The following is a 57,671-nucleotide window of genomic DNA, read 5'->3' as shown; positions in this document are numbered from 1 at the left end:
TCAGATGGACAGCACTCAGCCGATGATTTGGATGCTGTAATAAAACCATTGGTTGTAGGAGATGCTCAGGCAGTTATAGGCGTAAGGCCTCTGGAAGATATGCCTAGAAGCAGAAATTATGCCAATGCCATAATGAATTTATTGACCAAAATATTTTATAGGGTAGATGTAAGCGATTCTCAAACTGGTTTTAGGGCAATTACCAGAGAGGCATTAAATAAAATTACAATTAACGCTACTGGATATCTCATATCTTCAGAATTCATACGTGAAATCCATGACAATAATATTCCATTTGCAGAAGTTCCGATCAAAACAATTTACACTCCAGAAACTCAAGCAAAAGGAACAAATACTACTGCTGCAATAAAAATATTGCTTCAAATGATTAAACATCAGTTTTAAGGTGATAATATGTTTTTATATTCGTTAATATTTCCGATTATTTCTATTATAGCTATTGTATGGTTTGTATTAAGATATTTAAGGGGAAAAAATTCTGCACTTACAACACTATTATGGGCTCTTTTCTGGATTGTTGTTGCAATATTTTCACTTTTCCCAAATTTAAGTAATGAATTTGCCCGGTTAGTGGGCATAACTCGTGGTTTAGATTTTATTATCATTTTAGTATTCATAGTATTGTTTTATACTATTTTAAGACTTTACTTTATTGTAGATAAACTGCAGAATGATTTGAATACTGTTGTAAAACAGACAGCAATACAAAATGAAATTACTCTTGATGATGAAGAGGAATAGTTCATGTTATATTTTAGGGGATGCACTGCAAGAGAAAAACAAACTGACATTGCAAAAGCTACTGAAAGACTTCTTGAAATTGCAGGCGTTGATTTTCACACATTGGATGATGAAAAATGTTGCGGATCTGTTTTACTTAGAACCGGTTTTATCGATGAAGCAGAAGAGCAAATCCGAAAAAATACTGAAATTTTAAAGGGAGATACTATTATTACTTCCTGTGCGGGATGTTATAAAACTTTAAAAGAGGATTATGAAGGTTTGGATGTAGTTCATATTTCACAGCTTTTATATGATTTGATTAAAGAGGGCAAGCTTAGTTTTTCTAAAAAGAATTTAGATGTTACTTATCATGATTCATGTCATTTAGGTCGCCATTGCAATGTTTTCGATGAGCCAAGAGAGGTAATTGATTCAGTTGCAAATCTGATTGAAATGGAAAATATTCGTGAAAACAGTTTGTGTTGCGGCGCTGGAGGGGGTGTAAAGTCAGCTTATCCCGAAATTGCTCACGAGATGGCATCTTTAAGGATTAGTCAGGCTAAGGAAACCGATTGTGAAACACTGGTTACTCCATGTCCTTTCTGCAAACTGAATCTTGAGAATGATGATATTGAAGTTTTGGATTTAACTGAATTTTTAGTAAAATATGGTGATGTGGATGAAGACCAGTGAACTTGAAACAATGAGAAAATCTTTCAATACAGTTAAAAAAAGATCAGGTACTATTAAAGACTCATCATCTACCAAAAGATTAATTAAAAGAGTTCAGGAAATTAAAAAGTTCTCAATTGAAAACAACGAAGAGTTATTCAATCAGACATTAGAATCATTTAAACGCAACGATATTGATTTTAAAATTGCTAATTCAGCACAGGATGCATTGGATATCATTGATGAGCTATTGGCTGAATATGACTGCACTACAATTGCTAAAGCAAAATCCAATACTCTTGGTGAAATCAATCTTAAAGCCCATCTTAAGGGCACTGATATTGACGTTGTTGAAACTGATTTGGGAGATAGGATATTGCAGCTTAAAAGGACTGATAATAAACCCGTTCATCCGACAGGTCCTGCTTCTCATTTGAATATTTCCAAGATTACTGATATTGTCAACGATTCCCTGGATGTTAATGTCAATCCTGAAGCTAGGGAAATCATGGAAACTGTCAGGAAGGATGTGCTGAAACGTCTTGAAAATGCTAATGTAGGTATAAGTGGAGCCAACGCTATAGCATCCGAAGAAGGTTCCCTCGTAATGGTGCACAATGAAGGCAATATTTCAATAGTTTCACTTAAAGATTTGCATATAATCGTAGCTGGAATCGATAAAATTGTACCTTGTCTTGAAGATGCAATCTCTGTTGTAAAGCTTGAGACAATTTTTGCAACAGGAAACTATGTGACATCATATATGAATGTAATTTCCGGACCTTCAAAAACTGCCGATATTGAGAAAAAACTCCTGAAAAATATGTATGGTGCCGAAAAGGTTGTTGTAATACTGCTTGACAATGGAAGAAGTGAAGCTACACCGGAATGCCTTTATTGTATTGGATGCGGAAATTGTGTAGTGCACTGTCCTGTATATAATGCAGTAGGTAATGAATTCGGATTCAACAACTATCTTGGAGGCCGTGGTGTTGCAATGTCAAAGTTCATTGAAGATGATGAAACCTGCTATAATTCAGGTCTTTACATGTGTACCTTGTGCGGACTGTGTACTTTAAACTGTCCGGTCAGTATTCCGACAAATGAAATAATTGAAAACATGAGGAAATTATCAGCTGATGTCGGATTTTACCCAAAGGCTCACGGCATTATCAAAGAGAATGTTTCTAAAAACGATTCTCCTTATTAATCACTATTTTTTTTAAAATTTTCCAAAAAACCAATAATATTATAAATAATAAGGAAGTAATATTATTATATTATAAAATTATATTTTATTGGAGGAAATATATGCTTCTATTAATAAGTCCTATAAATCGTGAAGAAGCTCTTGAATCTATTGAAGGCGGAGCAGATATTGTTGATGTGAAAAATCCTAAGGAAGGCTCCCTTGGTGCTAATTTCCCATGGGTAATTAAAGAGATTAGGGAATTAACTCCTGAAGACAAACTTGTCAGTGCTACTTTAGGTGATGTACCTTACAAACCGGGTACTGTTTCACTTGCAGCAATGGGTGCTCATGTTTCCGGAGCAGATTATATTAAAGTTGGATTATATGGAACAAAAGACCATGACGAAGCGGTTGAAGTCATGGAAAATGTTGTAAAAACTGTAAAAGATGTAAGTGAAGATACAATTATTGTAGCAGCAGGATATGCTGACGCTCACCGTGTAGGTGCAGTCGGCCCTATGGAAATTCCAAAAATAGCAAAAGATGCAGGATGCGACCTTGCAATGTTGGATACTGCTGTTAAAGACGGTCATACATTATTTGATTATTTAGATATTGATCAGTTAAAAGAATTTGTTGAAGAAGCTCACAGTTATGATTTATTAACTGCACTTGCAGGGTCCGTTAAAAAGGAACAATTAAAACCATTGAATGATATTGGTTGTGATGTTGTAGGTATTAGAGGAGCCGCTTGTGTTGGTGGTGACAGAAATACTGGTAAAATACACCACACTGCAGTTGCTGAGCTTAAAGAATTATTGGATTCATTCTAGTTAGGTGTAATTATGTCATATTCAAAAAAAGTCCAGGAAGCAAGAATGTCTTATACTTTTGATGATTTTCTCTTAACTCCAAACGCAAGTTATGTAGAACCAAAAGATATTTGTACAAATATTGAATTAGGTAAAGGAATTAAATTGAACATTCCTGTTTTAAGTGCGGCTATGGATACCGTTACTGAAGCAGACCTTGCAATTGCTATGGCACAGCAAGGTGGTATTGGAGTACTTCACAGAAATCTATCTTTAGAAAGACAGGTTGAAGAAGTTAGAAAAGTTAAAAATGCTGAAGATTTAACTATTCGTGATGTTATAACTATTTCTCCGGATTCCACTGTAATTCAGGCTGAAGAAATAATGCGTGATGAACTTATCAGCGGATTGCCTGTTGTTGATGATGATGCTGATGTATTGGGCATTATATCAAAAAGAGATATTAGGCCGGTTTTAAAATCCGAACCTTCAACTCATATCAAAGACATAATGACTTCAGATGTCGTTACTGTTGAAGAAGGAGTATCTGCTGAAGAAGCATTGAATGTTGCTTATGAAAACAAGGTTGAAAGACTTCCTGTTGTTCGTGATGGCAAACTGGTAGGAATAATCACTATTAAAGATATTTTAAACAGATCACAATATCCTAATGCAGCACGTGATAAAAATGGAAACTTTTTGGTCGCTGCAGCATGCGGTCCATTCGATTTGGACAGGGCGATGGCACTTGATCAGGCAGGGGCAGATATTATTTCCATTGACTGCGCTCATGCACACAATATGAATGTGGTTAAATTTACTGAAACTATTAAAGATAATATTGACGCTGAATTATGTGTAGGTAACATTGCAACTGCTGAAGCTGCTGAAGACTTAATATCCATGGGTGTAGATGCACTTAAAGTTGGTATTGGTCCTGGTTCAATGTGTACCACTCGTATTGTAGCTGGTGTTGGTGTACCTCAACTTACAGCTATTTCAGATGTTGCTGATGCTGCTCGCGATTCCGGTGTTCCTGTTATTGCTGACGGAGGTATCAGATACTCCGGTGATGTTGCAAAAGCTATTGGTGCCGGTGCAGATGCAGTAATGCTAGGTAATTTACTTGCAGCTTCCTTAGAAGCTCCTGGAGATATTGTTGTAATGAACGGTAAACAATACAAAAAATATCGTGGAATGGGATCTATGGGTGCAATGACCAGCGAGTATGATGGTGGAGCAGACAGATACTTCCAAGGTCAAAAAAGTAAAATGAACCATACCAAATACGTTCCTGAAGGTATTGAAGGTGCTGTACCATACAGAGGAACTATTGCAGAAATCTTATTCCAGTTAGTTGGTGGTTTAAAATCATCCATGGGTTATTGTGGTGCAAAAGATATTGCTGCAATGAAAGAAAAAGCCAGATTCGTTAGAATTACAAGTAGTGGTATAAAAGAATCCCACCCTCACGACTTGTTAATTACTAATGAAAGTCCTAATTATCCAACTCTTGAATAGTTGGATGATTTTTTCATATTTTTAGATGAGATTGAGAATATGGCGCAAGGATTTATAGGAAATTTATTTCTCATCTAAACAATATTTTTTTTATTTAATGTTAAGTGTTTTTTCTTTAAAATGCTTAATTTTAGCAAACCTTTAAATATTAGTAACTACTATATTATCATATTAGATAATTTTATGATTATTTTCAGATAATCATGTTTATTTACATTTAATTAAATTTTATTATTTACGGAGAGAATATAAATGGCAAGAACTAAAAAAGTAGGTATCACAGGAAGGTTCGGTGCAAGATACGGAAGAAAAGCAAAAAGATCTGTTAAAATCATTGAAGAAAACATGAAAAAAAATCATGTTTGTCCTAAATGTGATAGACCATATGTAAAAAGACAAGCTGCTGGAATCTGGAAATGCAGAAAATGTGGTGCAGTATTCACTGGTGGAGCTTACGTTCCTCAAACCCCTATGGCAAAATCTGCAGCACGTAGTATCAGAGATATTAGAGTGGAGGAATAAGCTTTGTATAGATGTCCACGTTGTGGAGCAGAAGTAGACCATAAAAGCTACATGGAAAATAAATGTCCTAAATGCAGATATAGGATTTTATTCAAAAATGTTCCAGAAACAACCAGAATTATAAAAGCAAGATAATTCTTTGCTTTTATCCATATTTTCACTATTTTTGATTTAAATGTTAATTTCTACTTCTAGAAAACCTTCTCAAAAAACTAGAAAGTTCTGTAAGAATTTAGCACGTTCTACCGATTCAACCTCTGTTAATAGGGGAAAAATGAATATGCGCGAATTGCTGCTAAAGGCTCTTGAATTGGATGAAATTAACTTGGCAGTCGTTAATGAAATCAAAGGAAATCCAAGTAAAGTAACCTTTTATTCAAATAAGGGTGAGGTTTTGCTTGTAATGCTTATCAGTGTTACACAGGATTCGGAAAAGCTTAACATTGCACCTTCAAGATTGAAAATAGTTTCACAATTTGATAAGCTTAATGTTTTAAGTGATATTTTAGGTTTGGATTTAGTGGACAAGGCTGAGGATAATTATATCCTTATTTCTCAAGATGAAAAATTTATGGCTAAGATTAATTTTATCAATAAATTTGGAGATAAACTCCATTTTCAAATCAATGTTAAAAAGATTTTAGAGGATGTACATGATTGATGAAACTCCTCTCGAATCGCTTAACAGCATTATATCCATAGAATTTGATAGCAGTCATCAGGCTGAAATTGTTTATAATTCAATCCTTTTGGAGTTTGATACTGCGCCGGATTTTAGATCATCAATGACGATTGTTCAGGATGAATCTAAAATTATTATCAAAATAGATGCTGAAGACTCAACATCCTTTAGAGCTTCTGTCAATTCCGCTATAAAATGGATAAAATTAGCATCAGAAATAAATAATTTAACAAACTTATAAAATAATAATTAGGTGATATTATGGAGATTCCTGAAAACATTCAAAATCAATTAAATCAGTTTCAACAATTACAACAACAAGCTCAAGCAGTAACCATGCAGGTTCAAAATGTTGAAATTCAAATTCAAGAAACTGAAAAAGCTTTAGAAGAACTTAAAAAAACTGATGAAAATACTGAAGTATTCAAACAAGCTGGAACTTTACTTATTAAAGTTGAATACGCAGATACATTAGCAGAAATGGAAGATAAATTAGAAACTCTTCAATTAAGAAAACAAACCATGACCCGTCAAGAAGAAAGAGTCATGAAAAAACTTGAAGAAATGCAAGCAACTATCCAAAATGCAATGCAAGGTATGGGCCAATAGGCTTAATACTTTTTTCTTTTTTTATAGATTTACATGTCTAAACTCAAAAAACTATCTCCAGAAGATTTATCAACTATTTCTGATGATTTTGGCGAAATATTGGAAAAAGAGGTTTCTAAAAATATTTCCACCAAAGAAGTTGAAGACTTGGATTTGGATATTACCCTCAATTATGAAAATGATCAGTTAGACGTTGATGTTGATGTTGGCATTCTTTTTGATGAGCTTTCTGAAATAAACCAAGACCAAATCATGAAAGCTATTGATGAAGCTTATTTGAAGTTTGATTCCTACATTGATGAGAATTTCAGGGAATAATTATTTTTTTTTAAATTTTTCAGTATTACTTATTTAAATATTTTTATTAAAATAAGTATTACTTTTTTATAAAAAAGTATTTATACTATTAATTTCAATAGTTATATTGTGCAAGGATGAGTGAAGATATATTATCATATTTTTTTGCATCAAAATTGAAATGAGTTTGAAGTAATGTCAATAGCTTAGCAATATAAATGTAACACGTAATACTATCTTTCAATTTCCCTCTTCTAGTTACTTCAAACTTATTTTTTTCAATTTAACTTTATCAATCTAATTTTATTAAAATTTATTAATTTTTAAGCCTTAAAAATTCGGCGTTTTATAATTTTTCATTTTTCATGAATAAATGTTTATTTTTTAATATATAATTTAATAATTATATATATTTTAATAATTATTTTTAAAAATTATATATTCAAGTATACTTTAATTTTTCTAAAATAGAGTAACATTTATATACTATGTAATTAAAACTAATTAGTAGAGGTTCATAACTGTCTGTTATAAATCTTAAATTGATCATTATTTTTCGTATTTCTCGAGAGAGCTGACAAACACATCAGCTCTTCTCACCTCCTTAAGTTTTTAATACTTCTTTTGTCCAATTATTTAATATGATTAAAAAAATTCCAGTAATAGATTTAATGCAAGGCCAGGCTGTAAGCGGCAAATCCGGAATGAGGGATACATACACACCATTAAGAACTGTTTTTGCTCCATCATCCAATCCTGTTGATATTGCACAGGGATTAAAGTTGAATGGTGCTGATGAGATGTATATTGCAGATTTGGATTTAATCGAAGCTCATGGTCATAACATTAATGATATAAAAATGGTCAACACAATTTTACCGGTTATTTTTGACGGTGGCGTAAAAAACTGTGAAGCCTTTGAATTTTTCCTGGACTATGCCTACAAGGTCATTGTTCCTAGTGAAACTCTTGAAAGTATAGATGAGATGAAAAGGATATTTGAAAAATTTCCAAAAGAAAGGATTGTAGTAAGTGTTGATGTAAAAGATAATGAGTTGCTTTCTAAAAACCTTGATTTAAATTTATCAGAGCTTAAGGAAATCTTAAAGGAGCTTGATCCCAATGAAATAATCCTTTTGGACATTACAGGTGTAGGTACTGAAAAAGGATATAATGAAAAACTCTTAAATGAATTTTCTGATTTAAAAGACAAGCTGATTATAGCAGGAGGTTTAAATAAAAATTCATTAAATGAACTGGAGTCTATTGGGATAAAAAAAGTATTGATGGGTACAAGTCTTCACTCCGGGGAAGTAAAACTTCTTGATTGAACATTATTAATATGCAGAAATTTTCATTAACATTTTTCTTGCAGGCCTTTAGAAGGTGTGTTTAACCTTCATTTACTATTTTTTTAATTATTATTTTTAATTAAACAATTAAACTGAAATTAAAGTTCTAACTAGATGTTTTTCACTATTCTAAAAATAGTGCAGGGTTTTCAATATTTTGCAGCTCTGTTCAATAAAAATAGATAATTATATATTACTTTCAAACATAGATTAAATTGTTAATGCATTTATATCTTGTTTGTTTTAAAAAGTGAAGATTTGGGATAGTAGTGTATTAATGCTGCAATAATTATTTCTGCGATTATTGCATAAAACAATTTAGTTAACTTGGAGGATATTTATGAAAAAAATATTGTCAATTTTAGTATTCGCAGCAGTTTTTGGACTGCTTATAGGTTCTGTTGCTGCATCAAGCATAGAAATGGTATCTCACGATTTTGATGGAAATTTTGATATGAACGTTCCTAAAAATGCAACATTTAAAAAAGTGGATTCATCTGGTTTTTTAGAAAGTACTGTGGCATATTATGATGCTGGTGATAATCTTAACGTAACATATACTTTACAAGATGTAAACGATACAGTTAAAAATGCAATGAGCCAGTTATCAAAACTAGGTGTTAATTTTACCACTGATGGTGATATTAAGTATGCTAGTGTTGGTAACATGAGTGAAATACTTTACCAAAAAAATGGTGAATTGGTTATATTGTCAAGTGACAAGTTGGATATGAATACCTTAAAAGAAATGGCACATTCTATTAAATTAGTATAATTAAATCATTTTAAAGGTAACGTTGATTTTTTTGTTACTTGTATTGTTATTGACTGCATTGATGGTGCAGGGATAACAAAACTTTTATTTTTTTTGAAAGGCTTTTTTAAAAATGTTTTGAAAAAAAGTTAAAGAATTTAGATTAAAGAACTTAAAATTATATATGGGAATATGCATGCACAAATGAATAATGCAACTCCTAATCCTAATTTAACCTTGTCTTCATCTAGTGCTCCGGATATGATAAGTAGTATTCCAAAAAATCCGAATATAACTGGAAGGATATGTGAAAAAATTGTTGTTCCTACTGCTGCCATTTTAAATCACTATAATAATTTTTAATCTTTTAGTTAATAAAATTAACTTTTAAATTTTTCTTTAAATTTTCTAATTCGGAAATTAAATAAATTTTTTATATGATTTTTTTCAAAAATATGAGTAATGAGGATAGATAAACATAGTCATCACAAAAAAGCCGGTGAAAATTTAGCATTTGTATTTTTCATGAATCTTACATTTAATATAATTGTTATTATTGGAGGTCTGGCTACTAACAGTATGGCAATTCTTGCAGATTGTATTCATGATTTGGCAGACACCATTTCAATTGCTCTTGCATGGGCATTGGAAAAGGTTTCTCAAAAGGATTCATCGGAAAATTATTCCTATGGATATCAGAGATTTTCAATTTTAGGTGCAGTAATCATTTCCGTTTTTGTAATTATAATGGCATTCGTTATTCTTCAGGAGGCTATTCCAAGATTATTCTCGCCTGAAGAGGTTGATGCCGGAGGAATGCTTATTATAGCGGTAATAGGTGTGGTTTTCAAATTTGTTTCTGTTCATCGTCTTCACAAAGGAGAAACTTTCAATGAAAAGGCTATTTTTCTGCATCAATTAGGAGATATATTTGAATGGCTTACTATTTTAATATTGGGTGTTGTTTTAATGTTTTGGGAGGGCGCCCCATATTTGGATCCGTTTGTTTCAATAGGAATAGCATTATGGTTGATATTCAACCTTGGAAGGAATTTATATAAATCACTTGAAGTTCTACTCCAAAAAACACCTGATTATTTTGATGTGGCTGAGTTTAAAAATTCCATTATGGAAATCGATGGGGTTAATGCAATTGATGATTTTCACATATGGTCACTTGACGGCATTGATTCTGTCATGACATTAAAGGTTGATGTTGATTTTGGTTATGATGTTGGTGAAATTAAAAAACAGATTTATTCTATTTCAAATAAATATCATGTTGTAGATATCACTATTGAATTTGAATAGATTAGGGGGACTTTCTTTTATATGACTCTTGTAGTAATTGGGCCGGTAACAAAGGATTTGATTGTCATAGGTGATGAAAAATCTCAAAAGACAGGTGGAGCAACCTATTTTCAAAGTTTTGTATTTGAAGAGTTTTACAGTGACTATGTTGCTCTTGTCAACTGCAGTGATAAGAATCTTGTTAATGATTTTCCCGATTTGGATAAAGTTAAGGTAATTGAAAAAGATGATACTCATTTTTTTATTAATAACTATCCTGATAGAGATAACCGTGATTTTCGCCAGCAGTTAAGCAATTTTGCAGATATACCAATTTATCCGGGGGATTTTGAAAACATCCTGCCTAATGAAATTGACGGATTTGTTTTAAATCCTTTAAACAGATTTGATTTTCCCGCCGAAACCATTGAATATCTGAAGGGTTTTGATGTTCCTATCTTTATGTCGGTACAGGGGTTTCTCAGAGTCAAAGGCGATAAAGTAAATGACAATTACACATTAAAATTAGATAACTTTGATGAGTTAACATCAATTTTATCAGGCGTTAATGTTATTTTTTTAGATACTGGTGAAGAAAGCATAATTGGACTTGACTATGATGTAGATGAGATGGTCATAACTAACGGAAGTAAGGGTTCCAGAATAGTTTGCGGTGATGAAATAAAAATCAGTCCCGTCCCTTGTGATAAAGTTGTGGATACTACGGGTTGTGGTGATACGTATATGGCAGCTTATGTGACACAAAAATTATTGTTTAAATCACCTGAAAAAGCTGGAAACTTCGCTTCACAAATTGCCAGTGAAAAAATAAGAAATTTTGGACCTTATAAATCAAACAAATTCTGAAATATTTAAAATTCATGTAAACACTTTTTTGTTGATGTTGTTTTCTATTTTTAATACTTTTTAACTAACATTACATTATTTAGAAAACTTTATATTATAATAGGATTAAAATAATATATGAATTTCGAATTTTTTTTTACACTTTTAAAGGGTCATCATGTTAAACAAATCAACTAATATAATCGAAAAGGAATTTAAGAATTTACGTAGGGAGCTATTGGATTTAACTTTAAGAAATCAGCTTCTTAACTTTAAATCAAGAGCAAAAACCATTACTATAGTAAATCAATCTCCTTTAAATCTTTTCCAAACTCTTGTTCTCCAAGACAGCAAGATGTATTTTGTTGCAAACAAAAAGGACAAAAAGGAAGACAAGTCTTCAGTTTGGGATCACATTCCATTTGATTTTTCAAAGTTTACAGAAGGAGACAGGAAGCTGGCTACCGATTTGACCCCAAAAGAACTTCAAAAAAGATTATATTACATTAACAACCAAGCTAAAACAATGCTTCAGGAGCAAGGTTATAATATTCTGTATCTGGCAATTGGATTTTTGGAATGGAAAGACAAATCCAAGCCAAGACAGAAAAATAAGGCTCCGCTGGTTTTGATTCCTGTTGCAATGGAAAGGAAAAAGGTTGGAGAATCATTCAATCTTGAATGGACTGGAGAGGATATTCAAACCAACATTTCACTTAAAGCCAAATTGTTGGAAGCAGGTATTGAACTTCCTGATTTCGAATTCAAAAGATATGGTGAAGTCATTGACCATTATATTGCAAAAGTCCGTCTTGCAGTATCTCGTATGGATGGATGGGAAGTCAACAATGATGTGGCTTTAGGTTTCTTTAGTTTTACTAAATTTGTAATGTATAATGATTTAAATCCTGAAGCATGGGCTGAAAATGTAGATTTAACCAAAAATGAATTGATACAGGCTATTTTCAATCCAGCCAAAAACGATCAGGAAGCGTTTAGAGAAGAGGATATTGACTTAAGGCTTGAATATCAGAATATGTATCAGGTTTTGGATGCTGATTCATCCCAGATTGCAGCTATTCAGGACGTTAAGGCCGGTAGGAATCTTGTTGTGGAAGGACCGCCAGGAACCGGTAAATCACAGACAATTGTAAATTTAATTGCCGAGTTACTTGCAGAAGGTAAATCAGTTTTATTTGTATCTGAAAAAATGGCAGCATTGGATGTTGTAAAAGACAGATTGACTGCTGTAGGTTTGGGCAAATTTGTTTTGGAATTGCATTCCCATAAAACCAGGAGAAAAAAATTCCTTAAGGATTTGCAGAAGGCAACCAACGTACGTCATCAGGAACCATTGAATATTGATCAGACTATTCGAAAACTTGAAACCTTGCGTCATCAATTGGATGATTATTCTCAAATTATTCATAAACCTGTATTTGCCGTAAATTTATCCGCATTTCAATTATATGGTATGAAAGAATCAGCAGATGATCATTTTGCAAGAAAAGATACACTGATGCCTCTGGTTAGATTTGAAAGTCCTGAAAGTGTAACCTTAAAAGATTTGGATGATATGAAAATTGCTCTTGAAAATCTTGCCGAGTTATATCAGACCATTTCCAAAGAGAATCCATGGAGCAAATGCTCTCCTAAAAGTCTGCTTCCTGCAGATTTAAGAGAAATCGAAATGCTCATTAATGATACTCTCCATAGTTTGGATAACTTCCTTGTGGAGCGCGGAAGGGTTTATGATATTTATGGAATAAAAAAACCGGATACTCTAAATGAGTTTAAAAATTCACTTTCCGCTTTTGAAGTCATCAAATCCCAGAATGCAGAACTGATAGATGCAAGTATCATAAAATCAGGTGCATGGAACAGTAACAATGATGATGCATTCAGATTAATTCAGGAACTTCAAAGATATCAGAAATATGCCGGAATTTTAAATAAATTCAACCAAAACATTTTCCAGGTGGATATTGACCGTTTAATCTATGAGCTGCAGCAGCTTTCCAACAAACGTTTCCGTTTCTTTAGTTCCAATCAGCATCATGAAATTGTAGAAAGATATTATGCCCGTCCGGTAACAGGCAGTGCTGATGACATCATAAGAGAACTGCAAGAAGCAAAAGCAGTTATTAAAATGAGAAGAAATCTGGAAGCTAATGAAACTTTGGGCAAAAAATATTATGGAGGATATTGGCATTTAAATGCAAATCCTGAAGACTTAAAAACTATTGCCCGCTGGATGAATGAATTTACCGCCCTTGTTCGTGAAGGAACCTTTTCAGAAAACACCATTGATTTGATGAGTAAAGACTTATTTGACTTTAACCCTGAAAGAGACCTTGCAGATTACATAGACTCTGGAGAAGAATTTGTAAGGGAACTGTCCAGACTTAGGGAAAAATTAAACCCTAGAAGTAAATTAATCTTTAAAAGAGAAACAGGTGATGTTCCATTTGAAGCATGGCAGGAACAGTTGTATACCTGGAGAGGACAACTATCAAGTCTTCATTTATGGTCACAATACTTGAATACTAAAAATGCACTGAAAACTTCCAATGCAAGAATGTTTGTAGATTCCATTGAGAAAAGAAACATTAAAAAAGAAGATATTGAAGCATTGGTTGAAGGAAACTTTGCAGATTCACTTTTAAACATATTATTTGTTGAAAATCATGAACTGGCAACATTTGTTGGCGAACTTCATGAAAACAGAATAAGGGAATTTAAGGATTTAGACAAAAAGATTCTCACCCTTAACCGTAAAAGGATATTCCAAAGACTGAACAGTAATATTCCAAAAATCTTTGGAGGAACTGAAAATCCACAGGCAAAAATATTGGCCGGAGAATTTACAAGAAAAAGCGGACACATGCCTGTCAGAAAACTTTTGGAAAGGGCAGGGGGAATGATAAAACAGATTAAACCTTGTTTTATGATGTCTCCATTATCTATTGCACAGTACCTTGACCCTACAAATGAAGAATTGCAGTTTGATGTTGTTATTTTTGACGAAGCAAGTCAGGTAAAACCTGAAGATGCATTAGGTGCATTTATGAGGGGTAAAACTGCTGTGGTTATGGGAGACACTCAGCAATTGCCTCCAACTTCATTTTTCGACCAAATGTCCGATGCAGACAGCGATGAAGAGGAAGCTACATCACTGGATATGGAAAGTATCTTGCATCTTTGTAAATTATCCTTCCCTGTTAAAATGCTTAAATGGCACTACAGATCCCGCCATGAATCATTGATTACAGTTTCAAATAGGGAATTTTATGACAATGACCTTTTGGTTTATCCGTCACCTTCACATTCTGATCCGGAACTTGGTTTGAAATTCCATTATAATCCAAATACTCAATATTTGAGAGGTAAATCTTCTGCTAATCCTCTTGAAGCACAGGATGTTGTAGAAGAGATATTTAATCACTTTGAAAAATATGGTGATACAAAAAGTTTAGGTGTTGGAACATTTTCCGTTGCTCAGAAAAATGCAATATTGGAAGCTCTGGAAGTAAAACGTAAGGAGCATCCTGAATATGAACCGTTATTCTCAGACAATAAGGAAGAACGTTTCTTTGTTAAAAACCTTGAAACAATACAGGGAGATGAACGTGATGTTATTCTAATCAGTGTGGGTTATGGTTACGACCAGGATGGAAAAATGTCCCTTAATTTCGGTCCTTTAAATCAGGACGGAGGAGAAAGACGTTTAAATGTATTGATTACACGTGCAAGAGAAAAATGTGTAGTATTTTCAAACTTCAAAGCTTATGATATGAATTTAACAGCTAACCCTCCTTATGGTGTCAAATCCCTTAAGGAATTTTTAGAATATGCTGAAAATTTGACTTTAGGTACACAGGGTAATGATGAATACACTGTAGAACCGTTTGAAGATGCAATAGCTAGTTTCCTGCAGGAAAATGGTTATACTGTAGACAGACAAATAGGTTGTGCCGGATTTAGGGTAGATCTGGCTATTGTGGATGATGAAAACCCTGGAAAATATATATTGGGAATTACAACTGACGGAAAAATGTATTCCTCAAGTAAGGTAGCTCGTGATAGGGACAGGCTTCGTGAACAAGTTTTAACTGGTCTCGGATGGAAATTATATCATTTATGGTCAACTGACTGGTATAGAAACAGAGATTTGGGACGTAAAAAACTGTTGGAATTCGTTGAAAAATCAATTCGCCAAACTCGTGAAGAAGAGAGGCGCAGGTCTGAAGAAGAGAAGAAATTAGCTGAAAAAAGAAGATTGGAAGCTGAGAAAAAAGCTGAAGAATTGCGTTTGGCCCGTGAAAGAGAAGAAAAAGAAAAGGCTGAAAAAGAGGCAGAAGAATCTGAAATAAATCCTGAAGATATTGGTCCTGCAGATTTTGTGGAGGTTGAAAAAGTTGATGATGGTGATGTTTTTGAAAAGCCTATTGATGTAAGCGCAATTGACCCTTCAGAATTCTTTGAAGATGATGATATAAATGTTGATTCAGGTAATTCCAATCCAATAAATGAAGAAAAAACTCAAGTTGAGTCTCCTTCAGAATTTGTTACTGTTGAAGAATCAGATGAAGAAGGATTTAAACCTAATCCGTCTGAGTTCATAGAAGATGATTCAATTGATGAAGAAATCAGCATTTTGGAAAATGACAATACGGCTAAAACATCAGACATTGAAAAGGATGATGCTGATGACCATAATCCAGAAGTCGATGTCTCTGAACCTGATGTAAGTGTTGATGATATTGGTGTTGTTTCTGATTCTGATGATGTGGATGTAAGTGTTGATGATGTTTCTGAGCCTGTTGGTGATGATGGTTCTATAGGTGAAGTGGATGATGTTTCTGAGCCTGTTGGTGATGATGGTTCTATAGGTGAAGTGGATGATGATTCTCAACCTGTTAATGATGTTGTTGAAGATTCACAGGATGATAAAGAAGTTTGGGAATCTCAAGATGAATCTCAAGATAAAAATGATGATGCAGAAGTTTGGGAAGATGATGAAGATGTTTCCCCAGAAGACAATGCGGAAGTTTGGGAAGATGATGCTGATTATGCAGATGAAGAAGAATCTAAACTAAGATCTTTTAAGCAAAAGGTTAGGGATTTTATTACTCACGAAGAACCTGATGAGGATGAATCAAATAAAACTTCATTTTTCTCAGGACTTAAATTCCATAAAGGTTTAGGTAAAAATTCAGATTTGGAAGATGAAATCGATGAAGATATTAAATTCACTGAGGATTCTAAAAATGAAAAAGAACCAGCTGAGGAAAAAGTTGATTTAGGTTCTGATGATGATTATATTTATGTTGACCATAGTAACGATGAGATAAATGATGAATCATATATCGAAGATGACTTTGATATTCACGATTATGCCTCTGAAGTTGATGATGAACCTGTCTATGATGAAAAAGAGTTTGAAGAGGATTCAAGCTTTGATGAAGTTCAAGATAAAAATATTAAAAAGCCAATATTTTCAGAAAAAGTCAATATTGAACCTAAAAAATCTTCTAATAATGACATTGACGAAGTAGATGTTGAAAAAGAAGTTCATTTTGATAATGATGAGGTTAATGCTAAAGATGTTGATGTTGATTTAGGTTCTGATGATGTTAATGTTGATAATAGAAGGGATTTGAGTCATGATGGTGTTGATGTTGATTTAGGTTCTGTTGATTTAGGTTCTGATGATGTTAATGTTGATAATAGAAGGGATTTGAGTCATGATGGTGTTGATGTTGATTTAGGTTCTGATGATGTTAATGTTGAAGATGACAAGGTTGACTTGGGTTCTGATGATGATTATATTTATGTTGACCACAGTAACGATGAGGTAGCTGAAGAAGATAGTGAAGATACTACCCACGAGGTGGATGAAGCTCCTCAAGAATTTAAAGTTAAAAATAAACATAAACGGGCCAGTTATGTCAAATCTGTAATTTCGGAGATGGTTTCCGGTGAATCTCAGCTGGAAGTTGAGGAAATTGAAACAGTACGCGGTGAAGTAATTGATGAGGATGCTCCATTGCATAAACCTGCTCCTAAAGATGATATGGTTGTTGAAGCTGAAATTGTAAATGGTGGTGATGCTAATCCGCAATATATTCCATCAGTTGAAACATCCTATGATGATGACTACTTTGAAGAGGATGAAGAACTCAACATCTTTACAGATGAATTGCCTGATTTGAGTCATGATGAACAGGATGAAATTCATGATGAAGCGACTAGGGTCATTGACAAGGCTATGGACCAGTTCATGAGTGACGTATTTGACAAGGAAGATGAAAAACCTTCTGAGATTATTCAAGAGCCTAAAAATGATATTAATTTTGAGCCTAAATATGAAGATGATGCAGGTGATGAGCTTGAATCAAACATTGAAGATATGTTTGTTGATGAAGAAATAACCTCTGAGGTCACTTCAGATATTGAAGATGTCAAAAATGATGTTGAAAATGAATCCGTTGAAGAGAATACATTACCTGATGAAGTAGTATACTTTAAAGGTGCCACTGATGTTACCAATCCTTTAAGAAAAAATAATGTTTACTATAAAAATGAGAATAAACGTTCTTTGAAAGATTCTATTCGGGGAATAAAAAAGGACATGGCTTACATTAACAAATCACTTAACGAAATTGAAAATCCGACAGAAATTGATTATGTTTCAGTTGTTGACAGGACTGAAGAATATGATCCGAGAGACTATCTGTCAAGACCAAGTGATGATGATTCAGACAAGATTATTCAAATGGAAGAGGAATCTCTTAAAAAAGAATTCACCGGCAATGATTTTGATAATAACTTCGTTGAAGATGATGTTATTGTAACTGAAACTCAAGATGAGTTTTCAGATGAATATAAAGATCAGGCATTGGAAAATATTATCCAGTCAGCCGATGAGGATTATAAGGAAATTGAAAAGGAAAGATTCCAGAATAACAACAAGCTTAAGGCATTTGATGATAAAAAACTTCCTGGCAAGAAAAAACTTGAAGATGAAATCATTGATTATGTCGAAGCCACAGATATTGGTTTGACATCACAAAATGAGTTATATTCACAGCCGATTTCCACTATTTCCAAATCAATTGTCACAATCGTGGACATTGAAGGCCCTATTCATGTAAAGGAAGTTACCAAAAGAGTCAAAGACAGCTGCCATATTAAAAGAGCAGGCTCCAATCTGAAAAAAACAGTACAATCTGCAATCAGTGAAGCTGAAAATTCAGGAGATATAATTAAAATAGGTGATTTCCTATATGATGCATCAAATAATAATGTGGTAATTAGAAGAAGGCAAAAACCTAATATAGAATTGATTTCCGATGAAGAAATAGCAAAAAGCATTGAAATGGTTTTGCTGCATAAGGATAATGTTTCAACCAAACAGATTGCAAAAGAAACTTCACGTAATTTCGGTTTCAAATCCACTTCTAAAAAGACATCAGCCAGAATCAATAGTGTTTTAGATTTGATGATTGCCAACAATCGTGTTAAAATAGTCAATGATTATGTTGAACTTAATTAGGTGAGATTTATGTCTACTAAAGTTAAATCTCCTGATAATTTGCCAAACAAGCCTGGTGTCTATATAATGCGTGATGAAACTGACACCATCATTTACATAGGCAAGGCAAAAAACCTTAAAAACAGAGTTCAGTCTTATTTTAGAGAAAAGCTTGACAGACCCAAAACTCAAATCCTGATGAGTCATTTTGATAGTCTGGAGTATATTATAACTAATTCTGAAAAGGAAGCTTTGATTTTAGAAGCGACTTTAATTAAAAAGCATCGTCCCAGATATAATGTTCAGCTAAAAGATGACAAGAGATATCCTTACGTTAAAATCACAGATGAGAAGTTTCCACGTTTGCTGATAACAAGAAATGTAACAAAAAGTGGTGTTTATTTTGGTCCTTTTACTGATGTGAGTTCTGTAAAGCAGACTGTAAAATTCTTAAAATCACTATTCAAGATAAGAACCTGCAGAAATATGAACGGGCCATGTTTAAACTCACAAATTGACTTATGTTATGCACCTTGTGACGATAAAATTTCAGAAAAGGAATATTCGGAAATTATCAGTAAAATTGATCTGTTTTTCCAGGGTAAATATTCAACCATTGTCAAAAATCTCAAAAGGGAAATGATTGAAGCTGCTGAAAATGAAGAGTATGAAAAGGCAGCTGTTTTAAGAGATCAGATTAACTCCATTGAAGAGATTATGGAAAAACAGTTTGTTGATTTGGTCGATGATGACCTGGATCAGGACGTAATAGCTATTGCCCCTGGTGAAAATGAGGTTATAGTAATCATAATGCCTATCCGAAACGGTAAGATTGTAGGTAGGGATGACTTTTTGATGAGTGCATCCCAGTATGATTCATCTTCTGAAATCATGTTTGCCTTTATTCAGCAGTATTATGGATATAACAGGCATGTTCCAAAGCAGATTCTTTTGGATGAGGATATTGACGAAAAGGAACTGCTTGAAGAATGGTTAAGTGATATGAGAGGAAATAAGGTTCACATTAAAGTTCCTCAAAAGGGTGTTAAATTACGTCTTGTTAAAATGGCTAGAAAAAATGCTGAAATCATCAAGCATCAAAAGAAAAAGATGGAATCTGCATTGATAGAACTCAAAAAATACCTGAAACTTGAAAAAATGCCCAGAATTATTGAAGGTTATGATATCAGTAACATTTCAGGTAAATTTGCTGTAGGTTCCAAGGTCTCATTCAAGGATGGAAAACCCAACAAAAAGATGTATAAACATTTCAAAATGGAAACGCCCGGACCAAACGATTTTGCAATGATGGAGGAATTGCTGACTAGAAGATTAAAAATGGTAGACAGAGACCCTGAACCTGACTTAATTGTGATTGATGGGGGTAAAGGACAGCTTGGTATGGCTTGTGGCGTTTTAGAAAAATTAAATCTCACTCATATTCCAATTATTGGGCTTGCAAAGGAATTTGAAGAGATATTTATTCCAAACTCCAGTCGTCCAATTATTATTCCTAAAAACAATCAGGCATTGCATTTGCTTCAGCAGGTAAGGGATGAATCACATCGCTTTGCAATTACCTATCACAGAAAACTCCGTAGTAAGAATATATCAGCCTCTTCACTTGATGATATCGCTGGAATTGGAAAAAAAAGAAAGATGAATCTTTTAAAAGAATTTGGAACAATTGATAACATTAAGAAGGCATCAATTGAAGAATTAGCAAAAACAGAGGGTATGAATCTAAAAACGGCTGAAAATGTCTATAATTATTATCACTAATTCCTTATCAATTTATAGAATGAACAAATAATTTTCCATTAAGTTTAAATATAAGTATTTTTAAAAGCATTTACATAGAAAATAAAGGAATTAAAATTTATGGTAAAATGTCCAAGATGCGGTTATGAAAATGCAACCTCATCTGTATATTGTGATAATTGTGCTTACCTCTTGGCTCGAAAGGATTATCGGACAGGTAATACAAAAAAACAGAGGCCATGGTCTGTGGGCATAGCTAAAAAAATTGTAATTGTTTTGGGAATAATTATTATTGCTTTTTTATTGTTTTCATTTGCTTTTAATAATTCTCAACCTTCAAATAATGATTCATTAAATGTTATTTATGATGATGGATCTCACCATCCTTCTTCTACTTATCCATTCAAAGCGGTAATCAAATCTGATGGAAACTGGTTTGCTAAAATGGGTGATCCAAATTATCTTGTAGAAAAAACCGGTTCTGGAGATAATACCTTTTTGCTGGATTGTGCTTCATGGGATGATGTTGAGATAACTGCTGAAAAGTATAGTGGAGAAAATCTTACCATTCAACTTTTAAGAAATGGTAAGGTTGTAGCTGAAAATTCAACTACAGGCGGTTCTGGTGTTTCAATAAAGTATAAAAGTACTTAAAATTGATTGACTTTCTCTTCGAGTAACTCTAATAACTCGTCGGTTTTATAAAGTCTTATTTCCTTTTCATCTTCTTTAAATATCTTTAAAAATGTAATTAAATCATTGCACAATTGGTCGTATTGAATACTTAAAGTGTTATAGTTAGACAGTAGTCCAAATGCTTTTTGCTGATCTAATTTAGGTTGGTCAGCTAAAATGCGTTCCATGTTTGCAAAATGGGTTTCAATCATTAATTTTTCTTGTTCTAAGGCATTTTTATATTCTTGAATTTTATTCTCGTTAGCCATTTTTATCACTATTTAAATATTATTCTAAAAAATATAAATAGTTTCATGAATAATATTGTATTATTATAAAGGGGCATACATAATGATAAAAGTAGAAAACGTAAGTAAAGATTATGAATTAGATGATGGAACTAAAATCCCGGCACTTAAAGATGTCAGTTTTGAAGTTAAGGAAGGTGAAATTCTAGGAATCATGGGAAAAAGTGGTTCTGGTAAAACTACACTTTTAAGAGCCTTGAGAGGAGTTGAACATATTGATGAAGGAAGTATTACTGTTGGTGATGTTACTGTAGAGGCAGGTGCTTCCCAATTTTATTACAATAACCTCAAAAAAGAGACTGCAATACATCTTCAAAGGTCTTTCGGTCTATGGCCGGATACTGTGCGTGAAAATGTCTTAAGAAAGTTATATGCAAGAAGATACTTTGATGAGGGTGACACTAATTTTGAAGTCGCTGAAAGTGAATTCGGCGAAGAGGCAGATGAACTTCTGGAACTGGTTTCACTTACTCATAAAGCAGGTCATTACGCTTCTGTTTTAAGCGGCGGTGAAAAGCAAAGACTTATCATGGCTCGTCAGCTTGCAAAACAACCTAAAGCTTTACTTCTTGATGAACCTGCTACTATGGCATGCCCTAAAACTAAACAAGAAATATTGGATGCAGTTAAAAAAATCAATGAAGAATTAAACATTACTGTTATTATCGTTTCTCACCTGCCTGATGTTCAGAAATATCTTGCTGACAGGGTAATTTTACTTGAAGACGGTGAAATTGCCGACGAAGGAACAGCTGATGAAATCTGTGACAAATTCATGGCAGATATGCAGCCTATCGTTGACATTGAAAACATCTCTACTGATGAGGATGTTATTGATGTAAAAGATGTTTATAAAAGGTTCTATTTATTGACTGGAGGTGAAGTTCTCCAGATGGAGGACATCAACTTTAAAGTTCAAAGCGAAAATATATTGAGCATTATCGGTCCGAGCGGAGCTGGAAAAACTGTTCTTTTAAGAATGCTGGGTGGTCTGGACAATCCTGATGAAGGAGATATCCTTTATTATACAGAAGGTGAATGGAGAGATATTGAAATTCCAGGATTGAGCCGTATGAAAATCAGATCAAAATTAGGTTTCATGCATCAGGAATTCGCATTGAGCCATTACGCTACAGTTCTAAACCAGCTTGCGGCAAGATTGGGATACAAAAATGAAAATATTGTTAAAGAGGCACAGGAAAGGGCAAGAAGAATAGGTATTGGTGAAGACCTTTTGGATTCATTTTATCTGCTGACTGATTTGCCTGAAACTGAAGCAAAACACAGATTGGAACAGATTGGTTTGGATGCAGAAATTTTAAATGACCTTTTCCCAAGATTTCCTGAAACTGCTACAAGAGAGGCAGTGGCAGACATATTTGAAAGTCTTGATTTGGATTTGGATATCCTCAATAGAAGATCTTATGAATTGTCAGGTGGTCAGAAAGTACGTGTAATGCTTGCATTGATTTTAGTTTCAAGACCTAAATTTTTACTTTTAGATGAACCGTTCGGTGATTTGGACCCTGTAACTTTAAGGGATGTAACAAATTCACTTAAAAGAATTTCCAAGGATTATGGAATTACCATTGTAATGATTTCACACAACACTGACTTTATCAAGGAACTGTCCAACAGGGCTCTATTCATGGACGATGGAAAAATCATCGATGACAGTGAAGATATTGATGAAATCGTGGATAACTTCATTGATTTCTGCCATGCAGATTACCTGAAAGGAGATTGTTGAATGTTTGATGTAATTATGCTTCCCGTTGATGGGTCTGAATACGGAGACAAGGCCGCAGATATTGCCATTGAAATTGCAGAGAAATTTTCATCCAAAATAGCTGCAGTTCATGTTCTTGAGGAATTTTCATTAAACAGCTATGATTCTGAAGAAGATTCCGGAGATGCAATTCTTGCAAAAATTACCAAAAAGGCATCTGCTGTGGGTGTTGAAGTTACAGAGCACCTGCTTACTGCAGATCCTTTAAGGGACATGAGTTTTATTGTCAAGCAGACCCGTGCGGATTTGGTTGTTATATCAGCCCATGGTGCAAATAATAACCGGTTCGTATCTTTTGATGAAAATAATGTTTCTGACACTCAAATTGGTTCTGTTTCAGAAAGACTTTTAAGAACATCTGATGTTCCAGTATTATTGGTAAAATAATACTTTAAAACTTATTTTTTTCTTTAATTATTGCTTTTAAAAGCTATTTTTTACTAAACTTTTAAATATAATAAAAAACTTACTATTCATAACATAAACTGTTAGTTAAGGAGATATTTTATGATTGTTAAAGATTGGTGCTCATTCTGCGGAGAATGTGCAGGAGTTTGTCCAAGAAATTTAATTCAAGTAAGAGAATATTCATTGGTATTTAATGATGAAGACTGTAAAGATTGTGATACATGTATTAAAGCATGTCCAATTGATGCTTTAGAAAAAGAGGAATGATTATATGATTGAAACTGATGTAATAGTAGTAGGATCTGGACCTGCAGGTTCCAGTGCAGCAAAACATGCAGCTTTAGGCGGAGCAAAAGTAATCTTAATGGATAAAAAATCTGAAATTGGATCACCAAAAAGATGTGCTGAAGGAGTTTCAATTCAGGGCCTTGAAAAACTGGGCATCGAACCATCTCCTCGCTGGGTAACCCAGGAAATTCAAGGCGTAAGGATTCAAACACCAGATGGAACTGATGTATGGTTAACCAAAGATGAAGTTAAACTTCCTGAAGCAGGTTACATATTGGAAAGAAAAGTATTCGACAAACACATGGCGATGGATGCTGCAAGAGCAGGTGCTGAAATAAAAATCAAAACCTTAGTAACTGGTATTGAAAAAATCGATAACGGATATATTGTCAACACCGAATGCATGGGTGAAAAAATAGACTACAAATGTAAAATTTTAATTGCCGCTGACGGTCCTGAAGGTCACGTTGCAAGATGGGCAGGTCTCAGACCAGCTGCAAAAGCAAAAGAAATGGAATCCGGTGTACAATACGAAATGTGTAATGTTGAATTCGAAAAACCTGGAGTCATTGAATTCTACTTAGGTTCATGTGCACCTGGAGGATATGTATGGATTTTCCCTAAAGGTGATGACATTGCAAACGTAGGTTTAGCAATATTACCTCATAAAGCTGAAAAAACAGCTAAAGAATACTTGGATGATTTTATTGCAAAATGTCCATACACTCAAAACGCTCAGGCAGTTGAATTAAACGTTGGTGGAGACCCAGTAGGCGGAATGACTAAAAAATTATATGATGACAACATTATGGTTGTTGGAGATGCAGCAGGTCAGGTAAATCCGTTGACTGGTGGAGGAATCATCTCAGGTATGACCGGGGGTATGTGTGCAGGTCAGGTTGCAGCTCAAGCTATCAAAGAGGACTGCTCCAAAAAATTCCTAAAACAATATGATCAAATGGCTCACGATGAGCTTGACCATGAAATCAAAAGATATAAAAAAGTACAGGAATACTTGCTTACATTATCCGATGAAGAACTTGACAGCATTGCTCACGCATTCCAAGGTGAAAGCTTTGAGAAAATTTCCACAACTGAAATTGTTAAAAAATTAATTAAAGTATCTCCAAAAGCGTTACTTAAATTAGGTAAATTTATTTAAGGTGTTCACATTGATTTTAGTTACTGGCGGAGCAGGTTATATAGGTTCTCATACCAATAAAGCACTACACAATGCAGGCTATGACACTGTTATTGTTGATAATCTTTGCAAAGGTTATGAAAACTTTGTTAAATGGGGAAATTTTGAAAACTACGACTTTGGAAAAGACAATATCAGGGAAGTTTTTGAAAAATATGATATAGATGGTGTTATTCACTTTGCTGCTTTTTCTTCAGTAGCCGAATCAGTTGAACTTCCTCAAAAATACTTTAAAAATAACTATAAAAATACCTTAAATCTCTTGAAGGTCATGAGAGAATTTAATGTGGACAAATTTATTCTTTCATCAACTGCAGCAGTTTATGGAAATCCTGAACAGATTCCAATCACAGAAGATACAGAACTAAAACCAATCAATCCTTACGGACACTCCAAATTTATCACTGAAAAGGCTCTTCAAAGAGAAGCTGATAAAGGTGATTTCAACTATGTATCTTTAAGATATTTCAATGCTGCAGGTGCTGATTTCGATTGTGAAATAGGGGAATTCCATGACCCAGAAACACACTTGATACCATTGATTTTAGATGCTGCCATTGGAAAAAGGGACAGCATTTCCATATTTGGAAGCGATTATGATACTCCTGACGGAACATGCATTCGTGATTACATCCATGTAAATGACTTGGCAGATGCTCATATTAAAGCATATGAATACTTATGCAATGAACATGAATCAAATATCTTCAACCTTGGAAATGGTGAAGGTTATTCTGTACGTGAAGTAATTGACATGTGTAAAAAAGTCACAGGACGTGATTTTGAAGTTAAAATGGATGAACGCCGTGAAGGTGATCCGGCTATACTTATAGCTGATTCAACTAAAATCAGAGAAAAATTAGGCTGGATTCCTCAGTATGATTTAGAGCAAATTGTAAGCTCTGCATGGAAATGGCATGAAAAAATAAATAAAGTTTAGGTAATTTTCATGGGAAATGAAAATCATGAATCAAAAATAGATGTTCGTATCATTGTTCAGGGACTGGATATTGCCCAGCTTGTATCAAAGGCTGTAAACAATATTCAGCTTGAACAGGATTACAACATTATCGTTTCATCAATAATTCCAACTACCGAATTAAGCATCGTAAAAAAAGTAGCTACCGGCGCTGATATTTTGCTTATTGGAGGTTATGGTCATGATGAAACCTATAATATTCTTTTTAATGAATTGAAAACTGATTTTAATCATGTGGGACTGTTTGACTACACTCACATTATTGTTGAAGATGAATCAATAGACTTCAGATTGGCCGAAAAGGAAATCTTGAATTCAATCATAAAATCAACATTATCTTATTCTTTAAATCTGATTAACATCCACGCTCTGGAAAATAAACTGATGAAAGTAACTCATAACTATAATAGCCTTCTTGATGATTACAATAAGCTAATCAAGGAAAATGAAATATTGTCTCAGGAAAACAATGAGCTGAGAGAAGATGTCGAAGAGGTAAAATCTGATTTTTCATCATTCAAATTACGCTATGAGGATATATATCGAAAAGAGATTCTGGAAATATTCAATCTTGAAGAGCTTTGGCAGGAAACCTTCAGGCAGGAGCTTAAGGATGAAAAAAGAATTGTAATAGCTACTGATAAGTTCAAGCCTGAAAATATTATTGTCGGTCAAAATTATATTGCTGCTGAAAATAAATCCAAGGCTATTGAATGGTTAAATATTGTTAGAACTGCATTAATATTTGTTGATGATAATGCTGATGATTTAAAAAAGGATTTAACTGATATTAAGGAAGAGAAAGTTCCGGAAGTTAAGGATGCCTATGATGAAATTCCAGATACTTTCGAGAATTTCTGGGACTAAACATTATTGTTTTTATACTAGTTTTTAGATAACTATAATTATACTATTTTAAGGGAGTTTACATAATGCACGGTGAGATGGAAGATAAGTGTGGTATTGTTGGAATTCACTGTAGTGATGATTCTAAAAATGTCGCATCTTTTGTTTATTATTGTTTATATGCTTTACAGCATAGAGGTCAGGAATCAGCAGGAATAGCTGCTTTTAATACAGAAAATGGTTTAAATCATTATTGCGGTATGGGTTTAATCACTGATGTATTTAAAGATAATGAAATTAATCACTTGCCTGGAAGCATGGCAATTGGTCATGTAAGGTATTCAACTACTGGCCAATCAAAAATTGAAAATTCACAGCCTTTTGTAACTGATTTTGGTGACGGATTTATTGCAATGGCTCATAATGGTGACATTGTCAATTCGGCTGAGTTAAAAAAAGAACTCAGTAGCGAAGGATTTTATTTCAAGTCTGATTCCGATTCTGAAGTAATATGTTACATGCTTAAAAAAGAACATTATGACAATGGCAAAAATGTTTTGGAGGCTATTGAAGCTGTATGCAAAAAACTTGTTGGATCATATGCATTGACTATTTTAATCGACGGTGAATTATATGGTGTAAGAGATCCTATGGGAATCAAACCTCTTGCAGTTGCAAAAAGGGATGATGAATTTATTTTAGCTTCTGAAACTGTAGCATTTGATGTAATAAATGCGGAATATATTAGAGACATAGTTCCGGGTGAAGTAGTCTATTTTGAAGATGATGAACTCAAATCTCACATGCTAGAAAGCGCAGGAAAATGTAAACTTTCCCACTGCATGTTCGAATATGTTTATTTTGCAAGACCTGACAGTACCATTGACGGCATTAACGTTTATGAAACCAGAATGAATATCGGCCGTCAGCTGCACAAACTCTATCCTATTGATGCGGATGTAGTAATTCCTGTTCCGGATTCATCCATTCCTGCAGCTATCGGATATTCAAGAGCATCAGGTATTCCTTATGGTGAAGGTTTAATCAAAAACAGATATGTCGGAAGAACATTCATCATGCCTACTCAGGAAGAAAGGGAGCTGGCAGTCAGGCTTAAGCTAAATCCAATTAAAGAAGCCATTAAAGGCAAAAAAATTATTTTAATCGATGACAGTATTGTAAGAGGAACAACTTCCAAACAGTTGCTTGACCTTGTTAAGGAAGCTGAACCTGCAGAAATTCACTTTTTAGTAGGATGCCCTCCTGTTATTGCTCCATGTTACTACGGAGTTGCAATGGCAACCAAAAAAGAGTTGATTGCTGCGAATTATTCTGTTGAAGAAATTCAGGAACAGTTAAAAATAGACTCTTTAGGTTATATAACTCTTCCTGCCCTCGTTGAGGCTATTGGTATGGGCGAAGAGAAATTATGTTTAGGCTGTCTAAACGAGGATTATCCTACAGAATTGCCTGAAGGTCTTGAAGCTGAGACTTACTATAAACCTTAATGGATTTTTATGGTTGAATTATTAGCTCCGGCAGGCAATTTCATATCACTGCGTGCCGTTTTAGAAAATGGAGCCGATGCAGTTTATTTTGGCCTTGATGATTATAACATGAGGGCCAATGCAAAAAACTTTTCTCTGGATGATTTAAGTGATGTTTGCAAAATAACTGAAGAATACGGAGCTAAAACTTATTTATGTACAAATATTATTTTAAATGAAAAGCTTGCAGAGGAGCTTGAATCCAACCTTGAGACAATTTCTGCTTCAGGCATTGACGGACTTATTTTATCAGATATTGGCCTGATTGAAGATACTGTTTCATATGGGCTTGAAGCCCACATCAGCGTTCAGGAAAATGTAACTAATTCTTACACTTTAAAAACCCTTAAAAAGTTAGGTGCAAAAAGAGCAATCCTTTCACGGGAGCTTTCTTTAAGGGAAATTGCTGAAATTACCCAAAAATCGCCGATTGAAACTGAAATTTTTGTTCATGGTGCAATATGTATGGCAATTTCAGGCAGATGCTTTTTGAGTTATGGATTATATGGAAGGAGTGCTAACTGCGGAGACTGTCTGCAGCCCTGCCGCAAGAACTGGACATTGACATATGAAGAAGGCGAAGACAATGTTGTCAACTTCTCTGATGTGGAAGATGAAAGATTCATTGTCACAGGAAGCGATGATATAAGTTACAGAACAAACTTCTTTTCTCCAAAGGACATGTGCATGATAGAATATATTCCTGAATTAATTGAAAGCGGCGTTGCATCATTTAAAATAGAAGGAAGGGCAAGAAGTCCTGATTATGGTGCTATGGTAACTGGCATTTATCGTGAAGCGATTGACGCTTTTCAGGAAGATCCTTCAAATTATAATGTTAAGGACGAATGGATGGAAGAGCTTACAAGCGTATTTAACCGTGGTTTTGACACCAACTTTTATTTTGGCACTCCATTTGAGACAAGTGAGGATAACCAGTCAAAATATATTAAAAAAGACATAGGGCAGGTTGTAAATTACTACAATAAAGTCAAGGCGGCTGAAATCAGGGTATGGGATGATTTGAAAATAGGTGATAAAATTATCATACAGGGTCAGACTACCGGTTCGATTACTCATACAATTGATTCTATGCAGATTGAAGGAAAATCTGTTGACAGTGTTGATAAAAATTCAAATGTTGCTATTTTAATACCAACAAAGGTAAGAAAAAACGATTTTGTATATAAGTTAGTGGAGAGGGATTCTGATGATTAAGAAAATAGCTATTTATGGAAAAGGGGGAATTGGAAAAAGTACTACAGTAGCCAATTTATCTGCCGTATGGGGCAGTGATGATTTGAATTGTATTGTAATAGGCTGTGACCCAAAGGCAGACACTACACGTACCTTATACGGCTCAAGAATTCCTACTGTTGTTCATACATTAAAGGAAAATCGTACTCCTGAAAAAGATGATCTTGTTTTTACAGGTTTTAAGGGCATTCAGTGTGTTGAAAGCGGAGGTCCTGAACCTGGTGTTGGATGTGCCGGACGTGGTGTTATTGTAGCTATGAAAAGGCTTGAAAAACTTAGCATATTTGATGAGGATTTGGATGTGGTCATTTATGATGTGCTGGGAGATGTAGTTTGCGGCGGTTTTTCAGTGCCTTTACGTGAAAAATATGCTGATGAAGTTTTAATTGTTACTTCTGGGGAATATATGTCACTTTATGCAGCAAACAATATTGTTCGTGGTGTTAAAAAGCTTAAAGGTAACTTGAGCGGTATAGTGTGTAACTGCAGAAATGTGGACAATGAGGAGCAAATAATTGAAGACTTTGCAAAAAAGATAGGAACACATGTAGTTGGTACAATTCATAGAAGTAATTTAATTCAAGAAGCTGAATTAGATGCAAAAACCGTTGTAGAAAAATATCCTGAAAGTGATGAAGCACAAGAATACCGTGACCTTGCTTCAAGCATTATGGCTAATGAAAACATATCAACTCCGGAACCTATGAGTGACGAAGAATTTGAAGAATTTTTTAAATCATATTTGTAGACATGTACTATTCAACTGATTATGTTTCTCCTCTTGGAGAAATTCTGATTATAAGTGATGGCGAATCAATTTGCGGTGTTTACTTTTACGGACAAAAATATTTTCCGTCAACTGAAAATATTGTGGAAAATGACGAATTGGCTATTTTTAGAGATGTTAAAAAATGGCTTGACGATTATTTTAAAGGATTGAATCCTAAAATTGATTTCAAAATTAAACCTCAGGGAAGTGAATTCAGACTCAAGGTCTGGAAAATACTTTCAGAAATTCCCTATGGCAGGACAATGACATACGGCCAAATCGCTTCAAGAATATCTCCAACTATGTCAGCGCAGGCCGTTGGGGGAGCAGTTGGTCATAATCCGATTTCAATTTTAATACCATGTCATAGAGTTTTGGGAGTTAATGGAAAATTGACAGGTTATGCTGGCGGAATCGATAGAAAAATTGAATTATTGAAATTGGAAAAGATTATTTTTTAAACGATTAATGAAACTCCTCCAAAAAGATTTAAAATATAATAACAATATATATTTTTTTATGGAAGCTGAAATCGATAAAACATCAGAAAAAATTATTCAGGCAACACTAGTAATTCTTCAGGAAAATGGTTTTGATAAGGCAACAACTAAAAAAATAGCTGCTGAAGCAGGCGTAAATGAATTAACTATCTTCAGAAAGTTTAAAAATAAAAAAAATCTTGTAGATGCTACAAAAGAATATTATCTGCAAATACTCATTGATAAATTAAATGAGATTTTTGAGTTTGATGAAGATGAAAGTATAGATGTATTCCTCAAAATTTCTTTTTTCGGTATTTTATCTCTTGAAGACAGTGATTTTAGCATACTCAAAGTTGCTATGGAAGAAGTCAGAAATGATGAAGAGGATGAACCTCTAATTTCGAAAATCACAGATCTGATTCTGAATAAACTTGAAGAATTCTTTAAACTGCAGATAGATAAGGGTGTGATTAAAGAGATTAACACAAGGTCAATTTCTGTAATGTGTTATTCCAGTTTGTTCCAGTCAGTAATATTATGGAAAATCTATAATAAAAGCCTTGGTTTTGAAACCAACGATTATATCGATGATTTATTGAATATCTTCCTTGAAGGAATTATGATTTAAGAATATATAAGATATTGGTGATAATATGGTATTAGAAGGTGCAGAAAGAATCGATGAATTTATGAATGAAGCTAAAGTATTTTTCTTAGCTACTGTGGATGAAAATAAACCTAAAAACAGACCTCTCGGTTTTCATTTGTTAAAAGACGGAAAACTTTACTTTGGTGTTGGTGACTTTAAAGATGTTTATAAACAGATGGAGAAAAATCCATATGTTGAGATAGTTGCTCTTGTTGAAACAGATTTCCTTAGATATTATGGAAAAGCTGTGTTTGAAGACAACTATGATCTTGCTGATTCCATTGTTGAAGGAAATGAATTCCTGCAGGGAATCTATAATGATGAAACCGGTTATAAATTAGCTATTTTCCACCTTGAAGAAGCAACTGCTGAAATAAGGGACATAACTGGTAAAATCAACGAATCATATAATTTCTAATTATTTTGATTCTTTCTTTTTTAATTTTTATAGAAAATATTTTTTAATTTAACTTACTATTTTTTATTATGAATGCTTCAGCTGATGATGAAAAAATATTTACAAGGTCATTTTTTCTGGTTTTTCTAGCCCTGCTGTGCACGGCTCTTGTAATGTATGTATTGATGTCTACTGTTACTGAATATGCAACATCAATGGGATCCTCTGCTATGATTGCAGGTCTGGTATCCGGAATATATATTTTTGGCGGTTTATGCTCCAGAATATATTCCGGAAATGCTTTGGAAAGAGTCGGCTGGAAGAAAACCGCATTAACGTTTATGACCATTCATTTTCTTTCATGCCTTTTGTATTTCATTGTAAGCGATGTTAATTTGCTTTTAATCGTCAGGTTTATTCATGGTATAGGCTTTGGCGCATCAGCCAATGCAATAGTTACAATAGCTTCATCCGTACTTCCTAAAAGACGTTTTGGAGAGGCATTTGGTTATTTCATGATGGGTACTACTTTAGCAGTAGGGCTCGGACCATTCATTGGCGGATTTTTGTATGATAGTGTTGGCTCTGCAGGATGTTTTTTATTTGCAGCAATATTTTCTGCAATTGCTTTAATATGCATTTACTTTATTGACGTTTCGGCTCACGATCCCGCAAACAAACATGAAATCAAAAAGGATTCCAGTTATTTCGGTCTCGATAAGATTATTGAACGTGGTGCCGTTCCGGTTTCATTTTTTACAGCACTTACAAGTCTTGGTTATGTTTCAATTTTGTCATTTTATAGGTTATATGCTGTTGAAGTCAATTTAACAGGTATATTTTCATGGTTTTTCATCATATATTCTGTTGTTCTGATTCTTTCAAGGCCTGTTGCAGGTAAAATCCAGGACAGGGGCGGGGATTTGATAATATGTGTGGCAGGTATAATAGCGCAGGCTATAGGTTTGTTTTTGATTGCTTTTTATCCGTCTACATTAACTGTGGTAATCTGTGCAGTTTGTGCTGCACTGGGTTTTGGAACACTCAACTCAGCATGTACTACAATTGTTACAAGAAACACTTCAGAAAAACGCCGCTCTTATGCCGTATCAACTTTCTTTATATTTTGTGATGCGACAATGGGTTTCGGACCTGCTTTGCTTGGAGTCTTTGCCTCTGAGGGATATGCGCCGGTTTATATGATATCTTCCATAATTACATTATTGGCACTTCCAGTCTGTTTGTATGCTCTTAAAAAATAGTTATTTATCTTAATTCTCTTTAATTTCAGTTGTTTTTCTTTAATGGGGATGTTTTTTAAAAATAATAGTGGTGGGATATGATAATCCCATTGTCAATGCAATGGGATTTTTAATTATTCTGAGTTTTTGCTTTCTTCTTTTTGTTTTTTTAAGTTTTCAATTCCAATAATCATATTTTTCCTCCATTATTTTTTTGAATAACATGCGGTCATGCTATTTGCTTGATTTATTATTATTTTTTAATACTATATAAATTTTTAGGTATACCTAAATTTTTAATATTGTTCCTTTGAATCCGATGCAAATTTATCTGATGATGACAAATTAATTAACATGAAGAAACTTGCAATCTTTGATTTTGACGGAACACTGTTTGATTCTATTTGTGATGTTGTAATTTGTTTTAACAAGGCTTTGACAGACCATAATCTGCCAACACTGACACGTGAAGAATATATTCCATGTCTTGGGGGAAATATTGATGAGATTATTTCACTGGTTTTGGGTGAAAATTGCACTCCTCAAAATCTTGAGGCCGTAAAGGAAACTTACCTTGAATATTATAACGCCTCTAAAAAGGAGCTTACACTTCCGTTTCCTAATTCTTATGAAGTTTTAAAAAAACTGCAGGATAAAAACATTTTGTTAGCCATCAATTCCAACCGCTTAAATTATTCATTAAATGAATTTGTGCAGAGACATTTTTCAGACATTGATTTTGTTGCAATCGAAGGGCATGACTATCCTCACCCCTCAAAACCTCATCCGTATGGGGTAAATAAGATAATGGACATGGCCAATGTAAAGGCTGATGATGCAGTATACATTGGTGATTCTATAACTGATATCAAAACTGCTCAAAACGCAGGAATAGACTGTATTCTTGTCACATGGGGCTATGGCAATGAAAATGACTATGAAAATGAGTATGTTTCATATGTTATTGATGATATCTGTGATTTGCTATCTTTATTTGAGGAAAACTGAAAACCTATATTACCTGATTGACATAAATTAAATTTAAGTGATACTATGTTATTTGTTAATTATCCAAAATGCTCAACATGCAGAAAAGCTAAAAAATGGTTAGATGAACACAATATTGAATATGAATCAAGACATATCATAGAAGACAATCCTGCTGCTGACGAACTGCGCAAATGGTGGGAAATTTCTGATTTGCCATTAAAAAGATTTTTTAACACAAGCGGCATGAAATACAGAGAATTAAAACTTAAAGATAAATTGCCTGACATGTCTGAAGATGAACAGCTGGATTTACTTGCAACTGATGGTATGCTTGTTAAAAGACCTATTTTGGTAAATGATGATGTTGTTCTAGTTGGTTTTAAAGTAAAAGAATGGGAAGAAAGGTTATTGTAATTTAACCTGTCTTTTTTCTTTTTTTTTAGATAGATTTAATTATATCCTGAAGCTGCGGGATTACCCTTTCGAATTTGACTCCGTAGGTGTGTGTAGGGTCTCCAACAGTTTCCTCTATAGCTTTTTTTGTAAATTCTCCGGCAATCTTTGCAGATTCACTTGGAGTTTTGCCGATAATTGTTGATCCTACAAAAGATGAAGCAAAGACATCTCCGGTTCCGTGGGATATATAGTTTACCTTGTCGTTGTATACGAATTCTGTTGTAGATTCTTCTTTGTCGACAACAATCATTCCCATTTTGCCTTCCTTATGAGTATCTCCTTTTAGGATGACATGTCTTTTTGTAAATGCAGTAAGGTCGTTTGCCATTTCCAGCATTTCCTCTTTTGTGAATTCTTCCTTCCATGCTTTGTGCAATATGTAGCATGCTTCTGTTGTATTTGGAAGAATGTAGTCTCCAATTTTACAAAGCTCGCCCATTTTGTCTGCAAAATCCTGGTCAAAACCGTTGTAAAATTCACCGTGGTCTGCCATAGCAGGGTCGACAAAAACTTTTCCTTCAGGTTTTAGCCTGGAATCTATAATGTCTTTAATATAATCAATTTGGGTAATTGAACTTATAAATCCTGTATATATTGCATCAAAATATATTCCTTCACTTTCCCAATGTTCACGGATGAGTGGAAGATCTTCTGTTAAATCCCGTACTGTGTATCCTGTAAATCCTGATGTGTGTGTGGATAAAACAGCTGAAGGAAGTACGGCTGTTTCTATTCCGAATGCAGAGATTACCGGTAGTGCAACTGTAATTGAGCACTGGCCGTAACAGGATACGTCTTGAATGGTTAAAATTTTTGTAGTTTCTTTCATTTTCTCAATCCATTTATTATTTAATTACATATTAATAATTATTCTTTTTGATATATAATTGTTGTCATTAAAAAGGAATTTTGAATGATTTTAAAACAATACTGGCTTTATTCTCTAATTTAAGTTCTTTACGTTATAGTTATAACAATCGTTATATAACTGATTTAAACGTGATGGGGCAATGTGGATGTTGCTTTTGGAAAATGGGCTAATATTTTTTATTTAATAGGATTTGCTGATTTGACAAATAACCTGAAAATATTGATGTGAATTTAATAATAGGGATAGCAGGAATTTTTTGATTTTAACCATATTTTTTTTAGAGGTATAGATTCGGAGGATGGTGACGGCTCAATGCCGTCTCAAAAAATTCCTTTTGGAAATCCAATGAACTTTTTATATGGGATTCAGTATGACCAATAGATGTAAAAAACCGCAGTGTTTTTAGTTGTGCAATACGCTTTTCATGCGGGGAGTCATGATTTGCGTATCTGCATCTGTTTATTTAGGGGAAAATTTTTCATTTTCATTCCAAGTGTTTACTCTATCTAATTTTGCCATCTCCTAGATTTTGAAAGCCACTGGTGTGTAACTTTCAATACAAACTTAGGTAAATAATATATAAAAGCTTTTTGTAACTGTTCGGTTACCATGTAAAAAGCGAAAAGTTTATATACTTCAAAAACAAGTCATTATAACCGACTGATTTTTTGGAGGTCATTATCATGAACATCACTAAACATGTTAAATCATGTCCGATAGAATTGGTTGTAAGATTATTCAACAAAAAATGGGTAATCCAGATAATGCGTGATTTGTTTTATGGCAAATCTCGGTTCCATGAATTTAAGGAAGACAAGCCTGACCTTTCAAACAAGGTCTTAAGCAACTGCCTGAAAGACATGGAAAACAATGGATTGATCCAAAAGATTGTTGACAAATGCGATAAAAAGAACGTAAAATACATATTAACTGAAAAAGGCAAGTCATTAAACAAAGTTTTATATGAAATTGCCATGGTAACTGTTGACGGTGAAAATTACTCTGAAAAACTTGCTTGCGATTTGAAAGCAAGCTTTAAGGAAAACTTATTATTGATATAATCAAAATATTTGGGTTTCGGTGTGGACCCTAAAAACTACTTTTTTTTTAATCATCAACTTTTTTCATAATTTTAAGCTGATTTTTTCATTAACTTTAAAAAACAGAAGAATCTAAATTAATATTGAATAAAATATTTTAGGGGACAAAATATTGTTAGATATAAAATTATTCAGAGAAAATCCAGAAATTATTATAGACTCTGAAAAGAAGAGATTTAGAGACACAGAAAATGTTGAAAAAGTAATTGAATATGACACCTTATGGAGAGAAGGTGAGCGCAAATTAAATTCTTTAAGATCAGAGAAAAATAAATTATCCAAATCATTTAAAAAAGCAAAAGAAGAAGGTAATTTGGATGAAGTAATTAAAAGGTCTAAAGAAGTAGCAGCAGAAATTAAAGAGTTAACTGCTAAAAATGCAGATTATTTAAAACTCAGGGATGATTACAGATACAAAGTCGGAAACATCATTGACGAGGACGTTCCTATTTCCGATACAGAAGATGATAATGTTGTTGTGAGAACCTACGGAGAAATCCCCGAATATGATTTTGAACTGCTGAATCACGTTGATTTAATCAATAAAATTGATGGTGCAGACCTTGAAACTGCAGCAAGCATTGCAGGGGCACGTTTTTACTATCTTAAAAGAGATATTCTCCACTTGAACCTTGCACTGATTCAGTTTGCACTTTCAGAACTTGAATCTGAAGGATATATTCCAATGCAAACTCCATTCTTTGTAAAAGGTGAAGTTGCAGCTGAAACTTCAGAACTGGGTGAGTTTGAAGAAACATTATACAAAGTTGAAAATGAGGACATGTATCTGATTGCAACTGCCGAACAGACCCTGGCGGCACTTCACAGAAATGAAATTATATCTCCTGATGACTTGCCTTTAAGATACTGTGCACTTTCAACATGTTTTAGAAAAGAAGCAGGATCTCATGGTAAAGACACCTTAGGAATATTCAGAGTTCACCAGTTCGAAAAAATAGAACAGTTTATTTATTCCGCACCTGATGATTCAAGAAATCAGCATGACCACCTGATGGAGGTAACCGAAAGAATCTATCAGAAATTAGGTCTTCCATATCAGATTATAGCTATTGTATCTTCTGCTTTAAATGACAATGCAGCTATCAAATATGATCTGGAGGCATGGTTCCCAGGTTCCGGTGCCTTCAGGGAATTGGTTTCATGCACTAACTGTAAAGACTATCAGGCCCGTAAAACTAAAACACGTTTTGGAAGAGCAGGTTCTGGAGATGCTCAGACATTACACACCTTGAACAGTACTGCAATAGCTACCGAGAGGACAATGTGCTGTATTTTGGAAAACTATCAACAGCCTGACGGCAGTGTTAAAGTTCCTGAAGTGTTAGTCCCTTACATGAATGGAAAAACTGTAATTGAAGCTAAAAAATAGATTTCTTTATATAATGGGCATTGATGCTCATTTTTTAATTTTTATTTAATTTTTAAATCTTTTTTTTCTTAAAATTTTCATTTATTTGTATTCACCTATTTTTCAGTAAGATTAAATGAATAACATTATATGTCTTATTTTTCTTAAATAATAATTATGAAAACAATTGTAATCAATGCGAGCCCTAGAAAAAAATGGAATACTGCTGAAATTTTACAGTCTGCTCAAAAGGGTGCAGAATCCGTAGGGGCTGAAACGGAATATTTCAATTTATATGATTTGATTTTTACAGGTTGCAGAAGTTGTCTTGTCTGCAAATTGAAGGACAAAACAAAAGGCAAATGCTATTGGAAAGACGATTTGACTCCTGTAATTGAAAAGATTCTGGATGCTGACTGCCTTTTGATAGGCTCTCCTATTTACTTTGGTCAGCCTACAAGTGAATTTCGTGCATTGATTGAAAGGTTGATTTTCTGTATAATGAGTTATGATGACGGGTCAAGTTATTATCCTGGCAAGGTCAATGTCGGAATATTTTATACAATGAATGCTCCTTTGGAGTTTTATGAGCAGTCCATGAAGGAAAGTCTGTCAAGCACTGAATTTTTATTTTCATTTTTAAACGGCGAAATCATATCTTATCCGGTATGTGATACTCTGCAGGTAAGTGATTATTCCAAATATAATATGGGCGGTTTTTCACAGGAGCTAAAGGAAAAGCAATGGATACTTCAATTTCCGAAAGACCTTGAAAAGGCATTCGAGATTGGCTGTGAATTAAGCAAAAGGTGATTATATTGAAAACTGTTGTAATTAATGCAGGTCCAAAAAGAAAAGATTCAAATGCACAACTCATGAAATATGCTGCAAAAGGTGCGGAATCTGTTGGTGCAGATGTGGAATATGTTGATTTATATAAGCTGGATTTGCGAGGATGTATGAGTTGTATGATATGTAAACAGGAAGGCAAGTCCTGCAAATGTCACTGGAGAGATGAAACTTCACCATTGATTGAAAGAATTTTAGACAGTGACTGTCTTTTAATTGGTGTTCCTATCTTTTTTACAGATCCATGCAGCCATTACAAGGCTTTAATGGAAAGGTTAGTGTTTTGTATAGTTGATTATAAAGTGGGAAACGCTTTTAAAGGTAAAATCAATGTAGGTCTCTTTTATTCTATCTTCCATTCCGTAAGTTATTTTGAAAATAAACTGCGTCCAAATCTCAAGATGTCAGAAGATTTATTTAAAATGTTTAAGGGGAAAGTTGAAATCAATTCTATTCGCCACATTGTCCCGAGAGATTATGACAGGGCTTCTGATGAAGAGACAATAAAATTAAGGGAAGAACAATTTGAATTGGATTTAAAAAAGGCTTTTGAAATTGGAGCAGAATTAAGCAAATAATATTTAAATCTTGTGGAAGTGTGAAAATGTGCTTTTTTGCACTTCAAAAAATAATTTAAGAGTTGAAAACCAAGTATTAATTGGATTTAAAAATCCGGGCTTGGTTAATAATTTTTTATATGGTGACGGTTAGGTGTTATTGGATTGTATCCTATTTCTTTTTTTTTATTAACCGAGCCTTAATCAGTTAATAACCATGCAATACCTTCTATTATCAGTACAACACCTATAATTATTGCAAGGTATATAGGTTCACTTTGTGCAAACGCTCCCAGTGCAATTGCAACAATACCCATTATTAAAACAAGTATTGAAGAGAATTTGGATACATGATTGGAGTGGGAGACTAATCCGGTTATACCAAATACAATCATTATAATTCCTACAATATAGAATTGTATACCAACTAAAAAGGACAATGCATCAATATAGAATATGAACAGGAATCCGAAAATGACTGCTATAATCCCAATAATTATCGATGTGAGGGGAATGATATTATTGATAGGATTTGTCATAGTTGCGCCCATGAAAACTGCTGATAGTCCAAAGAAAAGCAGGCTTAAACCTACTATAAGTGAAACTAATGCAGAGGAAAACATTGGGAATATTATAAAAATTAATCCTAGAATTATTGATATCAAACCAAGAAGCTTATTTGCTCTCATTGTTTTCACCTCCATTTAACTTAAAGCTAATTTTATATATGAGGAATATATTATTTAAAAATATGGCTGATTTTGAACAAATAATTAATACAAGAAGAAGTATCCGTGAATATCAGGATAAAGAAGTTAGTGATGAAGATATTTTAAAAATATTGAAGGCAGGAATGCAGGCACCGGGCTCCAGACTGGGAGCCGAACCATGGGAGTTTGTTGTAGTCAAAAACAAGGAAACTCTTGCAAAAATTGGTGAAATCAAACCTAGAGTAACAAATGCTCCTGTAGCTATTGTACTTGTTGCAAACATTGAAAGGGCATTTTATAAAACTGTATGGCAACAAGATATGGGTGCTGCATGTGAAAACATGCTGCTTGAAGCAGTAAACCTTGGATTAGGTGCTTTATGGAATGGAGTTGCACCTGAAGAGGAAAGAATGGCTAAAATTGGTGAAATTATTGGAATTTCTGATATATCTGATTTGAAACCTTATTCTATTGTTACCATTGGATATCCTGCTGAAGGTTGGGAAAACAAATTCATGGATAAATTTGACGAAGACAGGATTCATTATGAAAAATACTAGCTATGACTTTAAAAGTGTCATTGACAGGCACGATACAAATTGTCTGAAATGGGATTTATTTGATGATGATTTGCCTATGTGGGTAGCGGATATGGACTTTAGGGTAGCTCCGGCTATTGAGAATGCTATTCAAAAAAGGGCATCCCATCCCATATACGGCTACACAATTGTTCCCGATGAGCTGTTTGAAGCCTACATTAACTGGTGGGATTCCAGGTATGGCTTTAACATGTCAAAAGAAAACATGCTATACTCAATCGGAGTAATGCCGTCAATCTCATCGATGATAAGGTGCCTAACCGATGAAGGCGATGAAATCCTGATTCAGTCACCTGTATATCATGTTTTCTATTATGTTATTGAAGACAACAACAGAAAAGTCCTGGAAAATGAATTAATATATGAAAATGACAAATATCGCATTGATTTTGATGATTTGGATGAAAAGCTCTCCAAAGTCAAAATGATGATACTTTGCAATCCTCACAATCCTATTGGTAAAATCTGGTCTAAAGAGGATTTGGCCGAAATAGGAAAGCTATGCAAAAAGCATGACGTGATTTTGATTTCTGATGAAATTCACTGTGATTTGACTGATCCTGGTGTCAAATACAATCCCTTTGAAACTTCATTTGAATATGATAAAGCGATTACATGTCTTTCTCCTTCAAAATCATTTAATATTGCAGGATTTCAAAGTTCCATTGTTCACACTAAAAACTCTGATTTGATGGATAAGATTAAAACTCAGATGCATGTGGACAATTCTGATTCATGCAATGTCTTTGCAACTGCTGCTGTTATCGCAGCTTACAGTAAGTCTGAAGATTGGCTTGATGAGCTAAGACAGGTATTATATGAAAACAAACAGATTGTTAAGGATTATCTTGCCAATGAACTGCCTATAGTAAAATTGGTTCCATGCGACGCAACATATCTTTTATGGCTTGACTGTTCTGCGCTGAATGCTCACTCAAAGGTTTTGCGTGAATTTTTAAGAACAAATCAGGGACTGTTTTTGTCTGCAGGACACGATTTCGGAGAATGTGGAAAAGAATTTTTGAGAATGAATATTGCATGTCCTCAGGAATTATTAGTTGATGGTTTAAGACGTCTAAAAGCAGGTGTAATAGCTTTAAAAAATATAAGTGGTGGTTTGTAGTTATATACAAACCATTTAAATAATTAAAATTGTACTTTTTGCTGTTGCCTTACTGATTTTTGATGTTTGAGGAACAGTAATATCAACGTTGTGGCTTGCAATATCCAACCCTTCGGTTGAAATGCTGGCCTGACCGTTTTTATTTGTTTTTACAGTAATTGTTTTGTAGTTTTTTCCGCTCCAAACTTTTATTGTTGCTTTAACGTTGCTCATTGCTTTTTTTGTTTGCTTATTTTTAATGGTAATCTTAAATGTTGAAGTGCCTGTATGATTTGAGGTGATTTTTGGAGCTGTAATGCTTAATTTTGCTTTTGTCAGAGTTATTGAACTGGTTTTTTCAAAACCGCCCATATTTTTGTTGGCGTTATTGATTGTAACTTTATGTGTTCCGATTGATAATGTGGAAACATCAAATCTTGCAACACCTTTTGAATCGGTTGTAACACTGTAAGCCTTGTAGCTTTTTCCAGTATAAACCTTTAATTTAAGTTTTACACCCTTCATAGGATGTTTTGTATACATATTTTTAACTTTAACAGTGAAGCATTTACCTGAACCGTATGAAGTGGATAATTTGACTGGGGTGAATGCCAGATAAGTTTTGCCTATAATGAAATTTTTTAATGTCACTGAATTGCTGTAAATATATTTGGAATGGGTTTTTGCAGTAACGCTATATGTTCCAGGATTGAAAGGAACATCATAAGTAGCTATTCCTTTTGAATTGGTTTTCAATGTTGCAGTTTTGCCGTTTGAAAACCTGACGTCAATCTGCTCATTTGCAAGTCCCTTTTTGGTATTCATATTTGTCAATTTGAATACTAACTGTGTATCCTTGTAGTATGCGCTTGTCTGTTTAAGTTCAAAATTTGTTGAAATTCCATTGATTCCAAATGAAAAATTAGGGGTTTCCAAATCATAATCCTCCAGCTGTGCCTTAATGAAATAGGTTCCAGGCATTCTTTTGAAATCAATGTCAATTTTTCCATCTGAACCTGTAGTGAAGCTGTCCCAAAAGTTATTGTTTACAAAAATCCAAACATTTTCGTCTGCAATACCCCTATTATCCTTTGAACTGATTAGGGAGACATGCAGTTTAGTTTCTCCGTAGAAATCTCCTGTTGAAGAAATCTTAAGTGACATGTTTTCATCTTTCACCTGGGCTTGGCCTCCTGAAAGCTTTTCATTGTCACTGACAGAGAGTATTCCACTGTCTTTATCAGATAAACCTACTGGTTCATCAATTGAAGTATCATTTAATTCGGCTGCACTTACGGCAGAAACTGCAGTAAATACAATTATTAATGATAAAAATATGATTATTGATTTTTTATAAATCATACTGTAATTTCTGTAAAAACTGATATTAGTAATTTGGTCTAACTGGTTATTTTTTTAGATTAAATTATTCGACAGAATCGATAAAATCTTGAATCAGCCAGTCGGAAATGCTGATGTCGGATCCGTATCTGATTATTTCATCTTTTTTAAACCATTTTGCCTTTAGAATTTCATCGCCGTCAACTTTAATATCGCCGGATTCATATTCTGCGGTAAATCCAAGCATTAATGAATTAGGAAACGGCCAGGACTGGCTTCGTTTATATTCCAGATTTTTAATTTTAATTCCGACCTCTTCCAGGACTTCCCTTTTGACAGCTTCTTCAATAGCTTCGCCAGGCTCTACAAAACCTGCTATCAGAGCATATCTTATGTTGTCATGGTAGCTGTGTTTTGCCATGAGCAGTTTGTCTGCATTTCTGATAGCCACAATAATTGCAGGAGCGATGCGGGGATAGTGCACCTGACCGCATGAAGGGCACTTTAACATCATGTCCTTTTCATCTATTTGAGTTTCACATCCGCATCTGCCGCAAAACCTGTGTGATATATACCAGTCGTTTACCAAAACGGCCTTTCCGGCAATATGGTACAGATCATGGTCAAACTCATAGACTTCCCTTAAATCATAAAAACTTTCATCACTTTTAACATTAACGACAAATGCTTTAACATCTTTATAATCCCCAATATAAAAACAAAAATTAACATTAAAACTGTCAAGCGACTTTGACAATTTTTTATTTTCATCCAGGTATAATTCTCTGTTTTCATTAAATACAAAGAGGTAATCTTCACTTTCCGGTGTAACAGTTTCGTCAAAGCCGATTGTGTAATTTTCATAAAGGGATTTTTCTATCATATTTATAAGTATATTTTTTTTATAAATAAAAGTTGTAGTAGGTTTTATATTCAATCAGAAACAAAATTATATTGGTGATATTTAATGGTATCTGAAAAAATGGAAAAAGCTTTAAATGGACAGTTAAATGCCGAAGTTTACTCAGGATATTTATACTTATCCATGGCAGCTTACTTTGAAGATGAAGATTTAGCAGGATTTGCTAACTGGATGAGAGTACAAGCAGAAGAAGAATTAGAACATGGAATGAAATTCTATGACTACATTATCAGAAGAGGCGCTTCTGTAACATTAACTGCAATTGACGGACCACAAACTGAATGGGATTCTCCACTTGCAGCTTTTGAACATGTACTTGAACATGAAAAAATGGTAACAGGCCTTATCAACGATTTAGTTAACTTAGCTATTGAAGAAAAAGACCATGCTACCAACAACTTCTTGCAATGGTTTGTTGAAGAACAAGTCGAAGAAGAAGAAAACGCAATGGAATTACTCGCAAAAGCTAAATTAGCTGACGGCGATAACAGATTAATATATGAATTAAACAAAGAATTAGGTGAAAGATCACCTTCCGAAGACTAGATTCTATCTAGTCTAAACTTATTTTTTTTTGGTGTAAAAATGGATTATCCAGAAGAGCCCACAAGTGAAGCACAAATCGATTCAACTGAATATGAAGCTGAATTAATTGGAGAAAATGAATTGGGCAGTGTGCATATTCATGGTCCTTTTGGCGATGCAGATTCAAAAGTCAAAATAGCTTATGTAATTGGAATGCATCCTCTTGAGAGCAAATCCCACAGAGCCCTATTTGAAAAATTAACTTCAAAAAATGATTTGAAATACTGTTATTATATTTATAACATTAACGTTTTGGATAAAAACAGTGAAACTGAAGGAAGACTTGAAGGCCAGCTTTTGGCTCAGGAATTCATTCGTGATGACATTATCAATAAAAAATATGATTTGTTTTTAGATATTCACTCCAACAGAGGTTCTAAAGGTCCTGGAGAGTATAAGATTACCAATTTTGTTTTTGCACCGGGTTTTGATGAAAAATCTTCTAAATTCATGAATGAAATATTGGATAATATTGATGAAATTATTTATTATGCTCCTGAATTTAGATCAAGCCCTCCATATATTACAGAACCGACATCCAAAGCAGGAATTGCCACTATTGTCTATGAATGCTATTCTTACGAACCGATGGATTTGACCTTGAAACTGGCAGAAAAACTGGTGGATGTTGTCGATAATTTAAATTTTTAATCCTAAACTATTAAATATTTTTAAATACATAAATATATAAGGAATATATTTTATGGAAGTGAAATGATGATTATTAAAGCACCTTCAAGAATACATATGTCCCTGATTGATTTAAACGGGTCATATAGAAGAGTCGATGGTGGAATTGGTCTTGCATTACAAGACCCTCAATTTGTACTTGAAGTGGAGCAAACTGAAAGTGGAATCGAACTTGAATTTGCAGATACTGTAACAGATGAGGAAGCTATTTTGGAATGTAAGGAAAAGATTCCTGATGCGGCCAAAAAAACAGTAGAACATTTTGATATTGATTCAGGATTCAAATTTATTGTTCATCAAACATATCCTCCGCATTCCGGTTTTGGAAGCGGAACTCAAATTGCAGTTTCAACTGCTCATTTGATAACTGAAACAATGGGTATTGAAATTGAAAGTCGTGAATTAAGCAGTATTGTTGGAAGAGGCGGAACCTCTGGTATTGGAACATATACTCACGATTTAGGAGGATTTATTGTAGATGGAGGACATAGTAAAGAAGATAAACCTTTATTTTTACCTTCAGGGGCTTCCAAAGCAAAACCAGCAACTTTGGTTGCAAGATATGATTTTCCTGAAGAATGGAATATTTTAATTGCAATTCCTGAAATTGAAGTGCATGTTGAAGGTGACGATGAGGTTGATGTTTTCCAGACTTATTGTCCTATACCTAAAGAAGAAGTGGAACAGGTATCACACTTGATTTTAATGAATCTTCTTCCATTCATGCTTGAAAAAGATATTAAAAACTTTGGATGGGCTGTAAGTGAACTTCAAAAAGTCGGATTCAACAAATTGGAACATTCACTGGATGCAAGTTACCTGCCTACAATGAAAGCTATTGAAGAGGCAGGAGCATATGGTGTGGGTATTTCATCCTTTGGACCGGTTTTATACACATTTTTCGATGAGTCAAATGCAGATATTGTAGAAAAAACAAAAGAAATTATCGGTGAAAACGGTACTGTATTTGTCACTAAAGCTCAAAATCATGGATACGTTATTGAAAAATAACTTTCCTCTTTTTTTTTTAATTATTTTTTGTATATTTATCGTATTTTTTAAAAAAAGTAGTTTAATTTAATGGGAAGCCAGATGGTTTTTTCTGACTTCCGTGTAACATATTTGTTTTAAATTTCAAATCCACCGTCTGCCTTGATGATTTGACCGTCAATAAATGAAGAGTCATCACTTGCAAGGAACAATGCAAGATTTGCAATGTCTTCAGGCTGGCCGCATCTTTTTACTGGGCATTGGTCAATCATTTGCTGCAATGCTTCAGGTCCTCCGATACTGTCTACCATAGCTGTGTGGATAAGTCCAGGTGCAATACCGTTACATCTGATTTCAGGACCTAATTCCCATGCCATTGATCTGGTTAATCCCATCATTGCATGTTTACTGTCCACATATGCTGCAAATCCGTGGTGTGCTCCAAAAGATGCTACAGAACATGTATTGACAATGGTTCCTTTTCCTTTTTCTTTCATTACTGGTGCGACAAGTTGTGTCAGGAGTAATGCGGAGGTGACATTAACGTTGAATACTCTGTTCCATTCTTCAAGTGTCAAGTCCATCAATGGGGACATGGATAACATTCCTGCATTGTTGAATAGAACGTCTATGGTTCCGTATTTTTCCATTGTTGCTTCAAATACTTTTGGAACTTCATCAAGGTTGGCCATATCTACGATTACGTATATTGCTTCACCGCCGTCAGCGATTATGTCGTCTACTACTGCTTTTGCTCTTTCTTCGTTTCTTCCTGTTACTACGACTTTTGCTCCTTCTTTTGCAAATAATTTTGCTGAATCTCTACCCATTCCTGAGGTTGCTCCAGTTACAATTGCTACTTTTCCGTCCAGTTTTCCCATTTTAATCACCTTTTTAAACAATCATGATTATTCATGATAGTTATAATTTATTTTATATATTAAAATATATTTAAATATTTTCAAATTTTTGGGATATTATTCAATGATTTTTTTTAAAAAATAAGTGAAATTGTTATTTTGTTTAATAATAATACTAAAATTATTCAAATTAATATAAAATGAAAAAATAGAAATTGTGAGATATGTCCAAAATATATCTCAAATTTTATAAATTGTAAACTTCGTCGGATGAGACGATAGTGATGCTGTTTGCTTCAAGCACTGAAATTAACTCATCTATATTTTCGCTGTGAAGCAATAGAATAGCCTTATTCTCTTTTTCGTGGGTAAATGCATAAAGATATTCCAAATCAATTTCATTGTCTTTGATGATTTTTAAAACATCTGTAAGTCCGCCAGGTGCATCAAACATTTCAACGCCGATAATTTCTGTAACCTTTACCAAAAAGTTATTTTCTTCTAGCACCTCTTTTCCTTTTAAAGGATTGTCTACAACAAGTCTTAAAATACCAAACTCTGATGTGTCTGCCATGCACATTGCTCTTATGTTAATGTCATTGGCGGACAATACTTCCAGAGGTTTTGATAAGCTTCCCATTCTGTTTTGTAAAAATATTGATAATTGTTTGATTTTCATGTCATCACCTAGTGTAAATTCCTCTCGTCAATTACTCTTTTAGCTTTTCCTTCGAATCTAGGTAGTGTTTTTGGTTCTACTAATGTTACTTTTACTCTGATTCCTGTTTCGTTTTCGATTGATTTTCCGATTTTATCTTGAACAGACATCATTTCTTTAATGCCGTCAAAGAAAATGTCCTGTGACGCTTCCACTTTAACTTCGATTTCGTCTAAAGTTCCAGGTCTTGTAACTATAATTAAATAATGAGGCTCTACATCACCTGCTTTAAGCAATGCTTTTTCAATTTGTGATGGGAAAATAGCTACTCCTTTAACCTTAATCATATCATCAGATCTGCCTGTAATTCTGCTCATTCTAGCATGTGTTCTTCCGCAGCTGCATTTTTCATAAGTGATTTTGGTTAAATCTTTTGTTCTGAATCTGATTACCGGCATTCCTTCCCTTTCTAAATTGGTCAGTACAAGTTCTCCAGGCTGGTTTTCACCTAATGTTCTGCCGGTATTTGAATCGATGATTTCAGGATAGTAAATGTCTTCGGCAATATGCAGACCTTCCTGCGCTTCACATTCGACACCTACTCCCGGTCCCATAAGTTCAGTCAAACCGTAGATGTTGAATGCTTTACAGCCGAATAACTCTTCAACTCTTTGTCTGATTTCTTCAGTCCACATTTCAGCTCCGAATCCGATGGCTTTAATTCCTAACTCTTTTGGATCGATTCCATCATCCAAAGCTACTTCTCCTATATGGATTCCGTATGATGGAGTAAAAATAAGTCCTGTTGTTCCAAAGTCTTCCATGATTTCAATCTGTCTTCTGGTCTGTCCTGTTGAGATTGGTATAATTGCAGCTCCAATTTTGTGACATCCGTAGTGAACACCGAATCCTCCGGTAAACATTCCGTATCCATGAGTATTTTGAAGAATGTCGTCTTCTCCAAGCCCCATCATGGTAAGGCCACGTGCGGTAGTTTCAGCCCAGGTGTCCAAATCTTTATCTGTATATCCTGATACAACCGGTTTACCTGTGGTTCCGGATGAGGAGTGCAGTTCTTTAATGTCTTTGATATCAACTGCAAACAGTCCGAAAGGATAGCTTTCCCTTAAATCATCTTTTGTGATGAATGGAAGTTTTTCGATATCTTTTAAAGTTTCTATATCTTCAGGAAACACTTCAGCTTCTGTATATCTTTTGTTGTAGTATGGAATCTTGTCAAATGCTCTTTTTACAGTAGCCTGAAGTTTCTTTAATTGCAATTCTTCAAGGTCTTGCCTTGGCATAGTTTCTATTTTTTCATTCCAAAACATGTTTTGCCTCATTTTTTAATTTAATATTATAATATATTTTATTTGATTACTATAAAATTTTCTGGTGTTCTTATTTTGATTTTTTTTAATCTACTTAAATTTGCTTTTGTTCGTAAATAATAGTATTAACAATGTTATATTTAACATTTGATAATAAATAATAATTAAAATGTTTTTTAATGAGAGGGTTTTATTTTTTTTAAAATTTAAAGGTCATTAACTTTGTTATAAAGTTATTAAATTTTCATTTAGTAATACTTTCGTCTTTTTTAATTTTTGGGTATTCTCATTAGCTGAATTTCTGAAAGTAGAATTTAAATCTATTTTTTAAAAATAATACTTTTTTATTTTTGCTAAACAGATTTAATTGTATTTACTAATTTTTTGAACATCATTAAATTAGTATTACTGATTATATAATTATTAATATATGCAGTAATAAATAATGTTTATATATTTATTACTATAAACTTTTGTTGGTATAATCAGAGTTTATGGTTATACTAAAATTTAGGAGAATAATTATGAAAAAACAAAGTGTTCTCATGGTTATTTTATTGATTTTGACAATCAGTTTAATTGGAGTCGCTTCGGCAAGTGATGATGCTGACGGCTCATTATCAATTAATCCGGATGATGATTTAATTGAAGTAACCTCAGAAGAAATTAGCTCTGTATCTGATTTGGAGGATTCAGTTTCTGTTTCTTCACAGGCAAATTCATTACAATCCGGTGCAGTGGATTCTAATTTAAAAGATGATAGCAACTATCAGCTTGGTTATAATGTAACCTCCGCTGCAGATAGCAAATTAAACTTCGAATCCGCAGATGATATTTTAGTAATTACAACTGCAGGTTTAACAAGAATTGATAATGTAACTACTGAAAATGTTTTAAATGGAATAATTGATGCTTCTAATGGATATGTATCTTATGGTAAGGGAAATCTATTGACATTATCTGCAATAAGATCAGATCCGACAAATATAGCTTTCATAGTTAAACATGGTGATGCATTAACTATGGCATTTTATAAAAATGGTGCTACTACTCCGTTATATTATGGTAATGCAGGACCTGAAATATCCGATAAGGAATGGAAAAAATTACAGAAATTATTGGGAAATGAAGATGCATACTCTTATATCAGTATTGCAAATTCATGGGCAAACGGAATTCCTAAGGATGTTTTAACCCAAGCAACTTACCATGGACATGTCTGTACCGGACTTATAAGCGGTCAGGCAATGATACAAACCTTATTAAAATATTATCCTCCCCGTGGAGAATCAGGTTTACCTCTTGAAAACACAGCATATTATGTAATTGGTGTGCCTGGTGACTCAGATGATGATGCATTTACTTGGACAATGGATATTACTCCAGGTAAAAGGGCGTACATTGGTGTGGATACAATGGTTGACAAATCCATGACAGGATTTATCAGATGGAACAGCACATCAAATACTGGTTTGATAATCATTATGAGCTATAACGAAGCTAAAATTAAAGAAACATTTAAAAAACTTACAAAATTAAATCCGGATGCAAGTGCAACCAATGATTTGAAATATCAAAATTGGCTAATTAAAACATTACATGACGACCCAACATCTCTTGTAGATGTGTTATATGAATTTGACGGTCTCACTCAGGATGACCTTTATTATCTGATGGGTGAAGAACAGGGTAAAGGAAATGTTCTCAAAAGTGCTCATGGTTTGGATATGGATTACATTCTTAATTTAAGCCTTAAAAAAGCAACTCGTGAAGAACAGACAGTAAAACAATATACCGCACTAACTCCTGAACAGCTTAAACAAATAGGTTCTGATGCTAGTAAAATGGCATTGGATTACTTGAAAGAACAAGGGGTATCTGTACCAAAAGATTATCCTAATTTATTTGTATTAACTTCAGCAAGTTATGTAAGAATCAATGGAACAAGTACTGAAATGGTTTTAGACGGAATCAGTGATGTATTAGGTTCAAGATTAAGTAAAAAAACTTTATTGCCGGTTCATACTGCCTTATGGAAGGATTTGGTATTTGATTTCTTCTGGGTAAACAGTACAAATAATAAAGATACATTATCCTACAGTTTAAGATATGATGAAACTACAGGAAAACTTATAGAAACAGGCAATACTACCGGAGATGCAAATTATGTTATTCAAAGTGTATTGAAATATGATCCTCCATACGACGTATTGGTCGCATGGCTGTTCCACAATCACGTTTGCGGTGGAAGTTCTCCAGGTTATTTAATCACTGACTTTGTATACAGTGAACTTCCAATAACAAATGAAAACGAATCATTCATATACATAACAACAGACGATAACTGTAAGGATGATATAATTTCAAGACTTCTTGGTGTTTCTCCGGGAATGGAAAATTATTATAACTTAAGATATAATTTAACTTACACAAATGGTACTGAAGTAGGTATTGCAATTAAATGGAATAGTGCAACTAAAACCGGTGAAGCAATAATTGTTTATTGTGAATGGCCTAAATTTGCTAAAGGGTCTGATTCCTATGAAGAATATATCAAATTATATAAAGGAGATTATTCCTCTCCAAATCTTGTACAGGGACCGGTTCTTAAAGCTACTGCTAGAAAAGAAATCAATGAAGAAATGCTTAAATTAATTGTTTCCGGAGCCACTACAACCGAACAGGGAAATTCAATATCCTATATTAAAGGTTTGGAAGACAAACTTCCTGTTAATTCAAATCCAAGCAAAACTACTACTGAAGACAGCTCAAATAAAAACAATAATGTTAAAGTAGATAATGGTGGTTCTTCAAAACCGTCTCAATCAAGCAGTTCTCAATCAAGTAGCCCTCAATCAGGCAGTTCCAGGTCAGGTATTTCAAGTCCATCTAATGGGGTAAGCTCATTTGTTGGTCAATCTGTTGATGCAATTGCCAGTGCAGCTGAAGAGGTTACTAATGATATTGCAAGCAGTCAGAATTCACCAAGTTCATCTAATTCTGCAAAAGATGCTAAATCATATGAAGTCAGTAAAAAACCGGCAACCAAATCTGCAGACAATAATGCAATATTGGTTGCAATTGCAGCAGTACTGATTTTAGGTGCTATTTTAGGTTACGGATATTTAAAACGTAAAAATTAATATTTCACATTTGTGAAATATTTTTTTATTTTTTTTGGGGGTTTTAGAATTAATAAAAAAGCTTTTTTATGTTGTTTTTTGATATTGACTGTTGTTGGTATTACATTTTCAGCGGTTGCGGCCCATCCTGGTCACGGAGAATATACTCCTGAAGAAGTGGTCAGTCCATCTGAAAGTTCCAGTCCGGCTAGTTCATTTGAGTCTTCCAGCTATTCACCAGTTGAATCATCTTCCTCAAGTTCTTCTGAAGCTGTATCATCTTCCTCAAGTAGCGGCGGTTCTTCGTATTCTCAAAGTAGTGGGGCTCAAAGTGGTTCTTCTTCTGGAAGCTCTCAGTCTTCAAGTGGTTCTGATGGTGCAAACTCACAATCAGGCAGTGACGGTCATGCTGTTAGTAACGGAGATACTTCAAAAAATATAATTAAAAAAAACAATACTACTGTAAATAATACTGGGGATATTGATTCTCCAAAAGAGAACAACAATTTATTAAGTTTTAATAATATTATTTATTTAATTATTGCATTTTTCATTGGCTTCGGTTTGATGGTGTTATTGCATAAATTCAAGGTGATCTAATGCATTTGCCAGATGGAATCCTTCCTTTAGAACAATCAATTGTCTACTGGTGTATTAGCTTAATGTTCGTTGCTGTTTTTCTTTATAAATTTTCTAAAAATGAAGATAAGGAAAGAGGTATAATTTTAATTGCACTTTTTTCAGTTTTTTTCATTGTGGTGACTTCATTATCTGTTCCCTCCCCATTGGGAGTGCCGATTCATTTCTTTTTAATTCCTTTGGTTGCAATAATGCTGGGGCCATTTAGAGCATATATGGTTGCATTCTTTGGTTTGTTAATCCAGTTTTTTGTATTGAATATGGGAGGAATTGTTTGTTTTGGTGCTAATTTTCTGGTAATTGGTGTTATAATTGCTTTCATGACATTTGCATTTTATAATATTTTTAGGCATATAAATGAAAGTTTGGCTATATTTTTATCCACAGTCATTGGTATAATGTCTGCAACATTTGGCCAGGTATTTATTTTAATTTTATCAGGCGCCATGAATTTGGATAGTCTTTTAGCGACTCTTGTGCCATTTTACATGTTTATAAGTTTGATTGAAGGATTTGCAAATGTAATAATAATTAATGCAATAAAGAAAATAAAACCGGAAATGGTTGAATTAAGTAAAAACGGGTGTTAAAATGATAAAAAAGATAATTTTCATACTGATAATTTTGGCGGTAAGTGTCAATGCATTGTATGCTCACGGTGTTGACGTGACAGCAGATAAAATGGTTATTGCTGGTGAGGATAATGGTGTTTTGATTAAGGAAATTGCAGACAGCAACAACATTAATATCAGCGTATATAAATTCACTTCTGGAGATGAGGTTAATCATCAGCTGGAGCACATGCTGAACAATTCCAATAAAAGAATTCTTGTTACTGCTTATCAGGATGTTGCAAAAGATTTTTTAAAAAACCATAATGAAGTGTCAGACAGGTTAATAGTTTTAGATGATGTTAATAATGATACTATTAAGGATGGTTTAAATAAGATTAATACTGTGGAGGTTCATTCTGACAATAATTCAAATTTCATTGTTCCTTTGATTTCAGGTTTGATTATTGGTGTGATAATTGGAGTTGGTGTCGGTGTTTATATGAAATTAAAAAAATAAGTATTACCTTTTTTAACGATGATGTTAAATATAATATTGATGTTAGTAAGTTTTCTTATCGGCATCTTATAAAATATATATACTTTATTAGAGTAATATTAAATTGTAAAATTTTAAATTTAATTTGATGTGGAGAAATTAATATGGATATGATGAGTGTATTGTGGCAAGTTGGTATTTTTGCGTCAGTCATTGTTTTTGGAGTAAAAATTGGACTCGCATCTGGTTTGGCTAATTTGCCTAAGAAATTATTTGCTGTAATCTGTATAGCATACGGTGGAGGGGTTGTTGTAATTTCAGCTATTGCTTCTCTGTTTGCTGATCAGCTGATTCAGGCTATCTACAGCTATAATACTATATTTTACATTATTATGGCTTCAATTATGATTATAGCAGGTTTATTTACAATAAGAGAATGGAAAATACATGATAAAAATACATCTACTGCGACTTCTCTAGCCATTATTGCTCCTTGTCCATGTTGTTTTGGTTCAATTATTGCAAGTGTTTTGATTGTTGCACCGACAATAGGTGTCAGTTCACTTAATTTAAGTTGGTATGCAGCAGCAGCTTTAGTTGGAGTGATGGTTGTAACTTATATTGCTTCAAATACAATTGTAGGCTACATTTCAAAGCCTTATCCAGTTGTTTTAGGCAATTTTATGCTTTTGTTAGGAGCATACTTCCTTCTTTCAGCTATTGTGATTCCAAACATTGCAGGAGCATTATCAAAAACCACAACTCCTGTAACTCTTGGTTCTCCTCAGGACATTCTGATGATTATTTTGGCTTTTGCTATTCTAATCGCAGGAGGTTTTGTATTAAATAGAAGGGGACGAACCATTCTTGAATAAATTTTTTGGTGAAAAAATATGGCTTTAAATATTCCTGGTGGAGAATTTTTAACTGGTTCACTTGATGTTATTTCACAGAGTCTGACAATTCCAGTTCTTGTGATTTTACTTGTTATTGTAATTATAACAATTATTACCTTGGGTGGAGCCATTGCGGAGTATACATCAAGGCGTAAAGTTCCAGTTGGTACAATCAGAGATTTAATTTATGAAATTAACGCAGCTGAGTCTCAAGAAGCTTTAAAAAATGTAATTTCTTCTGCTGATATTCCTAAAGCTCAAAAAAAGGTTTTAGATGAAATTGCATCTTCCGAATCTTTGGGAAAAGATTCAAGAGAGGCTTTGGCTCGTAAACTCTTTGAATATGAAGAAGAAAAAACTATATCAACATTACAAAAGACCGATATTATTACCCGTATCGGACCTACTTTAGGGTTAATGGGTACATTAATTCCGATGGGTCCGGGTCTTGCAGCATTAGGTGCAGGAGACATCAACACTCTTGCAAGCTCCCTTACTGTAGCGTTCAACACAACCATTGTTGGTATCGGGTCCGGTGCATTATGTTATGTTATCGGTAAAATCAGATCCGGCTGGTATGACAAATATCTCTCAGATTTGGATGCTTTGATTGATGCTGTTTTAGATAGAATGAGCTAGTGATTTTATGGTAAGAAAACAAAGTAGACGCAGGTCTAAAAGAGTCGAAGAAGACCCAATGGCAGGTACATCAAACCTTGTAGATGCGATGCTTGTTATTGCTGTTGGCTTTTTAGTTTTTGTTATCATAAGCTGGAACATGCAGGCAATGATAGATCCGGAACATAATGTTCAGGAGCAGATGCAGCAGAAGACAATGACTGAAGTCGATCAGGGTCATCAGTTAAACGAAACTCCTGATACTTCAAACAGCTCAGGTCAAGGTTATACCGAGATGGGTAAGGTCTATAAAGACCCTGCGACGGGTAAGCTGATTATGGTGGAAGGTTAATCCTTTCACAAAAAACTTTTTTTTACTACTTTTTTTAAATTTTTCTAAATCCTTATATGTATTGAAAATCAATATTATTATTGAAGGTGATTTTAATGGGTGATGATAGTTTTTATCGTGCATTGGTTTTTAATTTTTTATCCTCATTAATTATTGCTGTACTTGTATCATATATATTTATAGCAATTGACCTAAAAGGCGGAGTATATCTTGGTATTTTATTCGGTCTCTATTTTTTACTTGTTTATGCTCTAAATAATCTGGTGGATGCAAGAAAAATTCCAAACAACTATGTCCGGTTCATTATTGCAGTTGTATATATCATACTATTTGACGTGGCTTATGTGTTCTTAATTCCATTAATATTCGGACCTAATGCATTTCCGCCAACAGAATCTTTGGCCTTGAACTTAGGTGGTGTGAATTATGAGATACTGCTGTCCAAGGAATTTTATCTTGTACTTTTCGCTGCATTAATGCTGATATTCAACTTTATTATTTACAGAAGAACAAAAAAGTATTGGGAAGAATAATTCCCTTAGTTAATTTTATAAATAAGTTTCATTAAACTAATACTTACGAATTTTAAATGGTGTTTAGTAATATGGAATTCTGTCCTAATTGTGGTAAGATGTTAATGCCGAATAATGGTATGATTAAATGTAGATGCGGTTATGAAAAGTCTCTTGAAAAAGATGACATTGAAGAACAGTATACAATGGAAGGCGAAAAGAACCCTGAATTGAAAGTCATTGTAACTGACAATAAAAACGTGGCACTGCCAACCACAAAGATAACCTGCTATAAATGTGGTGGAACAAAAGGCTACTGGTGGACAGTACAGACAAGATCTGCTGATGAGGCACCAACCAATTTTATAAGATGCGCCAAATGCGGAAACACCTGGAGAAGTTCTAACTAGAAATGGGCTTTCCCAATTGATTATTTTAGTATCTTTGCTGCAATTGATAATTTTGAACTAAATTCATCATTAATTTTTTAATCAACACACTTTTAATTAAAGCAATTGATTTAGTTGACTTATATATATTTTGCAACAATTTTATATCAGTTCAAATTCATTTTTCAACAAAAAATAGTAGGCATATTAATATCAGTTTATAGTCTTAAATCATATTTTCTATTTTAATTGGTGATTTTGCTAATTTTCATATTTGTTATTATTTACTCGATTTTTTTTTAATTTAATTCTTCAACCTATAAAGTTTATATGTGATGTTTTTTTCACTATAATTTCCCCAATTGGCTTCAACAAGCTTTAAATTATAAATTAACCAATATAGATGAAGTTAAAAAGCCTTCAAAAATTGTAGGGGGTAGATAAATATGATGTTAAATATATTTAAAGGATATTTATTTGCTAATTGTAACAGTTTTTCCATACGCTGTTATGGTGTTCCCTCATTTCATCTCTCGGAGGGTGAAAATGGTGGAGTTAATTATCTTCAGGACTATTACATATAGTTTTATAGTCTATTACTTAATGTTTGTACCATTTTTGTAATTTGTTCTTGGGCTGTTATGTTTTTTTTCAACATAAGGTTTACCAAGCTATCTCCCATTGAC

Annotated in this window: 62 protein-coding genes (1 of these 62 running past the window's edge); 53 read left to right on the top strand and 9 right to left on the bottom strand. The window is 33.7% G+C overall.

The annotated features are described in order from the left end of the window. From QZU75_RS05285 to QZU75_RS05220, 14 genes are all read left to right on the top strand, one after another. Positions 1 to 405, top strand: the 3' portion of a protein-coding gene (locus QZU75_RS05285; protein ID WP_296882067.1) for a glycosyltransferase family 2 protein. 300 nt of this gene lie to the left of the window's left edge; 405 of the gene's 705 nt are visible here — the last part of the coding sequence; its start codon lies off the left edge, out of view; the stop codon is at positions 403 to 405. A 9-nt stretch (positions 406 to 414) separates the two neighbouring features. After that, positions 415 to 762 (top strand): DUF2304 domain-containing protein, encoded by a 348-nt coding sequence (locus QZU75_RS05280; protein ID WP_296882066.1) that lies wholly within the window; start codon positions 415 to 417, stop codon positions 760 to 762. Positions 763 to 765: 3 nt separating this feature from the next. After that, positions 766 to 1,437, top strand: a complete 672-nt coding sequence (locus tag QZU75_RS05275) for a (Fe-S)-binding protein (protein WP_296882065.1) — start codon at positions 766 to 768, stop codon at positions 1,435 to 1,437. After that, positions 1,424 to 2,626, top strand: coding sequence for an LUD domain-containing protein (locus tag QZU75_RS05270; protein WP_296882063.1), 1,203 nt, complete (start codon positions 1,424 to 1,426; stop codon positions 2,624 to 2,626). Before QZU75_RS05275 ends, QZU75_RS05270 begins: the two co-directional genes overlap by 14 nt. A 101-nt stretch (positions 2,627 to 2,727) precedes the next feature. Beyond that, a complete protein-coding gene (locus tag QZU75_RS05265; protein ID WP_296882061.1) occupies positions 2,728 to 3,441 on the top strand; it encodes a (5-formylfuran-3-yl)methyl phosphate synthase in 714 nt (237 codons plus the stop codon). A gap of 12 nt (positions 3,442 to 3,453) precedes the next feature. Then, positions 3,454 to 4,941, top strand: coding sequence for an IMP dehydrogenase (guaB, locus tag QZU75_RS05260; protein ID WP_296882059.1), 1,488 nt, complete (start codon positions 3,454 to 3,456; stop codon positions 4,939 to 4,941). A gap of 252 nt (positions 4,942 to 5,193) precedes the next feature. Beyond that, positions 5,194 to 5,463, top strand: a complete 270-nt coding sequence (gene rpl37A / locus QZU75_RS05255; protein ID WP_292743952.1) for a 50S ribosomal protein L37Ae — start codon at positions 5,194 to 5,196, stop codon at positions 5,461 to 5,463. Between the two features lie 3 nt (positions 5,464 to 5,466). Further along, positions 5,467 to 5,598: a DNA-directed RNA polymerase subunit P gene (locus tag QZU75_RS05250; protein WP_082706360.1), complete on the top strand. Its 132-nt coding sequence runs from the start codon at positions 5,467 to 5,469 to the stop codon at positions 5,596 to 5,598. Between the two features lie 40 nt (positions 5,599 to 5,638). Continuing rightward, complete coding sequence (locus tag QZU75_RS05245) at positions 5,639 to 6,124, top strand: Brix domain-containing protein (protein WP_296882057.1); 486 nt, start codon at positions 5,639 to 5,641, stop codon at positions 6,122 to 6,124. Then, positions 6,117 to 6,386: a KEOPS complex subunit Pcc1 gene (locus QZU75_RS05240; RefSeq protein ID WP_394350233.1), complete on the top strand. Its 270-nt coding sequence runs from the start codon at positions 6,117 to 6,119 to the stop codon at positions 6,384 to 6,386. The genes QZU75_RS05245 and QZU75_RS05240 overlap by 8 nt, the downstream gene beginning before the upstream one ends. A 20-nt stretch (positions 6,387 to 6,406) precedes the next feature. After that, positions 6,407 to 6,754 (top strand): prefoldin subunit beta, encoded by a 348-nt coding sequence (locus QZU75_RS05235; protein WP_296882054.1) that lies wholly within the window; start codon positions 6,407 to 6,409, stop codon positions 6,752 to 6,754. Between the two features lie 33 nt (positions 6,755 to 6,787). Further along, positions 6,788 to 7,072 (top strand): DUF3194 domain-containing protein, encoded by a 285-nt coding sequence (locus QZU75_RS05230; protein WP_296882052.1) that lies wholly within the window; start codon positions 6,788 to 6,790, stop codon positions 7,070 to 7,072. A gap of 620 nt (positions 7,073 to 7,692) precedes the next feature. Further along, entirely contained in the window at positions 7,693 to 8,382 is a 690-nt protein-coding gene (locus tag QZU75_RS05225; RefSeq protein WP_296882051.1) for a HisA/HisF family protein, read from the top strand. A gap of 361 nt (positions 8,383 to 8,743) precedes the next feature. Next, complete coding sequence (locus QZU75_RS05220; RefSeq protein ID WP_296882049.1) at positions 8,744 to 9,178, top strand: hypothetical protein; 435 nt, start codon at positions 8,744 to 8,746, stop codon at positions 9,176 to 9,178. Between the two features lie 137 nt (positions 9,179 to 9,315). On the opposite strand, the gene QZU75_RS05215 is transcribed toward QZU75_RS05220, so the two are convergent. After that, entirely contained in the window at positions 9,316 to 9,495 is a 180-nt protein-coding gene (locus tag QZU75_RS05215) for a hypothetical protein (RefSeq protein ID WP_296882048.1), read from the bottom strand. 124 nt (positions 9,496 to 9,619) lie between these two features. On the opposite strand from QZU75_RS05215, the gene QZU75_RS05210 reads away from it, so the two are divergent. From QZU75_RS05210 to QZU75_RS05190, 5 genes are all read left to right on the top strand, one after another. Further along, entirely contained in the window at positions 9,620 to 10,468 is an 849-nt protein-coding gene (locus QZU75_RS05210; RefSeq protein ID WP_296882046.1) for a cation diffusion facilitator family transporter, read from the top strand. Between the two features lie 21 nt (positions 10,469 to 10,489). Beyond that, positions 10,490 to 11,314, top strand: coding sequence for a PfkB family carbohydrate kinase (locus QZU75_RS05205; protein WP_296882045.1), 825 nt, complete (start codon positions 10,490 to 10,492; stop codon positions 11,312 to 11,314). 157 nt (positions 11,315 to 11,471) lie between these two features. Beyond that, on the top strand, positions 11,472 to 18,851 hold the full coding sequence (locus tag QZU75_RS05200) for a DUF3320 domain-containing protein (RefSeq protein WP_296882043.1): 7,380 nt from the start codon (positions 11,472 to 11,474) through the stop codon (positions 18,849 to 18,851). Between the two features lie 9 nt (positions 18,852 to 18,860). Further along, complete coding sequence (gene uvrC / locus QZU75_RS05195; protein ID WP_296882041.1) at positions 18,861 to 20,612, top strand: excinuclease ABC subunit UvrC; 1,752 nt, start codon at positions 18,861 to 18,863, stop codon at positions 20,610 to 20,612. A gap of 99 nt (positions 20,613 to 20,711) precedes the next feature. Next, positions 20,712 to 21,245 carry a zinc ribbon domain-containing protein gene (locus tag QZU75_RS05190; RefSeq protein ID WP_296882039.1) on the top strand — a complete coding sequence of 178 codons (534 nt, stop codon included), beginning with the start codon at positions 20,712 to 20,714 and terminating at the stop codon, positions 21,243 to 21,245. Here QZU75_RS05190 and QZU75_RS05185 read toward each other — a convergent pair. Then, on the bottom strand, positions 21,242 to 21,535 hold the full coding sequence (locus QZU75_RS05185) for a hypothetical protein (protein WP_296882037.1): 294 nt from the start codon (positions 21,533 to 21,535) through the stop codon (positions 21,242 to 21,244). The two genes, QZU75_RS05190 and QZU75_RS05185, sit on opposite strands and share 4 nt — an antisense overlap. Positions 21,536 to 21,617: 82 nt before the next feature. On the opposite strand from QZU75_RS05185, the gene QZU75_RS05180 reads away from it, so the two are divergent. The 15 genes from QZU75_RS05180 to QZU75_RS05110 all read left to right on the top strand — a co-directional run bounded on the left by QZU75_RS05180 (position 21,618) and on the right by QZU75_RS05110 (position 34,831). Then, a complete protein-coding gene (locus QZU75_RS05180) occupies positions 21,618 to 23,324 on the top strand; it encodes an ATP-binding cassette domain-containing protein (RefSeq protein WP_296882035.1) in 1,707 nt (568 codons plus the stop codon). Beyond that, positions 23,325 to 23,750: a universal stress protein gene (locus QZU75_RS05175; RefSeq protein WP_296882033.1), complete on the top strand. Its 426-nt coding sequence runs from the start codon at positions 23,325 to 23,327 to the stop codon at positions 23,748 to 23,750. Between the two features lie 120 nt (positions 23,751 to 23,870). After that, positions 23,871 to 24,038: a 4Fe-4S binding protein gene (locus QZU75_RS05170; protein ID WP_296882032.1), complete on the top strand. Its 168-nt coding sequence runs from the start codon at positions 23,871 to 23,873 to the stop codon at positions 24,036 to 24,038. A 4-nt stretch (positions 24,039 to 24,042) separates the two neighbouring features. After that, complete coding sequence (locus tag QZU75_RS05165) at positions 24,043 to 25,221, top strand: NAD(P)/FAD-dependent oxidoreductase (RefSeq protein ID WP_296882030.1); 1,179 nt, start codon at positions 24,043 to 24,045, stop codon at positions 25,219 to 25,221. 10 nt (positions 25,222 to 25,231) lie between these two features. Then, entirely contained in the window at positions 25,232 to 26,200 is a 969-nt protein-coding gene (gene galE / locus QZU75_RS05160) for a UDP-glucose 4-epimerase GalE (RefSeq protein ID WP_296882029.1), read from the top strand. Between the two features lie 9 nt (positions 26,201 to 26,209). Further along, positions 26,210 to 27,106 (top strand): hypothetical protein, encoded by an 897-nt coding sequence (locus tag QZU75_RS05155; RefSeq protein ID WP_296882028.1) that lies wholly within the window; start codon positions 26,210 to 26,212, stop codon positions 27,104 to 27,106. A gap of 65 nt (positions 27,107 to 27,171) precedes the next feature. Further along, a complete protein-coding gene (purF, locus tag QZU75_RS05150; protein ID WP_296882026.1) occupies positions 27,172 to 28,593 on the top strand; it encodes an amidophosphoribosyltransferase in 1,422 nt (473 codons plus the stop codon). 9 nt (positions 28,594 to 28,602) lie between these two features. Then, positions 28,603 to 29,850, top strand: coding sequence for a peptidase U32 family protein (locus QZU75_RS05145; protein WP_296882024.1), 1,248 nt, complete (start codon positions 28,603 to 28,605; stop codon positions 29,848 to 29,850). After that, positions 29,843 to 30,637, top strand: a complete 795-nt coding sequence (cfbC, locus tag QZU75_RS05140; protein ID WP_296882022.1) for a Ni-sirohydrochlorin a,c-diamide reductive cyclase ATP-dependent reductase subunit — start codon at positions 29,843 to 29,845, stop codon at positions 30,635 to 30,637. The genes QZU75_RS05145 and cfbC overlap by 8 nt, the downstream gene beginning before the upstream one ends. Positions 30,638 to 30,639: 2 nt before the next feature. Next, a complete protein-coding gene (locus QZU75_RS05135; protein WP_296882020.1) occupies positions 30,640 to 31,119 on the top strand; it encodes a methylated-DNA--[protein]-cysteine S-methyltransferase in 480 nt (159 codons plus the stop codon). A gap of 58 nt (positions 31,120 to 31,177) precedes the next feature. Then, entirely contained in the window at positions 31,178 to 31,768 is a 591-nt protein-coding gene (locus QZU75_RS05130; RefSeq protein ID WP_296882019.1) for a TetR/AcrR family transcriptional regulator, read from the top strand. Between the two features lie 25 nt (positions 31,769 to 31,793). Beyond that, on the top strand, positions 31,794 to 32,207 hold the full coding sequence (locus QZU75_RS05125) for a pyridoxamine 5'-phosphate oxidase family protein (RefSeq protein WP_296882018.1): 414 nt from the start codon (positions 31,794 to 31,796) through the stop codon (positions 32,205 to 32,207). A gap of 68 nt (positions 32,208 to 32,275) precedes the next feature. After that, entirely contained in the window at positions 32,276 to 33,448 is a 1,173-nt protein-coding gene (locus QZU75_RS05120; RefSeq protein ID WP_296882017.1) for an MFS transporter, read from the top strand. A 333-nt stretch (positions 33,449 to 33,781) separates the two neighbouring features. Next, the gene (locus QZU75_RS05115; protein ID WP_296882016.1) at positions 33,782 to 34,435 is read left to right on the top strand and encodes an HAD family hydrolase; all 654 of its coding nucleotides are present in this window, start codon (positions 33,782 to 33,784) and stop codon (positions 34,433 to 34,435) included. 45 nt (positions 34,436 to 34,480) lie between these two features. Further along, the gene (locus tag QZU75_RS05110; RefSeq protein WP_296882015.1) at positions 34,481 to 34,831 is read left to right on the top strand and encodes an arsenate reductase family protein; all 351 of its coding nucleotides are present in this window, start codon (positions 34,481 to 34,483) and stop codon (positions 34,829 to 34,831) included. A 25-nt stretch (positions 34,832 to 34,856) separates the two neighbouring features. On the opposite strand, the gene QZU75_RS05105 is transcribed toward QZU75_RS05110, so the two are convergent. Further along, complete coding sequence (locus QZU75_RS05105) at positions 34,857 to 35,702, bottom strand: bifunctional hydroxymethylpyrimidine kinase/phosphomethylpyrimidine kinase (protein ID WP_296882013.1); 846 nt, start codon at positions 35,700 to 35,702, stop codon at positions 34,857 to 34,859. 725 nt (positions 35,703 to 36,427) lie between these two features. Between QZU75_RS05105 and QZU75_RS05100 the strand changes: the two genes are divergently transcribed. The 4 genes from QZU75_RS05100 to QZU75_RS05085 all read left to right on the top strand — a co-directional run bounded on the left by QZU75_RS05100 (position 36,428) and on the right by QZU75_RS05085 (position 39,640). Beyond that, a complete protein-coding gene (locus QZU75_RS05100) occupies positions 36,428 to 36,805 on the top strand; it encodes a helix-turn-helix domain-containing protein (protein WP_296882011.1) in 378 nt (125 codons plus the stop codon). Between the two features lie 151 nt (positions 36,806 to 36,956). Then, positions 36,957 to 38,234, top strand: coding sequence for a serine--tRNA ligase (gene serS, locus QZU75_RS05095; RefSeq protein WP_296882010.1), 1,278 nt, complete (start codon positions 36,957 to 36,959; stop codon positions 38,232 to 38,234). Between the two features lie 156 nt (positions 38,235 to 38,390). Then, positions 38,391 to 39,026 carry a flavodoxin family protein gene (locus tag QZU75_RS05090; protein ID WP_296882008.1) on the top strand — a complete coding sequence of 212 codons (636 nt, stop codon included), beginning with the start codon at positions 38,391 to 38,393 and terminating at the stop codon, positions 39,024 to 39,026. A gap of 5 nt (positions 39,027 to 39,031) precedes the next feature. Next, positions 39,032 to 39,640, top strand: a complete 609-nt coding sequence (locus QZU75_RS05085; protein ID WP_296882006.1) for a flavodoxin family protein — start codon at positions 39,032 to 39,034, stop codon at positions 39,638 to 39,640. 179 nt (positions 39,641 to 39,819) lie between these two features. Here the strand turns inward: QZU75_RS05085 and QZU75_RS05080 are convergent, their stop codons facing one another. Next, on the bottom strand, positions 39,820 to 40,308 hold the full coding sequence (locus QZU75_RS05080; RefSeq protein ID WP_296882005.1) for a DUF308 domain-containing protein: 489 nt from the start codon (positions 40,306 to 40,308) through the stop codon (positions 39,820 to 39,822). A gap of 62 nt (positions 40,309 to 40,370) precedes the next feature. Here QZU75_RS05080 and QZU75_RS05075 point away from each other — a divergent pair, with 62 nt between their 5' ends. Then, complete coding sequence (locus QZU75_RS05075; protein WP_296882004.1) at positions 40,371 to 40,889, top strand: nitroreductase family protein; 519 nt, start codon at positions 40,371 to 40,373, stop codon at positions 40,887 to 40,889. Then, the gene (locus QZU75_RS05070; protein ID WP_296882002.1) at positions 40,876 to 42,051 is read left to right on the top strand and encodes a MalY/PatB family protein; all 1,176 of its coding nucleotides are present in this window, start codon (positions 40,876 to 40,878) and stop codon (positions 42,049 to 42,051) included. The genes QZU75_RS05075 and QZU75_RS05070 overlap by 14 nt, the downstream gene beginning before the upstream one ends. A gap of 15 nt (positions 42,052 to 42,066) precedes the next feature. On the opposite strand, the gene QZU75_RS05065 is transcribed toward QZU75_RS05070, so the two are convergent. Both QZU75_RS05065 and nudC read right to left on the bottom strand, forming a co-directional pair. Next, positions 42,067 to 43,392, bottom strand: a complete 1,326-nt coding sequence (locus QZU75_RS05065) for a hypothetical protein (RefSeq protein WP_296882000.1) — start codon at positions 43,390 to 43,392, stop codon at positions 42,067 to 42,069. Positions 43,393 to 43,456: 64 nt separating this feature from the next. Next, positions 43,457 to 44,254, bottom strand: coding sequence for an NAD(+) diphosphatase (gene nudC / locus QZU75_RS05060; RefSeq protein ID WP_296881998.1), 798 nt, complete (start codon positions 44,252 to 44,254; stop codon positions 43,457 to 43,459). A gap of 84 nt (positions 44,255 to 44,338) precedes the next feature. Here nudC and QZU75_RS05055 point away from each other — a divergent pair, with 84 nt between their 5' ends. The 3 genes from QZU75_RS05055 (at position 44,339) to QZU75_RS05045 (ending at position 46,579) form a co-directional block, all read left to right on the top strand. Next, complete coding sequence (locus QZU75_RS05055; protein ID WP_292609859.1) at positions 44,339 to 44,839, top strand: ferritin; 501 nt, start codon at positions 44,339 to 44,341, stop codon at positions 44,837 to 44,839. A 39-nt stretch (positions 44,840 to 44,878) separates the two neighbouring features. Then, the gene (locus QZU75_RS05050; RefSeq protein ID WP_296881996.1) at positions 44,879 to 45,529 is read left to right on the top strand and encodes an adhesin; all 651 of its coding nucleotides are present in this window, start codon (positions 44,879 to 44,881) and stop codon (positions 45,527 to 45,529) included. A gap of 66 nt (positions 45,530 to 45,595) precedes the next feature. Next, positions 45,596 to 46,579, top strand: coding sequence for a beta-ribofuranosylaminobenzene 5'-phosphate synthase (locus tag QZU75_RS05045; RefSeq protein WP_296881994.1), 984 nt, complete (start codon positions 45,596 to 45,598; stop codon positions 46,577 to 46,579). Positions 46,580 to 46,695: 116 nt separating this feature from the next. Here QZU75_RS05045 and QZU75_RS05040 read toward each other — a convergent pair whose 3' ends face one another. From QZU75_RS05040 to QZU75_RS05030, 3 genes are all read right to left on the bottom strand, one after another. Beyond that, positions 46,696 to 47,439 (bottom strand): SDR family NAD(P)-dependent oxidoreductase, encoded by a 744-nt coding sequence (locus QZU75_RS05040; protein WP_296881993.1) that lies wholly within the window; start codon positions 47,437 to 47,439, stop codon positions 46,696 to 46,698. Positions 47,440 to 47,665: 226 nt separating this feature from the next. Further along, positions 47,666 to 48,097, bottom strand: a complete 432-nt coding sequence (locus QZU75_RS05035; RefSeq protein WP_296881991.1) for an acetolactate synthase — start codon at positions 48,095 to 48,097, stop codon at positions 47,666 to 47,668. Positions 48,098 to 48,105: 8 nt separating this feature from the next. After that, positions 48,106 to 49,407 (bottom strand): phenylacetate--CoA ligase family protein, encoded by a 1,302-nt coding sequence (locus tag QZU75_RS05030; RefSeq protein ID WP_296881989.1) that lies wholly within the window; start codon positions 49,405 to 49,407, stop codon positions 48,106 to 48,108. 524 nt (positions 49,408 to 49,931) lie between these two features. Here QZU75_RS05030 and QZU75_RS05025 point away from each other — a divergent pair. From QZU75_RS05025 to QZU75_RS04980, 10 genes are all read left to right on the top strand, one after another. Beyond that, positions 49,932 to 52,550, top strand: a complete 2,619-nt coding sequence (locus tag QZU75_RS05025; RefSeq protein WP_296881986.1) for an FmdE family protein — start codon at positions 49,932 to 49,934, stop codon at positions 52,548 to 52,550. Positions 52,551 to 52,634: 84 nt separating this feature from the next. Then, the gene (locus tag QZU75_RS05020) at positions 52,635 to 53,129 is read left to right on the top strand and encodes a hypothetical protein (protein WP_296881985.1); all 495 of its coding nucleotides are present in this window, start codon (positions 52,635 to 52,637) and stop codon (positions 53,127 to 53,129) included. Beyond that, positions 53,129 to 53,758, top strand: coding sequence for an energy-coupling factor ABC transporter permease (locus tag QZU75_RS05015; protein ID WP_296881983.1), 630 nt, complete (start codon positions 53,129 to 53,131; stop codon positions 53,756 to 53,758). The genes QZU75_RS05020 and QZU75_RS05015 overlap by 1 nt, the downstream gene beginning before the upstream one ends. A 1-nt stretch (position 53,759) precedes the next feature. Then, the gene (locus QZU75_RS05010; protein ID WP_296881982.1) at positions 53,760 to 54,239 is read left to right on the top strand and encodes a hypothetical protein; all 480 of its coding nucleotides are present in this window, start codon (positions 53,760 to 53,762) and stop codon (positions 54,237 to 54,239) included. 143 nt (positions 54,240 to 54,382) lie between these two features. Continuing rightward, positions 54,383 to 55,093: a DUF2162 domain-containing protein gene (locus QZU75_RS05005; RefSeq protein ID WP_296881981.1), complete on the top strand. Its 711-nt coding sequence runs from the start codon at positions 54,383 to 54,385 to the stop codon at positions 55,091 to 55,093. 18 nt (positions 55,094 to 55,111) lie between these two features. Next, positions 55,112 to 55,753, top strand: a complete 642-nt coding sequence (locus tag QZU75_RS05000) for a MotA/TolQ/ExbB proton channel family protein (RefSeq protein ID WP_296881980.1) — start codon at positions 55,112 to 55,114, stop codon at positions 55,751 to 55,753. Between the two features lie 7 nt (positions 55,754 to 55,760). Continuing rightward, complete coding sequence (locus tag QZU75_RS04995; protein ID WP_296881979.1) at positions 55,761 to 56,084, top strand: DUF2149 domain-containing protein; 324 nt, start codon at positions 55,761 to 55,763, stop codon at positions 56,082 to 56,084. 95 nt (positions 56,085 to 56,179) lie between these two features. Continuing rightward, positions 56,180 to 56,617: a hypothetical protein gene (locus QZU75_RS04990; RefSeq protein WP_296881978.1), complete on the top strand. Its 438-nt coding sequence runs from the start codon at positions 56,180 to 56,182 to the stop codon at positions 56,615 to 56,617. 71 nt (positions 56,618 to 56,688) lie between these two features. Continuing rightward, the gene (locus QZU75_RS04985) at positions 56,689 to 57,006 is read left to right on the top strand and encodes a transcription factor S (RefSeq protein ID WP_296881976.1); all 318 of its coding nucleotides are present in this window, start codon (positions 56,689 to 56,691) and stop codon (positions 57,004 to 57,006) included. Positions 57,007 to 57,431: 425 nt separating this feature from the next. Continuing rightward, positions 57,432 to 57,569 carry a hypothetical protein gene (locus QZU75_RS04980; RefSeq protein ID WP_296881974.1) on the top strand — a complete coding sequence of 46 codons (138 nt, stop codon included), beginning with the start codon at positions 57,432 to 57,434 and terminating at the stop codon, positions 57,567 to 57,569. Positions 57,570 to 57,671 lie beyond the last annotated feature (102 nt).

Origin of the sequence: uncultured Methanobrevibacter sp. (assembly GCF_902764455.1) — an archaeon.
In the GTDB taxonomy this organism is placed as follows: domain Archaea; phylum Methanobacteriota; class Methanobacteria; order Methanobacteriales; family Methanobacteriaceae; genus Methanocatella.
Note: the sequence above shows the minus strand (reverse complement) of the source record. Positions and strands in the feature narration are given on the sequence as shown.

Coding starts and splice junctions, on each gene's coding strand:
- QZU75_RS05045 (WP_296881994.1), top strand. CDS start 45,596: ATGATTATTAAAGCACCTTCAAGAATACATATGTCCCTGATTGATTTA.
- QZU75_RS05170 (WP_296882032.1), top strand. CDS start 23,871: ATGATTGTTAAAGATTGGTGCTCATTCTGCGGAGAATGTGCAGGAGTT.
- QZU75_RS05200 (WP_296882043.1), top strand. CDS start 11,472: ATGTTAAACAAATCAACTAATATAATCGAAAAGGAATTTAAGAATTTA.
- QZU75_RS05175 (WP_296882033.1), top strand. CDS start 23,325: ATGTTTGATGTAATTATGCTTCCCGTTGATGGGTCTGAATACGGAGAC.
- QZU75_RS05055 (WP_292609859.1), top strand. CDS start 44,339: ATGGTATCTGAAAAAATGGAAAAAGCTTTAAATGGACAGTTAAATGCC.
- QZU75_RS05040 (WP_296881993.1), bottom strand. CDS start 47,439: ATGGGAAAACTGGACGGAAAAGTAGCAATTGTAACTGGAGCAACCTCA.
- nudC (WP_296881998.1), bottom strand. CDS start 44,254: ATGATAGAAAAATCCCTTTATGAAAATTACACAATCGGCTTTGACGAA.
- QZU75_RS05235 (WP_296882054.1), top strand. CDS start 6,407: ATGGAGATTCCTGAAAACATTCAAAATCAATTAAATCAGTTTCAACAA.
- cfbC (WP_296882022.1), top strand. CDS start 29,843: ATGATTAAGAAAATAGCTATTTATGGAAAAGGGGGAATTGGAAAAAGT.
- QZU75_RS05050 (WP_296881996.1), top strand. CDS start 44,879: ATGGATTATCCAGAAGAGCCCACAAGTGAAGCACAAATCGATTCAACT.
- QZU75_RS05120 (WP_296882017.1), top strand. CDS start 32,276: ATGAATGCTTCAGCTGATGATGAAAAAATATTTACAAGGTCATTTTTT.
- QZU75_RS05100 (WP_296882011.1), top strand. CDS start 36,428: ATGAACATCACTAAACATGTTAAATCATGTCCGATAGAATTGGTTGTA.
- QZU75_RS05125 (WP_296882018.1), top strand. CDS start 31,794: ATGGTATTAGAAGGTGCAGAAAGAATCGATGAATTTATGAATGAAGCT.
- QZU75_RS05230 (WP_296882052.1), top strand. CDS start 6,788: ATGTCTAAACTCAAAAAACTATCTCCAGAAGATTTATCAACTATTTCT.
- purF (WP_296882026.1), top strand. CDS start 27,172: ATGCACGGTGAGATGGAAGATAAGTGTGGTATTGTTGGAATTCACTGT.
- QZU75_RS05080 (WP_296882005.1), bottom strand. CDS start 40,308: ATGAGAGCAAATAAGCTTCTTGGTTTGATATCAATAATTCTAGGATTA.
- QZU75_RS05030 (WP_296881989.1), bottom strand. CDS start 49,407: ATGTTTTGGAATGAAAAAATAGAAACTATGCCAAGGCAAGACCTTGAA.
- QZU75_RS04990 (WP_296881978.1), top strand. CDS start 56,180: ATGGGTGATGATAGTTTTTATCGTGCATTGGTTTTTAATTTTTTATCC.
- QZU75_RS05265 (WP_296882061.1), top strand. CDS start 2,728: ATGCTTCTATTAATAAGTCCTATAAATCGTGAAGAAGCTCTTGAATCT.
- QZU75_RS05110 (WP_296882015.1), top strand. CDS start 34,481: ATGTTATTTGTTAATTATCCAAAATGCTCAACATGCAGAAAAGCTAAA.
- QZU75_RS05280 (WP_296882066.1), top strand. CDS start 415: ATGTTTTTATATTCGTTAATATTTCCGATTATTTCTATTATAGCTATT.
- QZU75_RS05270 (WP_296882063.1), top strand. CDS start 1,424: ATGAAGACCAGTGAACTTGAAACAATGAGAAAATCTTTCAATACAGTT.
- QZU75_RS05225 (WP_296882051.1), top strand. CDS start 7,693: ATGATTAAAAAAATTCCAGTAATAGATTTAATGCAAGGCCAGGCTGTA.
- QZU75_RS04980 (WP_296881974.1), top strand. CDS start 57,432: ATGATGTTAAATATATTTAAAGGATATTTATTTGCTAATTGTAACAGT.
- QZU75_RS05275 (WP_296882065.1), top strand. CDS start 766: ATGTTATATTTTAGGGGATGCACTGCAAGAGAAAAACAAACTGACATT.
- QZU75_RS05210 (WP_296882046.1), top strand. CDS start 9,620: ATGAGGATAGATAAACATAGTCATCACAAAAAAGCCGGTGAAAATTTA.
- QZU75_RS05070 (WP_296882002.1), top strand. CDS start 40,876: ATGAAAAATACTAGCTATGACTTTAAAAGTGTCATTGACAGGCACGAT.
- QZU75_RS04985 (WP_296881976.1), top strand. CDS start 56,689: ATGGAATTCTGTCCTAATTGTGGTAAGATGTTAATGCCGAATAATGGT.
- QZU75_RS05010 (WP_296881982.1), top strand. CDS start 53,760: ATGATAAAAAAGATAATTTTCATACTGATAATTTTGGCGGTAAGTGTC.
- QZU75_RS05245 (WP_296882057.1), top strand. CDS start 5,639: ATGTTAATTTCTACTTCTAGAAAACCTTCTCAAAAAACTAGAAAGTTC.
- QZU75_RS05005 (WP_296881981.1), top strand. CDS start 54,383: ATGGATATGATGAGTGTATTGTGGCAAGTTGGTATTTTTGCGTCAGTC.
- QZU75_RS05000 (WP_296881980.1), top strand. CDS start 55,112: ATGGCTTTAAATATTCCTGGTGGAGAATTTTTAACTGGTTCACTTGAT.
- rpl37A (WP_292743952.1), top strand. CDS start 5,194: ATGGCAAGAACTAAAAAAGTAGGTATCACAGGAAGGTTCGGTGCAAGA.
- QZU75_RS05165 (WP_296882030.1), top strand. CDS start 24,043: ATGATTGAAACTGATGTAATAGTAGTAGGATCTGGACCTGCAGGTTCC.
- QZU75_RS05135 (WP_296882020.1), top strand. CDS start 30,640: ATGTACTATTCAACTGATTATGTTTCTCCTCTTGGAGAAATTCTGATT.
- QZU75_RS05035 (WP_296881991.1), bottom strand. CDS start 48,097: ATGAAAATCAAACAATTATCAATATTTTTACAAAACAGAATGGGAAGC.
- QZU75_RS05025 (WP_296881986.1), top strand. CDS start 49,932: ATGAAAAAACAAAGTGTTCTCATGGTTATTTTATTGATTTTGACAATC.
- QZU75_RS05205 (WP_296882045.1), top strand. CDS start 10,490: ATGACTCTTGTAGTAATTGGGCCGGTAACAAAGGATTTGATTGTCATA.
- guaB (WP_296882059.1), top strand. CDS start 3,454: ATGTCATATTCAAAAAAAGTCCAGGAAGCAAGAATGTCTTATACTTTT.
- QZU75_RS05145 (WP_296882024.1), top strand. CDS start 28,603: ATGGTTGAATTATTAGCTCCGGCAGGCAATTTCATATCACTGCGTGCC.
- QZU75_RS05130 (WP_296882019.1), top strand. CDS start 31,178: ATGGAAGCTGAAATCGATAAAACATCAGAAAAAATTATTCAGGCAACA.
- QZU75_RS05220 (WP_296882049.1), top strand. CDS start 8,744: ATGAAAAAAATATTGTCAATTTTAGTATTCGCAGCAGTTTTTGGACTG.
- QZU75_RS05180 (WP_296882035.1), top strand. CDS start 21,618: ATGATAAAAGTAGAAAACGTAAGTAAAGATTATGAATTAGATGATGGA.
- uvrC (WP_296882041.1), top strand. CDS start 18,861: ATGTCTACTAAAGTTAAATCTCCTGATAATTTGCCAAACAAGCCTGGT.
- QZU75_RS05065 (WP_296882000.1), bottom strand. CDS start 43,392: ATGATTTATAAAAAATCAATAATCATATTTTTATCATTAATAATTGTA.
- QZU75_RS05090 (WP_296882008.1), top strand. CDS start 38,391: ATGAAAACAATTGTAATCAATGCGAGCCCTAGAAAAAAATGGAATACT.
- QZU75_RS05190 (WP_296882039.1), top strand. CDS start 20,712: ATGGTAAAATGTCCAAGATGCGGTTATGAAAATGCAACCTCATCTGTA.
- QZU75_RS05105 (WP_296882013.1), bottom strand. CDS start 35,702: ATGAAAGAAACTACAAAAATTTTAACCATTCAAGACGTATCCTGTTAC.
- QZU75_RS05155 (WP_296882028.1), top strand. CDS start 26,210: ATGGGAAATGAAAATCATGAATCAAAAATAGATGTTCGTATCATTGTT.
- QZU75_RS05240 (WP_394350233.1), top strand. CDS start 6,117: ATGATTGATGAAACTCCTCTCGAATCGCTTAACAGCATTATATCCATA.
- QZU75_RS05185 (WP_296882037.1), bottom strand. CDS start 21,535: ATGGCTAACGAGAATAAAATTCAAGAATATAAAAATGCCTTAGAACAA.
- QZU75_RS05115 (WP_296882016.1), top strand. CDS start 33,782: ATGAAGAAACTTGCAATCTTTGATTTTGACGGAACACTGTTTGATTCT.
- QZU75_RS05075 (WP_296882004.1), top strand. CDS start 40,371: ATGGCTGATTTTGAACAAATAATTAATACAAGAAGAAGTATCCGTGAA.
- QZU75_RS05015 (WP_296881983.1), top strand. CDS start 53,129: ATGCATTTGCCAGATGGAATCCTTCCTTTAGAACAATCAATTGTCTAC.
- QZU75_RS04995 (WP_296881979.1), top strand. CDS start 55,761: ATGGTAAGAAAACAAAGTAGACGCAGGTCTAAAAGAGTCGAAGAAGAC.
- QZU75_RS05215 (WP_296882048.1), bottom strand. CDS start 9,495: ATGGCAGCAGTAGGAACAACAATTTTTTCACATATCCTTCCAGTTATA.